Origin of the sequence: Neorhizobium puerariae (genome assembly GCF_042429745.1) — a bacterium.
Classification (GTDB): domain Bacteria; phylum Pseudomonadota; class Alphaproteobacteria; order Rhizobiales; family Rhizobiaceae; genus Neorhizobium; species Neorhizobium puerariae.
In genome coordinates, this window is record NZ_JBHMAA010000020.1 from 1 (window position 1) to 54,800 (window position 54,800).

The 54,800-nt window shown below is 62.8% G+C and carries 58 protein-coding genes, 1 tRNA gene and 1 pseudogene (1 of these 60 running past the window's edge); 26 read left to right on the top strand and 34 right to left on the bottom strand.

Annotated features, from left to right (window positions below; genetic code table 11):
• From ACFFP0_RS18090 to lipB, 5 genes are all read right to left on the bottom strand, one after another.
• The coding region (locus ACFFP0_RS18090; RefSeq protein ID WP_377263444.1) for an alcohol dehydrogenase catalytic domain-containing protein at window positions 1–189 on the bottom strand (189 nt) is incomplete at its 3' end.
• 135 nt (window positions 190–324) lie between these two features.
• A complete protein-coding gene (locus tag ACFFP0_RS18095; protein ID WP_377263446.1) occupies window positions 325–942 on the bottom strand; it encodes a GNAT family N-acetyltransferase in 618 nt (205 codons plus the stop codon).
• 442 nt (window positions 943–1,384) lie between these two features.
• A complete protein-coding gene (locus tag ACFFP0_RS18100; protein WP_377263447.1) occupies window positions 1,385–2,095 on the bottom strand; it encodes a hypothetical protein in 711 nt (236 codons plus the stop codon).
• Window positions 2,096–2,194: 99 nt separating this feature from the next.
• Window positions 2,195–3,115 carry a DMT family transporter gene (locus ACFFP0_RS18105; RefSeq protein WP_377263449.1) on the bottom strand — a complete coding sequence of 307 codons (921 nt, stop codon included), beginning with the start codon at window positions 3,113–3,115 and terminating at the stop codon, window positions 2,195–2,197.
• Between the two features lie 63 nt (window positions 3,116–3,178).
• Window positions 3,179–3,907 carry a lipoyl(octanoyl) transferase LipB gene (gene lipB / locus ACFFP0_RS18110; protein WP_377263450.1) on the bottom strand — a complete coding sequence of 243 codons (729 nt, stop codon included), beginning with the start codon at window positions 3,905–3,907 and terminating at the stop codon, window positions 3,179–3,181.
• Between the two features lie 179 nt (window positions 3,908–4,086).
• Between lipB and ACFFP0_RS18115 the strand changes: the two genes are divergently transcribed.
• Window positions 4,087–4,171 (top strand) — tRNA-Leu (locus ACFFP0_RS18115).
• Window positions 4,172–4,424: 253 nt separating this feature from the next.
• Window positions 4,425–4,847, top strand: a complete 423-nt coding sequence (locus ACFFP0_RS18120; RefSeq protein ID WP_377263452.1) for an OsmC family protein — start codon at window positions 4,425–4,427, stop codon at window positions 4,845–4,847.
• 39 nt (window positions 4,848–4,886) lie between these two features.
• Here ACFFP0_RS18120 and ACFFP0_RS18125 read toward each other — a convergent pair whose 3' ends face one another.
• Window positions 4,887–5,144 carry a BON domain-containing protein gene (locus ACFFP0_RS18125; protein WP_377263453.1) on the bottom strand — a complete coding sequence of 86 codons (258 nt, stop codon included), beginning with the start codon at window positions 5,142–5,144 and terminating at the stop codon, window positions 4,887–4,889.
• A gap of 53 nt (window positions 5,145–5,197) precedes the next feature.
• On the bottom strand, window positions 5,198–5,689 hold the full coding sequence (locus tag ACFFP0_RS18130) for a peptide deformylase (protein WP_377263455.1): 492 nt from the start codon (window positions 5,687–5,689) through the stop codon (window positions 5,198–5,200).
• Window positions 5,690–5,884: 195 nt separating this feature from the next.
• Here ACFFP0_RS18130 and mgtE point away from each other — a divergent pair, with 195 nt between their 5' ends.
• Both mgtE and ACFFP0_RS18140 read left to right on the top strand, forming a co-directional pair.
• Window positions 5,885–7,300 (top strand): magnesium transporter, encoded by a 1,416-nt coding sequence (gene mgtE, locus ACFFP0_RS18135; protein ID WP_377263457.1) that lies wholly within the window; start codon window positions 5,885–5,887, stop codon window positions 7,298–7,300.
• A 60-nt stretch (window positions 7,301–7,360) separates the two neighbouring features.
• Complete coding sequence (locus ACFFP0_RS18140) at window positions 7,361–7,753, top strand: MerR family transcriptional regulator (protein ID WP_377263458.1); 393 nt, start codon at window positions 7,361–7,363, stop codon at window positions 7,751–7,753.
• 3 nt (window positions 7,754–7,756) lie between these two features.
• On the opposite strand, the gene ACFFP0_RS18145 is transcribed toward ACFFP0_RS18140, so the two are convergent.
• Window positions 7,757–8,716, bottom strand: coding sequence for an acetyltransferase domain-containing protein (locus ACFFP0_RS18145; protein WP_377263644.1), 960 nt, complete (start codon window positions 8,714–8,716; stop codon window positions 7,757–7,759).
• A 52-nt stretch (window positions 8,717–8,768) separates the two neighbouring features.
• A complete protein-coding gene (locus ACFFP0_RS18150) occupies window positions 8,769–9,467 on the bottom strand; it encodes a DUF599 domain-containing protein (protein ID WP_377263460.1) in 699 nt (232 codons plus the stop codon).
• A gap of 214 nt (window positions 9,468–9,681) precedes the next feature.
• On the opposite strand from ACFFP0_RS18150, the gene ACFFP0_RS18155 reads away from it, so the two are divergent.
• A complete protein-coding gene (locus tag ACFFP0_RS18155) occupies window positions 9,682–11,082 on the top strand; it encodes an L-serine ammonia-lyase (protein ID WP_377263461.1) in 1,401 nt (466 codons plus the stop codon).
• Window positions 11,083–11,152: 70 nt separating this feature from the next.
• On the top strand, window positions 11,153–11,590 hold the full coding sequence (locus ACFFP0_RS18160; protein WP_377263463.1) for a DUF1489 family protein: 438 nt from the start codon (window positions 11,153–11,155) through the stop codon (window positions 11,588–11,590).
• 3 nt (window positions 11,591–11,593) lie between these two features.
• On the opposite strand, the gene ACFFP0_RS18165 is transcribed toward ACFFP0_RS18160, so the two are convergent.
• From ACFFP0_RS18165 to ACFFP0_RS18175, 3 genes are all read right to left on the bottom strand, one after another.
• Entirely contained in the window at window positions 11,594–11,863 is a 270-nt protein-coding gene (locus tag ACFFP0_RS18165; protein WP_377263464.1) for a hypothetical protein, read from the bottom strand.
• Between the two features lie 84 nt (window positions 11,864–11,947).
• Window positions 11,948–13,486, bottom strand: a complete 1,539-nt coding sequence (locus ACFFP0_RS18170) for an SPOR domain-containing protein (RefSeq protein ID WP_377263465.1) — start codon at window positions 13,484–13,486, stop codon at window positions 11,948–11,950.
• Window positions 13,487–13,631: 145 nt separating this feature from the next.
• Window positions 13,632–14,366 (bottom strand): hypothetical protein, encoded by a 735-nt coding sequence (locus tag ACFFP0_RS18175; RefSeq protein ID WP_377263466.1) that lies wholly within the window; start codon window positions 14,364–14,366, stop codon window positions 13,632–13,634.
• 163 nt (window positions 14,367–14,529) lie between these two features.
• Between ACFFP0_RS18175 and ACFFP0_RS18180 the strand changes: the two genes are divergently transcribed.
• The gene (locus tag ACFFP0_RS18180) at window positions 14,530–14,898 is read left to right on the top strand and encodes a VOC family protein (protein ID WP_377263468.1); all 369 of its coding nucleotides are present in this window, start codon (window positions 14,530–14,532) and stop codon (window positions 14,896–14,898) included.
• 42 nt (window positions 14,899–14,940) lie between these two features.
• Here ACFFP0_RS18180 and ACFFP0_RS18185 read toward each other — a convergent pair whose 3' ends face one another.
• The 3 genes from ACFFP0_RS18185 to ACFFP0_RS18195 form a co-directional block, all read right to left on the bottom strand.
• Window positions 14,941–15,507: a transglutaminase-like cysteine peptidase gene (locus ACFFP0_RS18185; protein ID WP_377263646.1), complete on the bottom strand. Its 567-nt coding sequence runs from the start codon at window positions 15,505–15,507 to the stop codon at window positions 14,941–14,943.
• A 553-nt stretch (window positions 15,508–16,060) separates the two neighbouring features.
• A complete protein-coding gene (locus ACFFP0_RS18190) occupies window positions 16,061–16,672 on the bottom strand; it encodes a PilZ domain-containing protein (RefSeq protein WP_377263469.1) in 612 nt (203 codons plus the stop codon).
• 81 nt (window positions 16,673–16,753) lie between these two features.
• The gene (locus tag ACFFP0_RS18195) at window positions 16,754–17,338 is read right to left on the bottom strand and encodes a PAS domain-containing protein (protein WP_377263470.1); all 585 of its coding nucleotides are present in this window, start codon (window positions 17,336–17,338) and stop codon (window positions 16,754–16,756) included.
• A gap of 232 nt (window positions 17,339–17,570) precedes the next feature.
• Here ACFFP0_RS18195 and ACFFP0_RS18200 point away from each other — a divergent pair, with 232 nt between their 5' ends.
• The gene (locus ACFFP0_RS18200) at window positions 17,571–18,302 is read left to right on the top strand and encodes a rhomboid family intramembrane serine protease (protein WP_377263648.1); all 732 of its coding nucleotides are present in this window, start codon (window positions 17,571–17,573) and stop codon (window positions 18,300–18,302) included.
• 140 nt (window positions 18,303–18,442) lie between these two features.
• Window positions 18,443–18,877, top strand: a complete 435-nt coding sequence (locus ACFFP0_RS18205; protein WP_377263471.1) for a CBS domain-containing protein — start codon at window positions 18,443–18,445, stop codon at window positions 18,875–18,877.
• Window positions 18,878–18,919: 42 nt separating this feature from the next.
• Here ACFFP0_RS18205 and ACFFP0_RS18210 read toward each other — a convergent pair whose 3' ends face one another.
• From ACFFP0_RS18210 to folE, 3 genes are all read right to left on the bottom strand, one after another.
• On the bottom strand, window positions 18,920–19,879 hold the full coding sequence (locus ACFFP0_RS18210; protein ID WP_377263472.1) for a patatin-like phospholipase family protein: 960 nt from the start codon (window positions 19,877–19,879) through the stop codon (window positions 18,920–18,922).
• Window positions 19,880–19,985: 106 nt separating this feature from the next.
• Window positions 19,986–20,447: a phosphoribosyl-AMP cyclohydrolase gene (hisI, locus tag ACFFP0_RS18215; RefSeq protein ID WP_377263473.1), complete on the bottom strand. Its 462-nt coding sequence runs from the start codon at window positions 20,445–20,447 to the stop codon at window positions 19,986–19,988.
• A 16-nt stretch (window positions 20,448–20,463) separates the two neighbouring features.
• Entirely contained in the window at window positions 20,464–21,078 is a 615-nt protein-coding gene (folE, locus tag ACFFP0_RS18220; protein ID WP_377263475.1) for a GTP cyclohydrolase I FolE, read from the bottom strand.
• 285 nt (window positions 21,079–21,363) lie between these two features.
• Between folE and ACFFP0_RS18225 the strand changes: the two genes are divergently transcribed.
• From ACFFP0_RS18225 to ACFFP0_RS18240, 4 genes are all read left to right on the top strand, one after another.
• Window positions 21,364–21,813: an iron-sulfur cluster assembly scaffold protein gene (locus tag ACFFP0_RS18225; protein ID WP_377263650.1), complete on the top strand. Its 450-nt coding sequence runs from the start codon at window positions 21,364–21,366 to the stop codon at window positions 21,811–21,813.
• 4 nt (window positions 21,814–21,817) lie between these two features.
• Entirely contained in the window at window positions 21,818–22,171 is a 354-nt protein-coding gene (gene yidD / locus ACFFP0_RS18230) for a membrane protein insertion efficiency factor YidD (protein ID WP_377263477.1), read from the top strand.
• Window positions 22,172–22,311: 140 nt separating this feature from the next.
• Window positions 22,312–24,339, top strand: a complete 2,028-nt coding sequence (thrS, locus tag ACFFP0_RS18235) for a threonine--tRNA ligase (RefSeq protein ID WP_377263478.1) — start codon at window positions 22,312–22,314, stop codon at window positions 24,337–24,339.
• A gap of 112 nt (window positions 24,340–24,451) precedes the next feature.
• Complete coding sequence (locus tag ACFFP0_RS18240; protein WP_377263480.1) at window positions 24,452–25,291, top strand: lysophospholipid acyltransferase family protein; 840 nt, start codon at window positions 24,452–24,454, stop codon at window positions 25,289–25,291.
• Here the strand turns inward: ACFFP0_RS18240 and ACFFP0_RS18245 are convergent.
• Window positions 25,288–26,277 carry an RgsD C-terminal domain-containing protein gene (locus tag ACFFP0_RS18245; protein ID WP_377263481.1) on the bottom strand — a complete coding sequence of 330 codons (990 nt, stop codon included), beginning with the start codon at window positions 26,275–26,277 and terminating at the stop codon, window positions 25,288–25,290. The genes ACFFP0_RS18240 and ACFFP0_RS18245 overlap by 4 nt on opposite strands.
• A 109-nt stretch (window positions 26,278–26,386) precedes the next feature.
• Here ACFFP0_RS18245 and ACFFP0_RS18250 point away from each other — a divergent pair, with 109 nt between their 5' ends.
• Window positions 26,387–26,974 carry a nitroreductase family protein gene (locus tag ACFFP0_RS18250; protein WP_377263482.1) on the top strand — a complete coding sequence of 196 codons (588 nt, stop codon included), beginning with the start codon at window positions 26,387–26,389 and terminating at the stop codon, window positions 26,972–26,974.
• Window positions 26,974–27,588: a flavin reductase family protein gene (locus ACFFP0_RS18255; protein WP_377263483.1), complete on the top strand. Its 615-nt coding sequence runs from the start codon at window positions 26,974–26,976 to the stop codon at window positions 27,586–27,588. Before ACFFP0_RS18250 ends, ACFFP0_RS18255 begins: the two co-directional genes overlap by 1 nt.
• Here the strand turns inward: ACFFP0_RS18255 and ACFFP0_RS18260 are convergent.
• The gene (locus tag ACFFP0_RS18260; protein WP_377263484.1) at window positions 27,528–28,241 is read right to left on the bottom strand and encodes an aldolase/citrate lyase/malate synthase family protein; all 714 of its coding nucleotides are present in this window, start codon (window positions 28,239–28,241) and stop codon (window positions 27,528–27,530) included. The two genes, ACFFP0_RS18255 and ACFFP0_RS18260, sit on opposite strands and share 61 nt — an antisense overlap.
• Before the next feature lie 108 nt (window positions 28,242–28,349).
• On the opposite strand from ACFFP0_RS18260, the gene ACFFP0_RS18265 reads away from it, so the two are divergent.
• Complete coding sequence (locus tag ACFFP0_RS18265; protein ID WP_377263485.1) at window positions 28,350–29,477, top strand: DUF2336 domain-containing protein; 1,128 nt, start codon at window positions 28,350–28,352, stop codon at window positions 29,475–29,477.
• A gap of 5 nt (window positions 29,478–29,482) precedes the next feature.
• Here ACFFP0_RS18265 and ACFFP0_RS18270 read toward each other — a convergent pair whose 3' ends face one another.
• Window positions 29,483–29,908 (bottom strand): hypothetical protein, encoded by a 426-nt coding sequence (locus tag ACFFP0_RS18270; RefSeq protein WP_377263486.1) that lies wholly within the window; start codon window positions 29,906–29,908, stop codon window positions 29,483–29,485.
• 99 nt (window positions 29,909–30,007) lie between these two features.
• On the opposite strand from ACFFP0_RS18270, the gene ACFFP0_RS18275 reads away from it, so the two are divergent.
• Window positions 30,008–30,466 carry a GNAT family N-acetyltransferase gene (locus ACFFP0_RS18275; RefSeq protein WP_377263488.1) on the top strand — a complete coding sequence of 153 codons (459 nt, stop codon included), beginning with the start codon at window positions 30,008–30,010 and terminating at the stop codon, window positions 30,464–30,466.
• Here ACFFP0_RS18275 and ACFFP0_RS18280 read toward each other — a convergent pair.
• On the bottom strand, window positions 30,444–31,661 hold the full coding sequence (locus ACFFP0_RS18280) for an AI-2E family transporter (protein WP_377263490.1): 1,218 nt from the start codon (window positions 31,659–31,661) through the stop codon (window positions 30,444–30,446). The genes ACFFP0_RS18275 and ACFFP0_RS18280 overlap by 23 nt on opposite strands.
• A gap of 253 nt (window positions 31,662–31,914) precedes the next feature.
• Between ACFFP0_RS18280 and ACFFP0_RS18285 the strand changes: the two genes are divergently transcribed.
• Entirely contained in the window at window positions 31,915–34,464 is a 2,550-nt protein-coding gene (locus ACFFP0_RS18285; protein ID WP_377263492.1) for an HWE histidine kinase domain-containing protein, read from the top strand.
• Here ACFFP0_RS18285 and parE read toward each other — a convergent pair whose 3' ends face one another.
• Window positions 34,465–36,519 (bottom strand): DNA topoisomerase IV subunit B, encoded by a 2,055-nt coding sequence (parE, locus tag ACFFP0_RS18290; RefSeq protein WP_377263494.1) that lies wholly within the window; start codon window positions 36,517–36,519, stop codon window positions 34,465–34,467. It lies immediately after the preceding gene.
• Between the two features lie 194 nt (window positions 36,520–36,713).
• On the opposite strand from parE, the pseudogene ACFFP0_RS18295 reads away from it, so the two are divergent.
• The 5 genes and pseudogenes from ACFFP0_RS18295 (at window position 36,714) to ACFFP0_RS18315 (ending at window position 41,747) form a co-directional block, all read left to right on the top strand.
• Window positions 36,714–37,597: pseudogene (locus ACFFP0_RS18295) on the top strand (alpha/beta fold hydrolase).
• Window positions 37,598–37,739: 142 nt separating this feature from the next.
• On the top strand, window positions 37,740–38,510 hold the full coding sequence (gene tpiA, locus ACFFP0_RS18300; protein ID WP_377263496.1) for a triose-phosphate isomerase: 771 nt from the start codon (window positions 37,740–37,742) through the stop codon (window positions 38,508–38,510).
• A gap of 94 nt (window positions 38,511–38,604) precedes the next feature.
• Complete coding sequence (secG, locus tag ACFFP0_RS18305; RefSeq protein ID WP_377263498.1) at window positions 38,605–39,069, top strand: preprotein translocase subunit SecG; 465 nt, start codon at window positions 38,605–38,607, stop codon at window positions 39,067–39,069.
• Between the two features lie 126 nt (window positions 39,070–39,195).
• The gene (gene pyrG / locus ACFFP0_RS18310; protein ID WP_377263652.1) at window positions 39,196–40,833 is read left to right on the top strand and encodes a CTP synthase; all 1,638 of its coding nucleotides are present in this window, start codon (window positions 39,196–39,198) and stop codon (window positions 40,831–40,833) included.
• 143 nt (window positions 40,834–40,976) lie between these two features.
• Window positions 40,977–41,747 (top strand): SDR family oxidoreductase, encoded by a 771-nt coding sequence (locus ACFFP0_RS18315; protein WP_377263500.1) that lies wholly within the window; start codon window positions 40,977–40,979, stop codon window positions 41,745–41,747.
• Window positions 41,748–41,756: 9 nt separating this feature from the next.
• On the opposite strand, the gene ACFFP0_RS18320 is transcribed toward ACFFP0_RS18315, so the two are convergent.
• Entirely contained in the window at window positions 41,757–42,845 is a 1,089-nt protein-coding gene (locus ACFFP0_RS18320; protein ID WP_377263502.1) for a citrate synthase/methylcitrate synthase, read from the bottom strand.
• Window positions 42,846–42,918: 73 nt separating this feature from the next.
• Here ACFFP0_RS18320 and ACFFP0_RS18325 point away from each other — a divergent pair, with 73 nt between their 5' ends.
• The gene (locus ACFFP0_RS18325; RefSeq protein WP_377263504.1) at window positions 42,919–44,091 is read left to right on the top strand and encodes a citrate/2-methylcitrate synthase; all 1,173 of its coding nucleotides are present in this window, start codon (window positions 42,919–42,921) and stop codon (window positions 44,089–44,091) included.
• Between the two features lie 91 nt (window positions 44,092–44,182).
• Window positions 44,183–44,620, top strand: coding sequence for a VOC family protein (locus ACFFP0_RS18330; RefSeq protein ID WP_377263506.1), 438 nt, complete (start codon window positions 44,183–44,185; stop codon window positions 44,618–44,620).
• Between the two features lie 19 nt (window positions 44,621–44,639).
• Here ACFFP0_RS18330 and ACFFP0_RS18335 read toward each other — a convergent pair whose 3' ends face one another.
• The 9 genes from ACFFP0_RS18335 to ACFFP0_RS18375 all read right to left on the bottom strand — a co-directional run bounded on the left by ACFFP0_RS18335 (window position 44,640) and on the right by ACFFP0_RS18375 (window position 53,994).
• Window positions 44,640–45,212 carry an NADPH-dependent FMN reductase gene (locus ACFFP0_RS18335; protein ID WP_377263508.1) on the bottom strand — a complete coding sequence of 191 codons (573 nt, stop codon included), beginning with the start codon at window positions 45,210–45,212 and terminating at the stop codon, window positions 44,640–44,642.
• A gap of 187 nt (window positions 45,213–45,399) precedes the next feature.
• Window positions 45,400–46,950, bottom strand: a complete 1,551-nt coding sequence (locus ACFFP0_RS18340) for a putative bifunctional diguanylate cyclase/phosphodiesterase (RefSeq protein WP_377263509.1) — start codon at window positions 46,948–46,950, stop codon at window positions 45,400–45,402.
• 258 nt (window positions 46,951–47,208) lie between these two features.
• Window positions 47,209–48,423, bottom strand: a complete 1,215-nt coding sequence (locus ACFFP0_RS18345) for a molybdopterin molybdotransferase MoeA (protein ID WP_377263511.1) — start codon at window positions 48,421–48,423, stop codon at window positions 47,209–47,211.
• 13 nt (window positions 48,424–48,436) lie between these two features.
• The gene (gene moaC / locus ACFFP0_RS18350; RefSeq protein ID WP_377263512.1) at window positions 48,437–48,916 is read right to left on the bottom strand and encodes a cyclic pyranopterin monophosphate synthase MoaC; all 480 of its coding nucleotides are present in this window, start codon (window positions 48,914–48,916) and stop codon (window positions 48,437–48,439) included.
• Window positions 48,917–48,921: 5 nt separating this feature from the next.
• Window positions 48,922–49,737, bottom strand: coding sequence for an indole-3-glycerol phosphate synthase TrpC (gene trpC / locus ACFFP0_RS18355; protein ID WP_377263514.1), 816 nt, complete (start codon window positions 49,735–49,737; stop codon window positions 48,922–48,924).
• 4 nt (window positions 49,738–49,741) lie between these two features.
• Complete coding sequence (gene trpD / locus ACFFP0_RS18360) at window positions 49,742–50,758, bottom strand: anthranilate phosphoribosyltransferase (protein ID WP_377263515.1); 1,017 nt, start codon at window positions 50,756–50,758, stop codon at window positions 49,742–49,744.
• A gap of 19 nt (window positions 50,759–50,777) precedes the next feature.
• Entirely contained in the window at window positions 50,778–52,661 is a 1,884-nt protein-coding gene (locus tag ACFFP0_RS18365) for a peptidylprolyl isomerase (protein WP_377263516.1), read from the bottom strand.
• Between the two features lie 216 nt (window positions 52,662–52,877).
• Window positions 52,878–53,225, bottom strand: a complete 348-nt coding sequence (locus ACFFP0_RS18370; protein WP_377263518.1) for a DMT family protein — start codon at window positions 53,223–53,225, stop codon at window positions 52,878–52,880.
• Between the two features lie 76 nt (window positions 53,226–53,301).
• On the bottom strand, window positions 53,302–53,994 hold the full coding sequence (locus tag ACFFP0_RS18375; protein WP_377263519.1) for an endonuclease III domain-containing protein: 693 nt from the start codon (window positions 53,992–53,994) through the stop codon (window positions 53,302–53,304).
• Between the two features lie 161 nt (window positions 53,995–54,155).
• Here ACFFP0_RS18375 and ACFFP0_RS18380 point away from each other — a divergent pair, with 161 nt between their 5' ends.
• Complete coding sequence (locus tag ACFFP0_RS18380; RefSeq protein WP_377263520.1) at window positions 54,156–54,653, top strand: adenylate/guanylate cyclase domain-containing protein; 498 nt, start codon at window positions 54,156–54,158, stop codon at window positions 54,651–54,653.
• An 11-nt stretch (window positions 54,654–54,664) separates the two neighbouring features.
• Here ACFFP0_RS18380 and ACFFP0_RS18385 read toward each other — a convergent pair whose 3' ends face one another.
• Window positions 54,665–54,800, bottom strand: the 3' portion of a protein-coding gene (locus ACFFP0_RS18385; RefSeq protein WP_377263521.1) for a hypothetical protein. The gene runs 26 nt beyond the window's last position; 136 of the gene's 162 nt are visible here — the last part of the coding sequence; its start codon lies beyond the right edge, outside the window — the gene reads right to left on this strand; the stop codon is at window positions 54,665–54,667.

Here is a 54,800-nt window from a genome sequence, read left to right on the forward strand (position 1 = left end):
CTCATGGCCGAGGATCGCCGGAAACAGGCCTTCCGGATCGGCCCCCGACAGCGTGAAATCGTCCGTATGGCAGATCCCCGTCGCCTTCACCTCGACCAGAACCTCCCCAGCCTTCGGACCTTCGAGTTGCACGGTCATCACTTCGAGCGGTTTTCCTGCCTGAACGGCGACGGCAGCGCGGACATCCATGTCTCTCTCCTGATGCTTCTCACGAATCCGGGCGGACTTTCGCACGGGGGGTATCGCGGCTCAAGCCGCGGGGCACGGTTTTATCGAGGCAAAAGACGGCAGGCGGGCGGCGTGGCGTTACCGTCGTCCATTCGCTCAAGGTTCGATGAGCGGCACATGCGGCGAGGCTTCTCTCGGCATCAACCCCGTGAGGCGAGGATCGTCGCTGACCTCGACCAGGAGGGCATAGGGGCGGAAGCCCGAACGCTGGTAGAATTGCACCGCGAAAGGATGGTCGAACGAGCAGGTGTGAACCCAGAAGCGGCGGATCGGCCGCGACCAGGCGATCGCGACCGCGTTGTCCATCAGGAAGCGGCCGGCGCCCTTGCCGATGGCATCGGCCACGAGGCCGAAAAAGGTCAGCTCGCATTCGCCCTCTTCCCGGAAATCGAGCTCCAGCAGGCCGATGGCACGATCGCCGTCCATGAGCCTGAAGATTTCGATCCTGGGGTCGCCGAGGATTGCCGCGAGTTCTTCATCGGCCATGACAAGCCGCGAGGTCCACATCCAGCGCTCGCCGACCGTACGGAAAAGCGTGCGATAGGCTGGAACATCGACGGATCGCCAACGCTCCAGGGAAAGCGAAGCATCGGCCGCCAGTGACGTTTTCAAGGGCGGGCGGACGAACATCTCGAGCCTCGTCTCGACGTTTGCGATCTTGCCGGGCGGGACGGCGGAATAGCCGGAGGGGAGCGAAGGATTTTCGGTCGTCATGCGGCCTTTGGAACCGCTTGGCGGCCGAATGTCAATGCCTGCCGCGCCGGCCTGCAGGGCAATCGCATATGAGGAACCGAGCAGGTGCGGTTTGCTCCCTCTTCTCCCCAGCGGGGAGAAGTGCCGAGCAAAGCGAGGCGATGAGGGGTGTACACGCGGCAATCTTATCGCCAGCCTGTTTGGCTTCACCCCCCTCATCCGGTCCTGCGGACCACCTTTGCCGGGGCGAGCCACAGGTCTCGCCCGTCCTTCGGACCCCCGCTGGGGAGAAGAGGGAGCGCTTTGCCTGCCCATCACTCCACAAGAAAAAAGGCATATCTTGCTCATATGCGATTGCCCTGCACCGGCCCGGAAACCGGTAACGGTTTCCGCAGAGCATGTTGCAGAGAATCAGCAGGTCGGAGCGTTTCTGCGCCCGTCGGGGCGAGACGCGTCCGTCTCCTCAAGCCGCCATTTCGTCGTTGAGAAGATGACTGTCGTCGATCGAGAGCCAGCGTTTGGTCCGCAATATTTCCCTTGGCCTTTCATACGTCACGACCGCCGCCATCATCTCGCTCCATGCGGGATGGTGGGCCGATCGAGGGGCAAGCCGGTCGATCTCGCGCAGCACCAGGGTTTCGGACGGCGAGAGCATCAGCCGGCCGCGCTCGAAGGCGCCGCGCAATACGCGCCAGATATAGGCGAGGTCGTGGGCGTTTATGCCTTCGGTGGCCGGTCGGCCCGCGCGATAGGCGCCTTGTGCTTCAGGCCCCAGCGCGAGGCGGAGCTGGTCGAGCGCGAAAGCGGAGAGGCTTTCCGGCACCTCGGACGCGATCTCCATCGCATGCAGCAGCAATTCCAGTTCCGGGGCGGAACGGACGACGCCATCGGCCGCTATCGTGCGCATCAGCCAGGCTGCGTTCGCATCGTCAATCATGCCTGCCGGTTCGCTGCGGTGGACGACGAACATCGCCAGGCTTTCGACAAAATAGCCGGCCCATTCGGGACCGGATGCGGGACAGAGGTCGTTCAACGCCAGAAGCGCGCGGGCGTCCTCTGCGGAACGGATGCCGTCCGGGAACGCATAGGTGCGCAGCATCAGGATATCGTCGGCCGTGATGCGACCTTTCCCGGCGATGACGCATGCCGGAAAGGAAAAGCGGAAACCGCTCATCTCTTTTCTCCGTTTCATCATGAAACTGAATGTGGGTTCTACCGAAAAGAAGTTGAGGGGCGGAAAAGGAGCAAGGTTAACCGCCGTTCAAAGGAGCCGCTAAACCGCCTCGGCCTGTTTCGATCTGATGCGCTCGCGCCAGATGATGAAGAGGCCGGAGGCGACGATGATGAGAATTCCGAGCCATTTGGATGCCGTCGGGAAATCGCCGAAAAGCGCATATCCGAGCACCGTGGCCGAGATGATCTCGAAATACTGGAAGGGCGCCAGCAACGAGAGCGGCGCGAGGCGGAAGGCGCGCACCACCAGCAGGTGCATATAGCCGGAAATCGAACCGAGTGCGATCAGCAGGAAAAGCCCGAGCCACGAGCCTGGCAGCGACGGCGCGAAATCCGCGCCGCCGAGATCGGCGCCGAAGCTCAGCGCCGCGCCCATGAAAAGCGTGCCGCCGACGCCCGCCATGGTCTGCATGACGAGGGGCGAATCGGCTTTGCCGATCGCGCGGTTCAGGAAAAGATAGAGCGTGTAGAGGAAGGCGCAGACCACCGGCAGCAGCGCCGTCCAGCCGAAGATCGCGTAGCTTGGCTGTATCACGATCATGGCCCCGCCGAACCCGACAACGATCGCCAGCCAGCGCCGCCAGCCGACCTTCTCCCCGAGGAAAAACGCCGACATCATGGTGAGCATGAAGGGCTCGACGAAGTAGATGGCAAAAACATCCGCCAGCGGCATGTATTTGACCGCAACGAAGAACATCAGGCTTGCCGAGGCATGCAATACGCCGCGAAACAGGTTCATCCAGGGGCGTTTCGCCCTGAAAACGTCCGCCCCGGTCAAGACCACCAGAGGCAGGATGCAGACGAGCTGAAAGAAGAACCTGTAAAAAGTGACCTGCCCGGGCGACATGGATTCGAAGGTCGCCATGTATTTGGCGATCGCATCCATGGCCGGCAGGACGATCATGCAGGTGGCCATGATGGCCATGCCCTTGAGCGGATTTTCAGGTGTGGGAGAGGGCATGCCTGGCGCTTTCGAAGGAAAGGCGATCTTGAACCACAGCAGGCCGCGATCTTCAAGCCGGGATCAGGCGGAACGGAGATCGGAAACCGTCGGCCCGAAAATCTCCTCGAAGGCCTCGCGCAACCTCATGTCCACGTCGGCCATCATCACCGGCAGGCCGAGATCGACAAGGCTCGTGACGCCGTAGGCGCTGATTCCGCACGGCACGATGCCGGAGAAATGCGAAAGGTCCGGATCGACATTGAGCGACAGGCCGTGGAAGCTCACCCAGCGGCGCAGGCGGATGCCGAGTGCCGCTACCTTGTCCTCGGCCATGGTGCCATCCGGCAGGAGCGGCTTTTCCGGACGCCTCACCCACACGCCGACGCGATCCTCGCGCCTCTCGCCCCGCACGTTCATCATGCCGAGGGTGCGGATCACCAGCTCTTCCAGCGCCGCGACATAGGCGCGGACGTCCTGACGCCTGCGCTTCAGGTCGAGCATCACATAGGCGACCCGCTGGCCGGGACCATGATAGGTGTATTCGCCGCCGCGGCCTGTGGAAAACACCGGGAATCGGTCCGGCTCGATGAGATCGGCGGATTGGGCGCTGGTGCCGGCCGTATAGAGCGGCGGGTGTTCCAGGAGCCAGACAAGCTCGTCGGCGTCGCCATCGGCAATCGCCGCGACTTCCCGCTCCATCTCCGCCACCGCCTGCTCATAGGGGACGAGGCCATCGGAAATCCGCCAGCGCACCGGCGGCGAACCGGCTCCGGGCAACATGGAAAGGTCGAGATCGGTACGTGTCAGCATGGAAATTCTTTTGGCAAAAACGAAAACGGTGGGCAAGGGGCCGGGCTTTCCGGCCGTTTCCATATAGGTATGCCGGCCGCCGATTTTTATCCTTCAAAAAACTGTCACGGCATACTTGTGCACCCCAAATCCTTTTGCTACATGCTGCCCCGCCGACGCAAATCGGCACCTACCACGATGCGGTCGTGGCGGAATTGGTAGACGCGCAGCGTTGAGGTCGCTGTGGGGCAACCCGTGGAAGTTCGAGTCTTCTCGACCGCACCAACAAAACCCGCTTCGGCGGGTTTTTTGTTGTGCGGAAGGCTTCCGGCAGAGAATCTGCCGTTGGAAATTTGCCGGCCAAGCTCCCGTTCTTTCTGGATTTTTCCCTTGCGCTCCTGGTCCCGGGCACCCGGGGACAGAACATGGAGGCACTCATCCTGCCGGAGAACGGTGAAAAAGCCCGGATGCGGTCTTGAAATCCAGGGCCGATCTGGTGGATTGGTCGTCGTTCCACTTCAAGCGCCGGGGGAAGTCCATGGTAGAAATCAAGGTCAAGGCCCGCCAGACCGGCGCGACGGCCGTGCTCGGGCGCACCGGTCACCCGTGGGTGACAAGCGAGACGGACGGGCGGATCGATGTGGTGACGGGAGCCTCCGAACCCGGATTCAATCCGCTCGACCTGATGTTTTCCTCGCTTGCCGCCTGCCTGGTGCTCAGCGGGCGGATCGCGGCAAGCAGGCTCGGCATCCTCGACAGGCTTGCCGAGGTGAGGGCTCATGTGAGGGGCGAGAAGGCGCATGACGGTCCTTCGCGGGTCACGCGCTTCATCGTGGACCTGAAGGTCGAGGGCGATCTCACGGCCGATCAGAAGGCGGAGATCGTCCACATGGCGGAGGAAATCTGCACCGTCAGCAACACGCTGAAGGGCTCGCCGGCGTTCTCCATCGAGCTCGGCTAGGACGGGTATCCTCCCGGCCCAGGTCGGTGCTTCGTTGCATCAATGATGCGTGGACGCGCCGTCCCTGGCGCCCGTCAGCGTCAGATGGCTTTCGACGTCATGGACACCTTCGACGGTTTCCGCGCTCAGCACGGCCTTGCGTGCCGAAAACACGGTATCGACCGAACCTTCGAGAATCACCCTGGTTCCCTCCGCATGCGGCTCGATGTGGGAGACGTCGACATCGGGCAGGTCCGCCAGGCGTTCGGAAACCTCCCGTTCGAGCTCGGCTGCGGTCTTGCCTGCAATCGCATTCATGGTCGTAGCTCCTCGTTGCTGCGACCGGATAACGGATGAACGGGTTTTTGGTTCTATTTCCGCTTTTCCCATTTGCGGGTGAGGCGATCGCGCTTCAGCCGGGACAGCCGCTTCAGCCAGAAGATGCCGTCGAGCTGATCGATCTCGTGCTGCATGCAGATCGCCTCGAAGCCCTCGGCTTCCTCCTCATGGAAAACGCCTTCCAGATCCTGGTAGCGGAAACGGATTCGCTTCGGGCGTTCGACCTCGTCGGTCGCACCGGGCATGGAAACGCTGCCTTCCGCATGCCGCATGGTCTCCGCGGAGGAGGAGAGGATTTCCGGATTGGCATAGAAGTGGGGGCCGGCCTCCCGGGAGAGTTCCAGGACCACGAGGCGGGTGAAGACGCCGATATGGGCCGCGGTGATCCCCACGCCGGGCGCGGCCCGCATCGTGTCCAGAAGGTCCCCGGCAAGCGCGGCAAGGCCGGCGTCGAAGGCCGCGACCGGCCGACAGGGCAGGGAAAGACCCGGATCGGGATATTTGAGGATGGTGCGGACAGTCATTTTCGAGCTTTCCCCGGTCTTTGCACATGGATTTTCCAGCGCGTTTCAGGGTGCGCACTGGACCGGCAACGCCAATTGTTCTAGCAGGAAAAGGGGCGACATGAACACCGCCGCCGGATCGGGCTATCCGGTTGTTGGCGATGTGTTTTTGGCCGCTATTCCCGGGTCTGTCAGGCGAAGCAGCGAGGGCGGCAGATGAGCGATATCGGCGAAGACAACCGCCTGCGCACAAAGACCGACGACGCCGGCGACGACATCTATTCCGAGGACGGTTCGATCCGCGCCGATTTTCTGGCGCTGGTGGGGGCTGCGATCGCCGATCGCGACGTCCTTTTCCTGCGGAGCCACGTCGCCCGCCTGCACGAATCGGAACTCGGGGACCTGCTGGAAGCGATCCTGCCCGACCAGCGCTCGGCGCTCGTCAGGCTGCTCGGCAAGGACTTCGACCTGACGGCGCTCACCGAGGTCGACGAGGCCATCCGCCTCGAGATCGTCGACCAGATGCCGAACGAGCAGATCGCAGCGGCGATCGGCGACCTCGATTCGGACGACGCGGTCTACATTCTCGAAGACCTCGACCAGAAGGACCGGGAAGAGATCCTCGCCAAGCTGCCGTTCACGGAACGGGTGCGGCTTCGCCGGGCGCTCGATTATCCCGAGCAGTCGGCCGGACGGCGCATGCAGACGGAATTCGTGGCCGTTCCGCCGTTCTGGACCATCGGCCAGACGATCGACTACATGCGCGACGAGGAGGACCTGCCGGAAAGCTTCACCCAGATTTTCGTCATCGATCCGACCTTCAAGCTGCTCGGCACCGTCGACCTCGACAGAATCCTGCGCACCAAGCGGCAGGTGAAGGTCGAGACGATCATGCGGGAGACGAGCTATCCCATTCCCGCCGACATGGACCAGGAAGAGGCCGCCCAGCTCTTCGAGCAGTATGACCTCCTTTCCGCCGCGGTCGTGGACGAGAACGGAAGGCTGGTCGGCGTGCTCACCATCGACGACGTCGTCGACGTGATCCAGGAAGAGGCGGAAGAGGACATCATGCGCCTTTCCGGCGTCGGCGACGAAGAACTCTCCGATTCGGTCGCGCAGACGTCCCGCTCGCGCGTGCCCTGGTTGCTCGTCAACCTCTTCACCGCCTTCATTTCGGCCTCGGTGATCTCGCTTTTCGAGGCGACGATCGAAGAGGTCGTGGCGCTCGCAATCCTGATGCCGATCGTCGCGGGCATGGGCGGCAATGCCGGCTCGCAGACGATGACGGTGACCGTCAGGGCGCTCGCCACCCGCAATCTCGACATCCACAACGCCTGGCGGGTCGCGCGACGGGAAGCCGGCGTCGGCCTCATCAACGGCGTGCTGATCGGCTGCCTGGTCGGGACCGTGGCCGGTCTCTGGTTCCACGACCCCAATATCGGCGGGCTGATCGCCACGGCCATGCTGATCAACATGTTCGCGGCCGCCATGGCGGGAATCACTATCCCGATGATCCTCGACCGGGCCGGCGCGGACCCGGCCGTCTCCTCGGCGGTGTTCGTCACCGCCATTACCGATACGACCGGTTTCTTCTCGTTTCTCGGCCTTGCGACGCTCTGGCTGCTCCACTGACGCCCGCAAAATTGACTGTTACGTAAAAGTCAATTATTTTCGGAGGACGAGCAGCAGGATGTGGTTGTGAACAAATACTATAGCATAACGGAATTGACGCGCGAATTCGGGGTTTCGACCCGTACACTTCGTTTTTACGAGGATGAAGGGCTCATCCATCCCGAGCGGCGGGGCCGGACGCGGCTTTTCCGGGCGGCGGACAGAAGGCTGATCCAGGAAATCCTGCGAGGCCGCAGAATAGGCTTCACGATCGCCGAGATCCGCGAGATCATCCAGGTCTACAAGGAGCCGCCGGGCGAACTCGGCCAGCTCAAGCTGCTGATGAAACGCGTCGACGAAAAGCGCGAGGAGCTTCGCCAGAAGCGCAAGGACATCGACGATACGCTCGCCGAGCTGAACAATGTCGAAGAAGCCTGCCTGACGCGGCTTGCCGAGATCGGCGTCGGAACCTGATCCTCAATCGGATGATGGCGTTTCCATGGAGCATTGCTCGGCGATTGCCTGGACGCGGTCGTCCTGCGGCGTGATGCCGCCTGTCTGCAGCGGCATCATGAGCGACTGGGCGATGAGCCGGTCCGCCGTGCAGCCGCAGAAGCGCTGGCAGAGGGCCCGATCGCCCGTCTGCCTGTTGCAGCCCGCCTCGCAGCTCAGCATATAGGCGTGGCGCGGGTCCGGCGGCGGCGGCGGATGGACGAGCGAAAAAAGATACAGGAGCGCGATCAGAACGGGCTGGTGCATGAGGTAGACGATCAGGCTGTGCCGGCCGGCTTTGGAAAGAAGGCTGGGCTTCGTCTGAACGGCGGCAAGGCGGGGCAGCCAGTTTCCGGAAATCGCCATGCGTGCGACGGCCACACCGGCAAGCAGCGCGGCGACCCAGGGAAAGAGCGGCACGTAGTCGTTCGAACGCGGCGGGATTTCGGCAAAGCCGAGCCAGCTCAGGGCGCGGGTGTTGAACGCGGCCGAATCCAGGATGCCCGGCATCGGGCCGTAGTCGGTTATCATGGCGGCGACGATCAGCAGGACCGCCGCGGCCGTGACGAGCGCGGGCAGGCGCAGGAAGGCGAGCCCGATCAGGCTCGACAGCGCGATATTGTGCAGAATGCCGAAATAGATCCATTCATTCGGGAAGGCGAACAGCGTCGCGATGCTGATCGCCGCGGCCGCTCCGGCGACGATGGCGAACCGCTTCCAGAATGAGGACCAGCGCATCGCGGGGAAATGCGCAAGGACGAGGCTGAAGCCCGCGAGGAACAGAAACGAGCTGGCGATCGACCGGGCGTAGACGCGGAAAAGGCCCTGGGTCGCGGTGCCGGGCTCGATATAGCCGAAGAATTCCAGGTCCCAGGTGAAATGATAGGTCGCCATGGCGATAAGGGCCACGCCCCTCAGGGTATCGATGAGAGTGATGCGGGGCATGCACGAGGGGGAAGCGGGGTTGTCGGCAACAGTCACTGTGGGTCTTTCCGGGTTACTGGATGTCGCGGTCCATAAGCGCCAGCCGCGCCTCGGAAAAATACTGCCGGCGGGTGAGCACGAAGATGACGAACGAGGTCATCGCCATGAACATATAGGGCCCGGCGAACCAGCCGAGATAACCAATCGACAGGAACAGGGCGCGAAGACCGGCGTTGAAATGTTTGGCGGCGATCGTGTTCATCCGTACGACCTGATCGGCGGCATGCTCGGCCGCGGTACGGTCGACATTTGTATCGTGCATCATCGGCAGGGCGCCGAAGAGAATGGTGCAGTAGTTGAAGAGCCGATAGGACCAGCCGAATTTGAAGAAGGCGTAACCGAACAGGAAGGTGAGGCCCGCCACCTTGATCTCGAAAGCGGTGCGGCCGCCATAGGCGACCATCGGCAGATTGCTGAAGACGGCCTCCACCTTGTCCGTCGCGCCAAGCAGGGCGAAGCAGCCGCCGATCGCGAAAATCGAGGTCGAGGCGAAGAAGGCGGTGCCGTTCTGCAGGCCTGCCAAAATCTGAGTGTCGATCATCTTCAGGTCGCGGCGAAGCGAATTGTAGATCCACCGCTTGCGGCGTTCGGCCATGGCCCGGTTGAGGCTCAGGCGCGGAAAAAAGCGGGCTCCCGCGCCGGCCGTCACCCAGGAATATCCGGCCCAGAGAAAGGCAAAGAGCGCGAGAGCGATGTAGTCGGCGGTTGTCATTGGCCTCACCGGGACTCAGAGGAATGCCATTTGTAATGCGTCAGTTCCGGGATTCCGGCAAGGGTGGCCGGAAGCCGGCATCGCTGGTATTCCTCCGGCACAGTTTCTATCTTAGAAACATGTCGCTCGCATCTAACCGGATGTCGGGTAACAGCTACGGCGCCATGGCATATCTGACATAGCCTGTGGCATCACCGTTTCCAGGTATGATCTCATGTTTCTGTCCGTCTTCGACGTCTTCAAGATCGGCATAGGTCCATCCAGCTCCCATACGATGGGGCCGATGTCGGCCGCCAATCGTTTCCTGGCGCTCATCCTGTCGGACGACTGGCCGCGCCCGCCGGGCGCCCAGGTCGCGGAGTTGAAAGTGAGCCTGCACGGCTCGCTCGCCTTCACCGGCATCGGCCACGGAACGGGCAGGGCGGTGATCCTCGGCCTGGTGGGCGAGGAGCCGGCACGCGTCGATCCGGACCGGATGGACGAGATCATCGCCGACGTCGAAAGGACCGGCCTCGTCACGCCGCCCGGCCATCCGTCCTACCGGTTCCAGCCGCGGACGGACCTGATCTTCGACAAGAAGCAGCCGCTGCCGGGACATGCCAACGGTATGAGCTTTTCCGCCTTGGGCAAGGACGGAAGACTGCTTCTGAAGCGCATCTACTATTCGATCGGCGGCGGCTTCGTGGTGACGGATACGGAACTGGAAGCGATGCGCTCCTCCAAAAAGGCATCCTCCGATGCGCGCGTGCCCTATCCGTTCTCGACGGCGAAGCAGATGCTGGACATGTCGCGAGGTTCGGGGCTGACGATCGCGCAGATGAAGCGCGCCAACGAAGAGACGAAGATGGGCGCCGCCGAACTGGACGCCGGTCTCGACGGCATCTGGGCGGCGATGAGGAGCTGCATCGACCGCGGGCTCAAGGTCGACGGCATTATGCCGGGTGGGCTGAAGGTGAGGCGCCGCGCAAAGTCGATCCACGACAAGCTCAACGAGGAATGGCGCAGCAACCGGCTGAACCCGCTGCTCGCCAACGACTGGCTCTCCGTCTATGCCATGGCGGTCAACGAGGAGAATGCCGGCGGCGGGCGCGTCGTGACGGCGCCGACCAACGGCGCGGCGGGCGTCATCCCCGCGACCATCCGTTATTACCTGCATTTCCATGAGGATGCGACCGAGGAGGACATCCGCAACTTCCTGCTGACGGCGGCGGCTGTCGGCGGCATCATCAAGCACAATGCCTCGATCTCCGGGGCCGAGGTCGGCTGTCAGGGCGAGGTGGGCTCGGCGGCCGCCATGGCCGCGGCGGGGCTCGCGGCCGTCATGGGCGGTTCGCCGGAGCAGATCGAGAACGCCGCCGAGATCGCGCTCGAACACCATCTCGGCATGACCTGCGACCCGGTCGCAGGCCTCGTGCAGGTGCCCTGCATCGAGCGTAACGCGCTCGGCGCGGTCAAGGCCGTGACGGCCGCCTCGCTCGCCATCAAGGGCGACGGCACGCATTTCGTGCCGCTCGACGCCTGTATCGAGACCATGCGCCAGACCGGCAACGACATGAGCGAGAAATACAAGGAGACCTCCACCGGAGGCCTCGCCGTCAACGTCGTCGAATGCTGATGCCTTCCGTCGCTGTGGAGCAAGCGGCGAGGGGCTTGACGCAGGGCCTCATTGGGTCTTGAACCGAGGAATGGCTCTTCATCTGATCAAACTCTGTGTCGGCGCGGATTCGATCCAGGACCTCAGGGACTGGGTGGCGGAGCGTTCGCTCAAGGCGATGGCGGCCGGCCTCGAACCGCACAGCGTGCACACGACGCGGATGGTGCCGAAGCGCACCGAGGAACTTCTGGACGGCGGTTCGCTCTACTGGGTGATCAAGGGGCAGGTCATGGCCCGCCAGAAACTTCTCGAGATCGAGACCTTCACAGAGGGCGACGGCATCCAGCGATGCCACCTGCTCCTTGGTCCCGAGGTCATTGAGACGGCGCCGCAGCCCAAGCGGCCCTTCCAGGGCTGGCGATATCTAAAGGACGAGGAAACGCCACGCGATCTCGGCAAGATGGGCGAGGGCGTCACGGCGCTGCCGGAAGAGCTTCGGCGAGAGCTCGCCGAACTCGGGCTTCTTTAAACTTCAGCGCAGCCTGATACGGACGGGCGCCCGGCCGGATCGCATGCCGACATGCAGGTGGATACCCGCTTCCGGCTGGGACTGACGCCATGCGCGGGCTCCATGGCCGAGCAGCATCGCGACCAGGTCGCGTGTTCTTTCCCTGGAACGACTGATACCCAGTCCTGCAAGCCGCATGGCTGCCTCGTGAAGCGGATTGAGGGCTACACCCTTGGCTCTTGTCTTGTGCGCGGGCCGAAAGGCGAATTCCACGCTGTTTTCATTCATCCCCATCGGAAACTCCGTTTACGCGTTACTTTCGAGCTTCCCCCGCACCGGATATCCGGTGCGAGCATTTCGTCGTTCGTTGCGGGCCGCTCACTGGAGCGAAGCCCAGCAGCTGATGCCCTTTTTCTTCAAGACATTGCAGGCATCCACGGCCGTCTTCTGGTCATCGAAGCCACCGAAGCGGGCGCGATAGAGCTGTGCGCCGTTGTTGGTGAAGGCGACAGTGAAGGGTTTGGCGGAACGCAATACTTTTCCGCCTTTATCCTGCGCATTCTGCAGGAGATCCTGGGCCATTTTCTGTGTGGGCGATGCGCCGATCTGGATCACCCAGCCGTTCGGCGCCGCCGGGCTGGCAGCCGGCGCAGATGCCCTGGTCGAGGCGGTGGTCACGTCGTCGACGGTTCCCTTGCCAAGGCGGTGCGCAGCCACCGTCTCGGTCCGCTCGGGAATATATTCCGGAGCGGGGGTCGGCACGGCCGCCATGGAGCCCATGGCGGTGCTCATCACCTGGTTGATGACCTTCTTCTGTGCGGGCTCGGCGGCATAGGCCGATGCGGCGGCCGGAGCTTCGGCGACTGGCATGCGCTCGTTGTAGCGTGCACCCGGCATGGGTCCGCTGTTCGGCAGGTCGAGCGCAGCCATCTGGCGCGCGTCGGACTGCGTGGCGGCGACCGACGGAGCGGATCGCACGGGTGCTGCCGGCACAGGCGCGGCAGGGGCGGCCTGGGCGATCAGGTTGCTGTTGCCGCCGCGCGACGAGGCCTGCGGCAGGTATTCGGCGACCAGCTTGCGCATCGTGGCATCGCGGGCGGCGCTCGAACGGCCGCCGAGGACGACCGCGACGATCGAGCGGCCATCGGCCTGGGCCGAGGTGGCAAGGTTGCTGCCGGCGGCGCGGGTATATCCGGTCTTGATGCCGTCCACGCCCTTTACGGTGCCGACCAGCCGGTTATGGTTGCCGATCACCTGCTTGCCGAAGTTAAAGCTGCGGATGCCGAAATAGCCGTAATACTGCGGAAAATGCTGGCGCAGCGCGATGCCCAGGCGCGCCTGGTCGCGGGCAGTGGTCATCTGCGTGGTGTTCGGCAGCCCGTTGGCATTGCGATACGTCGTGCGGGTCATGCCGAGCGCGCGCGCCTTGCTGGTCATCATCTGGGCGAAACGGTCTTCCGATCCGCCGAGGAATTCCCCGAGCGCGGTTGCGATATCGTTGGCGGAGCGGGTGACGAGCGCGCGGATGGCCTGGTCGACCGAGACGGAGCCTCCGGCGCGCACGCCAAGCTTCGAGGGCGGCTCGGAAGCGGCGTGAGCGGACACCGGCACCGGACTGTCAAGGCTGATGCGCCCCGCTTCGAGGGCTTCGAACGTGAGGTAGAGCGTCATCATCTTGGTGAGAGAAGCGGGATAGCGCAGGCCATCCGGATCTTCGCCGTAAAGGACCTTGCCGGTCTTGGCGTCGACGACGATACCGGCGTATTTCGGCGCTGCCTCAGCAGGCGTCGAGAAAACCGATACCGCCAGAACCAGGGAAAAGAGACAACCGAGGAAACGTCCCGGAACCGTAGCGCCACCCTTAGGGAAGGAAGCGGAGAACATTGTTTTCGACACTGCCGCACTCATCGCTTGCATCACATTTTCATACGTCCGGACGCTCCTCCGTCACGGCCGTTATCCCTCACTGTAGGAGAACAGCGTTACCAAGAGGTTTATGATGAACGGCAGCTTGCGGTGATCCGCTGCATTTTAGACATTCGTTCCATCCGTCCGCCGGGGCCTATTTCGCCAGCCGGTTTTCGACAAAGGACCGAACTTCGGCATCAATATGTTGCCAGTCCTTCAGAAGCGCGCTGGAGAAGCGGTAGAGCGCCGTCAGGTCCTGGCCGACATGGATGTCGCGCTGGCAGTCGCCGCTGGTGGGTTTCTCTCCGGCTGCCGGCAGCAGGCAGCGCACGACATAGTCCGCGGAGCCCGGGCGAGGCGCGGTGAGGATGACTTCGCCGCCATAGCCGGAATCGGCGCGCAGGTGGTGAAGCGTCAGCCCGAAATCCATCTCCTGTCCGTCGCCGTCGAAGAATTTCGAATAGATCGGGTCGAGCCGGCCGGACATGTCGCGCGACATGGTGCTTTGCGACAATTGCAGGAAAATCAATGACGAGGACTGTGAAACGTCATCGAAACGCCGGCGCGATCCGGCGCTGTATCCCTCAAGTTCGGGCCATGTCGCATAGAGGTCCGCACGTTCCGCCGTCCCGCTTCGCCGCTGTTCCCGAAAGCGGATCATATTGGCCGGGAGCCGGAGGCTGTCCTGCCCGATCCGCACCATAAACTGCTCGGTGCTGTCGGTATGGCCCGCGAGAGCGATGCGTTCGCCGAACCAGCGTCCGCCTATGCCGATCGCCGCCGTCAGCGTTGCAAGCACAGCGATGACCGCCGTCAACCGGTAGAGAAACCGGTTGGAGATCAACGGTTCTTCCTCAAGGGAAGAAGGGGTGGGGGCTGGACCTGCCATGCCGTGCGCTCCATGTTCATCGAGGGACACTCGCCATGCCCCGGAATGGAACGGGAACGAGGAACGGAACGCGGGCGGGCGACTGGGCGGCAGTCTGGAATGCGAGGGTTAATACTTCGTAAACAGGGGGCGGGCCGGAAACCGGCTCTGCGAGGAGGCGAAGGTGCAGCTTTTTCACGGAATCAACGTGGTGTCGATCTCCGTTACGGATCTCGAGCGGGCACGGCTTTTCTACCGCCATACGCTTGGTCTTGGAGAACCGCTCCATGATCTGCCGGATGCGGGATGGATCGAGTTCTCGACCGGGGCGGACGGAAGCAATCTGTCGGTGACCCTTGCGGGGCCGGGCTGGGAACCGTCAACCGGCACCACCGTGGTGCTCAACGTCAAGGATTGCCACGCGGCGGTCGACGAACTGCGATGCCGCGGCGTGGCCTGCGGCGAGCCGGTCGTGTTCGAAGGCCATGCGGTGCATGCATCCTTCCACGACCCCTTCGGCAACCGCCTGCAGATGTGCAGCCCGGCGGCCTGACGGGAACCGCCGCCGGACGCCGTGCCTCTTCTTCCGGAGCCGTTATCGTCCGACGGAGCCGACGGCGATCGTGCGGCCGTCCTGCAACTTGACCCAGCGGGCCGGATCGTCGGTCGCCTGGCGCTTCAGGTAGGTATATTCCGTGTCGGACCAGAGCATGACCTTGTTGCGCATGTTGTCGAGCACGAAATCGCCGCGATCGGTGCGGACGGTCAGCACCGCGTGGCCTTCTCCGTTCGGCTGCAGCACGACGGTGATGAGAAGATCGGACGGATCGAAACCCTTGGTCATCAGCATCTTGCGCTTGAGGAGCACGAAATCCTCGCAATCGCCGACAGTGCGCGGATAGGCCCAGCGCTCCTCCACGCCGTAGATCTCCTGGTCGGTCATCGGCGTGATCGAGGAATTGACGGTGTAGTTGATGTCCAGGAGGGCCTGCCACCTGTCCTCGGTGAGGGCCATCGGACCGGCATCCTTGTAGGTCGCCGCGCACTCGCTCACATAGGTCTTGCAGAATTCATAGTGACCAATCGGCGGATTGGCCTTGCCGATGACGCGCATCGCGCCGGCCGGCATGCCGAAGGAATGTCCGGCGGAAAAGAGGGCCATGACGGCGGCGATGGCGGTGAGGCTCAGTCCCTTGCTGCACTTCATTTTTGTGTCTCCCCGTTGTGGGAAGAACACTGACACAGAGGGTTTGAGTGAGCGCAAAATATCGCAGTAAAATCAATCTCTTATTTGAATTCAATTTATCTAAAAGACGATTCGAATGCGCATCGAATTTTGCTAAAATTCGAATGGTATTCGACTCTTGTTTTCACAAGACGCCGGCTGCCCGACCCGGAGGGCCGGCTGCCGTTTCCTCCAACTCGTTGCGGATAAAAGACTTTTTTCGCGGATCGGGAGATGCGGGAATTTGCCGGCGGAGCGCTTGCGGGAGACGACGCGGAGACCGTCAGCCTGCGGGAGCGCGTCATGGCAGGGCTTCCGAGGGGCACGGGGAGGCGATTTCAGCCCCGGCCGGCGGGCCAAAAAAGTGCCGAAAGGGCACAATTTTTTTCAGAAAAGCTCGTTTTGGCACACGAAGTTGCCTGCCAGGCCGCGTTGTCCAGCGATGAAACAGGTCTTTATGAGAGATGGGAAGGCGCCCGTGGCGGATGCCTCAAAGGAATTCGGTCAGCGTCTCGCGCGACTGGACCGAGTTGAATTCGATGGCGACGCCTTCGATGAAATGGCGCACCACGCGGCCGCGCATGTTGCCGAGGCGGACAGCCGTGCCGATCGGCGGGCGGATATCGACATCGACCGCCGCGCCCGAAAGGGAAAGGTCCATGATCCGGCAGGCATAACGCCGGCCATCGTCGAAAATGATCTCGGCCCGGGTGTTGCGCGGCGTCAGGCGATCGTGGCGGCGATCCTCGGGCAGGCCGAGTTCGTGCTTGTTGGCGATCCAGGTGAGCTGGGCCGCAAGCTTTTCGCGCTTGCGGTCCGTCGCGTTGATCGACATCGCGAACCCGTCTCCCGAAAGAGCGAGCACGGTACCTTCCAGGCGGCCGATATGATCGAGATAGGCGATCACGCGCTCACCGATGGCCGGACGGCCGAGGCAGGAGAAGGCGACGTCGCCCGGGGACATATCCACCACGGAACAAGGAAATTCCTCGTGCGTCGCGAGCATCAACCGGCCCGAAACGTTGACCGACACCCGCTGGAAAGCCCTTTGGGAGGGGGCTGCCTGTGTCGACGAAACGTGGGCCGGCTGAAATGAATACATATGAGAGAGCTTTTCTCTTCGGACGTGTCGCCGAAAGATAGCCTCTCGCGGTTAACAGAAGGTTTTGCGCGGGGTTCCTGATCAGGGTTCCTGATGATGGGCGAAGAGACGGCGCCACAGCGTTTCGCTGGAGCGGCGGGGCGCGCGCCGGGGCGGCGTTTCGACGGGCAAGCCGCTTGCGACGAGGAACGTCCAGTTTGCCAGGGCGAGGCCGATGACCGGACGTTCCGTCGCCGGGAAGGGCGACCCGTGCGGAAGAAGCGCGCCGAGGACCCGGTCGCTCTTCTCCTCTTCCTCGGAGCGGACCGGAAGAAGCAGCATTTCATACGGCAGGCTCACATCGCCATTCGTCGCCAGCACATCGAGGAGAGCCGGTCTTTCGTAACCGATGACGTTGTGAACGATCTCCGCCGGGTGCGCATACTGGTCATGGAGCCATGTTTCGGCAAAGGCCGCGCCGCGCAACTCGCGATCGAACAGGTCACAAACGCGTGTTCCGGCCAGCCGGAAAGTGAGGAGGCCTGCCGCGTCGGCCGTCGCGATGAAGAGATGCGGGAGCCAGTTGCGCAGAGCCACGGGGTCTATCTCCGTGCGCAGCGGCGCCGCGCGGTCGGCCTTGATGTCCGCCCAATAATCGAAGACAGCCCTGGTTGCCTTGTTCCTCATTCATCATCACCTGTCACATTTCGATGCAGATCGCGCCTCATGCGCGACCATTCCCCGAATGCTCAGCGAAATTCATGCCACGAGCGGACCATCAAGGTTAGGAAACCGTTAATTCGAGGCCCCGATCGGCCTCCGTCCAGGGCGCTTTCCTTTGTTCAACCGCTCCTATATGGCTGACGGTCATTCCGGGAAGGAATGACGGAAAGGGACGGGAATGAGCGATGGGCCGAACATGGCTGAGGAACGGGAGGAAACGGGCGGGGAAGACCAGCGTTCGCCCCCGATCTTCAACCTGCCGCAAAGCCTGGTGGTGACGCTCGCCCTGCTGGCGGCGATCTACGTCGTCCAGGAATACCTGCTGGACGACGATACGCGGGCCTATCTGATCGTGAACCTCGCCTTCACGCCGCTGCGTTATGTCTATCCGCTGGAGGAGCAGGGGTTCGCCTGGCTGTGGACGCCGGTCACCTATTCGCTGCTTCACGGCAGCGTCGAGCACATCCTCTTCAATGCATTGTGGCTGATGGCGTTCGGAGCGCCGGTCGTCCGGCGTATCGGCACGCTTCGCTACGTGCTTTTCTGGGTGCTGTCGGCGGTGGCGGCGGCCTTCTTCCATGCCATGCTCAACTGGGGCAATGAAACGCTGCTGATCGGCGCTTCAGGCGTGGTTTCCGCACTGATGGGAGCGGCCTGCCGCTTTGCCTTTCCGCCCCGGCGGGGTTACGATCGGACCCACGGCCATCTCTATCCCCGGCAATCCATCCTCGGTTCCTTCCGCAACCGCACCGTGGTGATCTTCACGGCGATGTGGTTCATCGGCAACCTGCTGATCGCTTTTGGCGTCACGTTGTTCGGCGCGGAGGTGGGACCCATCGCCTGGGATGCGCATATCGGCGGCTTCCTGTTCGGCTTCCTGCTGTTCGCTCTCTTCGATCCGCTGCCGGCATCCAGGTCCAGGACCTAGAATCCCGTTCACGCAACCTTGATCTGCCTTCGACCTCGTCCTAAAATTCTCAAATGAGCGGGAAGCGATCCCCGCCTGCGGTGCGTTTCCCCTTGGGAGCGGGGTAGCACCCAAGCCACGCGGTTTACGAGGAGAAAGCCATGGCAATAATCGTCAAGAACATGCTCGATGCAAAGGGCCGCGACGTGGTGACCGTCGGTCCGGACAAGACGCTGCTGGAAGTCGCCGAAATCCTGCACCAGAAGAAGATCGGCGCCGTGGTGGTCACCGGAATGGAAGGCCGGATTTCCGGCATCTTCACCGAGCGCGATCTGGTGCGGGCGATCGCCAGCAAGGGGCCGGCGGTGCTCGACCAGCCGATCAAGTCGACCATGACCACCAACGTGCATCGCTGCAAGGAAGAAACGACGGTCGATGAACTGATGGGCATCATGACCGGCGGGCGTTTCCGCCACGTTCCGGTTGAAAGGGACGGCAAGCTTGCCGGCATCGTTTCGATCGGCGACGTCGTCAAGTCGCGCATTCGCGAAGTCGAACTCGAAGCGGAGCAGATGAAGGCCTATATCGCCGGCTGACGTTTTCGAAAAGCGTCGCCGGCAAGCGCGTTCGCCCGCACTCTAGCGGGCGAATACTTCCTGAACGCGCTTGAGCGCGGCGATCTGGGCCACGGTTTCCTCATAACCGCGTTCAATCGCCTCGCCGGCGCGATGGAACTCGGAAAGTCCTATGTCGCTGAGGCGAGGGTGAAGGGCGAGGTCCGGCGGATCGCCGGCAAGCCGCGCGCGGGAAATGCGCTCCTGGATGATATTGAAAGCCTGCACCATCGTGCTGGTCACGCCGACGCGGGCGTTGTCGGCTTTTCTGGCGGCTTCATCGGTCGACTGGACGCTGGCGCTGTGCTTGACCACCGCCGAGCGGCCGAAGACGTCGTAGTTCAGGTTGACGGCGACCACGAGGGGCTGCTCGTAGGCGCGGCATACGGATGTCGGAACCGGATTGACGAGCGCGCCATCGACGAGGGTGCGGTTGTTGCACTTGACGGGTTCGAAGATGCCGGGCAGCGCATAGGACGCGCGCAACGCCGTGATCAGCGAACCGCTGGAAATCCATACTTCGTGGCCGGTGTGCAGTTCCGTCGCGACGGACACGAAAGGTCGGTCGAGATTTTCGATCGACAGACCTTCGAGATGCTCCTGCATGCGCTTGGTGAGCCGCATGCCGCCCAAAAGCCCGCCGCCGCCAATCGTCAGGTCAAGTAGGCCGGCAATGCGGCGCATGGTGAGCGAGCGGGCAAAATTCTCGAGCGCGTCGAGCTTTCCGGCAAGGTAGCAGCCGCCGACCAGGGCGCCGATCGAGGTGCCGGCAATCATGCCGACTTCGATGCCTGCTTCGTCGAGCGCCCTGAGCACACCGATATGGGCCCAGCCGCGCGCGGCGCCGCCGCCAAGGGCAAGAGCCAGTTTTGCTTTGCGGGGAGGCTGGATGTCTGGGGGGCGTGAAGGTTCAAGAACTTGCATTCCGCCGGCTTCGGCAGGCGCCGCCTGCGGATCGTGACGATTCCAACTCCAGTTCAGCATCGACAAAAACCTCCAAGCTGAACACTCCCCAGTCTAGGGATTAAACACCCGACCGGTTTCGAAATCGTTTATCCGACGCTTGCATGTCGAAAAACGAGGCAATTACCTATTTGGTTCCCCCGTCCGAATAGACGGTATCAGGATCGAAATGGCGTTCGTCGTCGGTGATTTCAAGGACAGCATTGCTGTCACGTTTTGTGACGATCCGATAAAAACAGGACCGCCGGCCGGTATGGCAGGTCGCGTCGTGACCGGCCACGGAAACCTTGAGCCAGACGGCATCCTGGTCGCAGTCGGTCCGCAGTTCGTGGACGGTCTGGAGGTTGCCGGAGGACTCGCCCTTCTTCCAGATCCTGCCGCGCGAACGGCTGTAGTAATGGGCAATGCCCGTCTCGACGGTCAGAGCCAGGGACTCGGCATTCATATGAGCGACCATGAGGAGCTCGCCGTCGCGGACGTCGGTCACGACGGCGGTGACGAGGCCGCCGGCATCGAAACGGGGGGTGAAGGCGCCCGCGCCTTCAAGCTCCGCCTTGTCGGCGGAAGGCTTTTCAAAGGTGAATGTCATTTTGAAACTCCGCCGCTCAGCGGTTGCGGGCGAGCGTGAAGAAGCGGGCCTGCTCGGCGGCGTTCGCCTTGAATTCGCCGGTGAAGGTGGTCGTCATGGTCTGCGACCCCTGCTTCTGCACGCCGCGCATTTCCATGCACATGTGTTCCGCTTCGATCATCACGGCGACGCCACGGGGCTTCAACGTATCTTCGATAGCGGAGGCGATCTGCGCCGTCAGGTTTTCCTGGGTCTGAAGACGACGGCCGAAGATCTCCACGACGCGCGCGATCTTCGACAGGCCGAGAACGCGGCCGTTCGGCAGATAGGCGACATGCGCCTTGCCGATGATCGGCAGCATGTGGTGTTCGCAATGCGAGAAGAACGGGATGTCGCGCACCAGCACGATATCGTCATATCCGGAGACTTCCTCGAAGGTGCGGCCGAGCACTTCTTCCGGAGACTGGTCGTAACCGCCGAAAAGCTCGCGGTAGGCTGCCGCCACACGCTTCGGCGTATCGAGCAGGCCTTCCCGGGCCGGGTCGTCGCCCGCCCAGCGAAGCAGAACGCGCACGGCTTCCTCGGCCTCCTGCTGGCTCGGACGGGCCTGCTTCTCCTTCGAGGCCGGGAAATTCTTCACAATGGCATCCATCTATCGTCTCCCGATGCGGTTCAAGGCCGCATCCGACTGGCGTTACTCACAAACTGACCAACACGCGGGCAGCCGCGGCTGAATTTTGTGCAATCTTTCGCTATCTGAGCCTCGGCGGATGTTTTTACAAGATATCCTGTTCCTATTTCGAGAGGATTTCGTGAAAACATCCTTTCTTGATGACCTCGTCCGCAGACCACATATAATGTCAGGAACTCTTTTGTGGTAGTCCATAGGACGGGACGCTGTGTCAAGCTTTCGCCGACGGACTGCAAGCGGGCCGCCATGGACGATATCTACAACAGCAAGATTCTCGAATTCGCCGGCAACATCACCCGTACCGGCACATTGCCGGATGCGGACGCGAGTTCGGAAAAGCACTCGAAGCTCTGCGGCTCGAAGGTGAGGGTCTACCTGAAGATGGAGGGCGATACGGTGACCGATTTCGCCCACGAGGTGCGGGCATGCGCGCTCGGCCAGGCTTCGTCCTCGATCATGGCGCTGCATGTCGTCGGCGCTACGGCCGGTGAAATCCGCAAGGCGCGGGAAGACATGCTCGCCATGCTCAAGGAAGGCGGCGAGGGACCGGATGGCCGTTTCGAGGAGATGCGTTACCTGAAACCTGTCAGGGACTACAGGGCCCGCCATCCTTCCACAATGCTGACGTTCGAGGCCGTGGTCGACGCGATCGCCCAGATCGAAGCGCGCGAACGTCCCGAAGCGGCCGCCGTCTGAGCCGATGTGCAATGCTCCGGATTGCGGGCATCCCGAACAGCGGCCGAAAGCCGGCCGTTCGCGCAACTGGTCCGGCCCGTTCCCCAAGACGCCCGGCAGACTTCTCGGCATGGGGTTCATCCGGCTTTATCAGCTCACGCTTTCGGGCTTCATCGGCAATTCCTGCCGCCATATCCCGACCTGTTCGGAATTCGGCTACGAGGCGATCGCCCGGCATGGGCTGTGGCCCGGCGGCTGGATGACGGTTTTCCGCGTCGCCCGTTGCGGTCCGGGCGGAACCGGAGGGCTCGATCCCGTGCCGGAAGAACTCGGCAGGCGGCAGCGCTGGTGGGCTCCCTGGCGCTACTGGAAGCGTTGATCGTCCTCGTCACGACGGAAGACCAGCGCTTTACTAGGCGGGCGAAAGCGACTATCACGCGCCCGTTGCCGGCCGGCCTCTTTGTTCCGGCCAATTTGCCACCACCCGCATTCGTTGGCGGGACTGGACAGGAGAAAGACATGTCCCAATCCATTTCCCTTACATTTCCCGATGGCTCCGTCCGCGTATTCGATGCCGGAACGACCGGCCGCGACGTCGCCGAATCCATCTCCAAGTCGCTCGCCAAGAAGGCGGTCGCGGTCGCGGTCGACGGCACGCTGCAGGATCTTGCCGATCCGGTGACCGCCGGCAGGATCGAGATCGTCAGCCGTACCGACCCCAGGGCGCTGGAGCTGATCCGCCACGATGCGGCGCATGTGATGGCGGAAGCCGTGCAGGAGCTCTGGCCGGGAACGCAGGTCACCATCGGGCCTGTGATCGAGAACGGATTCTACTACGATTTCAAGCGGGTCCATCCCGACTCACGCGAGGACTGGCCCTTCACGCCCGAAGATCTGCCGAAGATCGAGGCAAGGATGAAGGACATCATCGCGCGCAACAAGCCGTTCACCAAGCAGGTGTGGCCGCGCGCGAAAGCGCGCGATGTGTTCGCCACCATGGGCGAGGGCTACAAGGTCGAGCTGGTGGACGCGATCCCGGAGGACCAGGACGTCAAGATCTATTATCAGGGCGACTGGTTCGATCTCTGCCGTGGCCCGCATATGGCCTCCACCGGGCAGATCGGCACGGCCTTCAAGCTGATGAAGGTGGCCGGCGCCTATTGGCGCGGCGATTCCAACAATGCGATGCTGACCCGCATCTACGGCACGGCCTGGGCAACGCAGGAGGAGCTCGACCAGTACCTTCATGTGCTGGCGGAGGCCGAAAAACGCGACCACCGCAAGCTCGGCCGCGAAATGGACCTGTACCATTTCCAGGAGGAAGGCCCCGGCGTCGTCTTCTGGCACGGCAAGGGCTGGCGCATGTTCCAGACGCTGACGGCCTATATGCGCCGCCGGCTTTCAGGCGCCTATGAGGAAGTCAACGCGCCGCAGGTGCTCGACAAGTCGCTCTGGGAAACCTCCGGTCACTGGGGCTGGTACAACGAGAACATGTTCGCCGTGAAATCCGCCCATGCCTTCATCCACCCGGATGACGAGGAAGCGGACCAGCGCGTCTTCGCCCTGAAGCCGATGAACTGCCCGGGGCACGTCCAGATCTTCAAGCATGGCCTGAAGTCTTACCGTGAACTGCCTATCCGCCTTGCAGAATTCGGTCTCGTGCATCGTTATGAGGCATCCGGGGCGCTGCATGGCCTGATGCGGGTGCGCGGCTTCACGCAGGACGATGCGCATATCTTTTGCACCGACGAGCAGATGGCGGCCGAATGCCTCAGGATCAACGACCTGATCCTGTCGGTCTACAAGGATTTCGGCTTCGACGAGGTGGTGGTGAAGCTTTCCACCCGGCCGGAGAAACGTGTTGGTTCCGACGCCCTCTGGGACCGCGCGGAAGCGGTCATGATGGAAGTGCTGAAGACCATCGAAATGCAGTCGGGCGGGCGCATCAAGACCGGCATCCTGCCGGGCGAGGGCGCGTTCTACGGACCGAAGTTCGAATATACGCTGAAGGATGCGATCGGCCGTGAATGGCAGTGCGGAACCACGCAGGTGGATTTCAACCTGCCGGAGCGGTTCGGGGCGTTCTACATCGACCAGAATTCGGAAAAGCGGCAGCCGGTGATGATCCATCGCGCCATCTGCGGCTCGATGGAACGTTTCCTGGGCATCCTGATCGAGAACTTCGCCGGCCATATGCCGCTCTGGTTCGCGCCGACCCAAGTCGTGGTCGCCACCATTACCTCGGATGCAGACGACTACGGCCATGAGGTGGCGGAGGCGCTTCGCGACGCGGGACTGGTCGTCGAGACCGATTTCCGCAACGAGAAGATCAACTACAAGATCCGCGAGCACTCGGTCACGAAAGTGCCCGTCATCATCGTCTGCGGCAAGAAGGAGGCAGAGGAACGCTCGGTCAACATCCGCCGCCTCGGCTCCCAGGCGCAGACCCCGATGAAGCTCGATGAGGCGATCTCCTCGCTTGCCCTCGAGGCAACGCCGCCGGATGTCCTGCGCCGCATCGAAGCGAAGAGGGCGGCTGCAGCCTGACCTGCAATCCCGGCAGCGCCCGTCAACGGCGGGTGCTGCCGGAAAACCGTAACGTCACTGCAACAATGCTGTGACATTGTCATGGGGCGGGACCTGTACCGCGGAGAATGACTTGCGGTTCAACCAGCTTTCCTACGCCAACGACAGGGACCCGCGCCTCAAGCGCTGGTTCATCCGCTCGATCGAGGGCCTTTCCGGCCGCGATCGTTTCGCGCGTCTCTACGATGTCTGGCGCAGGGATATCGTCGGAAAGGGCGATCGCGTCTTCGGCAGGATGCTCGACCTGATCGGTGTCGACCTCGACGTGGCTGGCGACTGGCCGGTGCCGGGCATGGCCGGCAAACCGCTGGTCATCATCGCCAACCATCCCTTCGGCATCGGTGACGGCATTGCCGTTCTGGCGCTTGCGGAACAGCTCGGAAGGCCGTTCCGGGTGCTGATCCATAACGAGCTTCTGAAGGTGCCGGAAATGGCACCCTATTCCCTGCCGGTTTCCTTCGAGGAAACGAAGGAGGCGGTGGCGCTCAACATGCAGACACGTCATGAGGCCCTGCGGCTTCTGAACGAGGGGACGACCATCGTTATCTTTCCCGCCGGCGGGGTCGCAACCGCGAAAAAGGGTTTCGGACGGGCCGAGGACCTTCCCTGGAAGATCTTCCCGGCCAAACTCGTTCAGGCGGCGCATGCGAATGTCATTCCGATCTATTTCGAAGGCCAGAACGGACGGCTCTTCCATATCACAAGCCATATTTCGATGACGTTGCGCCTGTCGCTGCTGATCCGCGAGTTCAGACGGCTCTCCGGCTCGACAATCCGGGCACGCGTGGGTGCGACCATCACCTGGGACGAGATGTCGGCGATCGCCGACCGGAGGGAACTGCTCGCCATGCTCCACGGCGCGGTCTTTTCCATGCGGCCGCCGGCCCGCCGCAGGTTGGCGAAAGCCGGTTAGTTGTTGTCGGTCAAGGCCTCCGCGGAGCCCGCCACCTGCGGCGTCTCCCGCATCAATACTTCGACATCGGCGTTGCGGCCTGCCTTGACGGTGAAATTGCGCTGGTAGATCTTGTTCTTGTTACGGGCGACGGCAAGGTATTCGCCTTCCGACAGGACCATGGTCGAAAAGGCGCTGACGCTTTCGTTGACGATATCGCCGGCGGCCGTCAGGACCGACCAGGCGGTATCGGCGATGGCTTCACCGCCCGGCTGCGAGACGAGCTTCAAGGTGACCTGGGCTGCGCGGTGCTGCAATACCACCTGCGTGAGCTTGCCGCCTTCCACCTGGATGTCTGCCCGCACGACCGCGTTGATATCGCCATATTCCGAAACGACGTGATAGGTGCCCGCATTGAGCCGCACGACCGTGTTCGGCTTCACGTCGGCCATCACCAGCGCCCGGTCGCCGTTCCCCCGGACCTCGGAGGAATAGACGGAAAAGCTGAGCTGGTTCGGCGGTATGCGCTGATCGGAGCCGGCGACGGCATTCAGCACGAAACCGCCGGCATCGAGCACGAGCGTTTGCCTTGGCACGTTGCCGTCTGCAGGAACCGTGAGTTTCTTGGTGACGCCGGCGCGGCCAAAGGCGCAGTTGACGAAATAGTCACCTGGCGCGAGCTGGAAGGCTGCCGGGCCGCCCTCCGAACTGGCCACCAGCGGCAGTTTGCCATCCTCGCCGGTCATGGGGCTGAAAACGCGCCAGACGAGACCTTCCTGCATGACGTCACCGTCCGCCGTCAGCTTGGCGTCGAACAGAACGTCCTTGCCGACAATGTTCAGGGAGCCGCGCGGCACGGCGGAAAAAGCGTTGAGCTTCGGCATCTTCGCCGTGCTGTCGAGCTGCTGGAAACTCTTGAAGGCGTCTTCCGCAGACGTGTTGAAAGCCAAGCCGAAAACGAATGTTCCCGCAAGGAGCCAGCGTGCCGCCAAGGAAGTGCCCGACATCTGTTGTATACCAGTTGACTCTTCTTATTCGAAGGGTCACTTGAAGACCAATGCCAAGGCAATTTCAAGACCTCCCCTCCGCATACAGCTCCGATTGAAAGTTTTGACCATGCAAAATGAGATTAAACTTGTCGATTTCCTGCGCGACAGGCATTCCACCCCCGTCGCGCAGATCAAGGAACCCGGTCCGTCGCAGGAGGAACTGCAGTCGATTCTCGCCTTCGCGACACGCGTTCCGGATCACGGCAAGCTGGCACCGTGGCGCCTGATCGTCTATCGGGGCGATATCCGCAGAAAACTTGGCGAACGGTTCCTGGCGCTTTCGCTGGAGAAGACGCCGGACCTGACGGATGCGGCGAAGGACGCGGAACTCACGCGTTTTACCCGCGCTCCGCTTGTCGTCGCGATCGTCAGCACGGCCGCGCCGCATGTGAAGATCCCCGAGTGGGAGCAGGTGCTTTCCGCCGGCGCGGTCTGCTTCAACATGCTGCTTGCGGCGAACGCGCATGGCTACGTCGCAAACTGGCGCACCGAATGGGTGGCTTATGACGGTGAGGCACTGCAGCTTCTTGGCGTGAAGCCGGACGAAAAGGTCGCAGGCTTCGTCCATATTGGTTCCAGCGATTTCCCGACGCCGGACCGGCCGCGCCCGGAACTCGCGCAGATCGTGACCTATGCAGGCGAAGGCGCCGCCTGATGTTCTACACCACCGACACGAACGAGCACGGGCTGAAGCACGACCCTTTCAAGGCCATCGTCGCTCCACGCCCGATCGGCTGGATCGGCACGAAGGGCAGGGACGGTTCCTTGAATCTCTCGCCCTATTCCTTCTTCAATATCGTGGCGGACAGGCCGAAGCTGGTGATGTTCGCTTCCAGCGGCCGGAAGCACAGCCTGAAGAACGCCGAGGAAACCTGCTTCTTCACCGCAAGCCTGGCAAGCAGGGACCTCGCCGGGCAGGTGAACGCTTCCTCGGCTCCGGTGCCTTACGGCGTCAGCGAATTCGAGATCGCGGGGCTGACGGCGAAGATGGCCGAGCTGATCGACGCGCCTTACGTGGCTGAGGCCCATGCCGTGCTCGAGTGCCGGGTTACCGAAGTGATCCAGCCTAAGGGTCTGGATGGTGAGGGCGCGGACACTTTCATGGTTTTCGGCCAGGTCATCGGCATCCATATCAGCGAGGACATCCTTCGAAACGGCCGGATCGACATGGGGCTCGCCCGGCCGATCGCGCGGATGGGGTATCGCGACTATGCCGACGGGGGGGCGGATGTTTTCGAAATGTCCCGGCCGGCAGGTTCGGCGGGATAGTCCACGAAAATCCGATTGACGATCGGAATTTGACGCAGGTCGCGGCAAAGCTTGCCGGTAAAGCCGTTTTCGCGCGCCGCGAGGCATTCCTTCCGGAAGGCGGCTTCGTCACCGGTTCCCGATAGGGAATCGAGGGCGATGACGCCGGCGGCGGATGCGGCAAGCCCGATCGTCGCCCGCGCAAGGCGGGACGCGTCGGAGCGGACATCGAGATGCGCTTCCCAGCACAGGCCGGAAAGCCGCCTGCTGCAGCGCTCAAAACTCATGGCCGCCAGCACTCCGGCGTCATCGGCCAGGGCGACAATCGCTGTCGCTGCCGGTGGCCTGCCGCTACGCAATTCCTCGACCCGCAGAACGACATCAAGCCGCTGGACTTCGGCGCCGTTCCGCGCGCCCGCGAGAAAGACATGGTTCGCACCGCAGCGGACCGCCAGTTCCGCCGCAGCCTCGGTTCGCCCGGAGGAGAAGGGCGGGAGGAGGAAGGCCGGCGGCCGATGCACCTCGATTTCCGCCCATGCCGTGCAAAAGCCGGCGACCGCTTTCCAGTCATCGACGGAGGCGGCCAGATCGACCACGATCCTGTCTGCGCCGGCATCGCGGATTTTCGCGATGTCCGCCGAAGGCTCGACAAGCAGCCAGGAACGTATTTTCAAGAGCTTCTCCGTGGTTAACAAGTATAGTGAACCAATCTTAAACTTTTTCGCACTAGATTGAATCCCGACCGGCTGGATGCGTTCCGGCATGTGTTATCGGGGCTGGGTGTGATCGTACAGGCATTTCTTCGTTGGGCGGAAACCGCAAGGGCGGGTGACAGGGCCAAGGCGGCCAATGCGCTGGGCCGCGCCTATCTGCATTCGCCGATGGGGGGCGACCAGCGCCGCGCAGCCGCGCTTGCCATGACCTATCTGCTTGACGATCCCTCGCCGCGCGTGAGGCTGTCATTGGCCGAGGCGCTGGCCGATTCGCCCGAGGCGCCGCGGGCCGTCATCGTTTCTCTCGCGGAGGACCAGCCCGAGATCGCCTGCACGGTGATCGCCCGCTCGCCGGTTCTGACCGAAAGCGACCTGGTGGACCTTGCGGGTCGAAGCGACAGCCTGACCCGTGGCCTGATTGCGGCAAGGCCCGGCCTTCTGCGCGGCGCCGCCGCCGCGATCGCCGAGATCGGCGACGAGGGCGAGGTCATCGTCCTGCTCGAAAACGCAACCGCCTCGATCACCCGCATTTCCCTGCGGCGCATTGCGGCGCGATTCGGGCATCGCAGCGACATCCGCAACCTGCTTCTGGAGCGGGAGGATTTGCCCGCGGATGCCCGGCACATGCTCGTCGGCCAGATCGCCGAGGCACTGGCGAGTTCCGGGCTGGTGCGCACGACGATGGCTCCGGCGCGCGTCGATTGCGCCATGCGCGAAGCGGGCGAGGCGGCGGCCGTGGCGATCGCCGGCGCCGTGCCGCTGGGGGAAATACCCGGCCTTGTCGATCATCTGCGGACCGCGGGCTGCCTGACGCCGGCGTTCCTGATCCATGCGCTCTGCAGCGGCAAGGTGGACTTCTTCGCCGGCGCGATGGTTTCTCTTTCTGGACTGGACGACCGGCGCGTCAAGGCCATTCTCGCCACCGGTCGCATGCATGCCGTGCGCGCGCTCTTCGAGGCTTCCGGTCTTGATCGCGATATCGCCTCCGTTTTCGTCGAAGCCGTTTTTCTATGGCGCAACGCGGCGGCAACCGGCACATCGGACGGCATATGCGCCCTTCTGCTGGAAAGACTGGCGCGCTCGCCAACGCATATTCCGCCGGTTTCCGAGCTGATAGACATGATCGAAAAACTGCACCGGCTGGAAATGCGGCTCAGCGCACGCTCTTATGCGACCGGGGTTTTCCTGGCAGCCTGAAGCGCTCAGCGCTGAAACTTCCTGGCAACCCAGGAATAGCCGTCCTCGACGAGGCGGACGGGCTTGGTCATCAGCGTTTTGACGCCTTCGGTCGTCGGCAGGACATTCCTGACGCGCTGGATCGCGCTGGTTGCGAGCGTCTCCTTTTCCTGCGGCGTGACAGCCGTCGCTTGCTGGACGGGCTGGGCGGCCGGCGTATCGGGCCTTGCCTGCGGCACGGGAGCATTGGCAACTTCGGTCGCCTCCGGCTTCTGGCAGACGGCGATGATCATCGGATAGGGCTGGTTCGCATAGCGGACAAGCTGGCCCTCGGAAACCGAATCGCACATTTCGACGGTCGGCCATCGGTTGTCCGCCGTCGCGATATAGTGGCAATCGGTCCCGGCGTCGTTGCAGCCGAGAATGGTCATGACGATAAGAGCGGCGTTCATGTCATCTCCTGGGTGATCTCGACCGAGTTAAACCGGGCAAACTTGACCAGACTAGGGTCGGGAATCATAAACAATGGATTGGAAGAGGCGGGAATTCGGATGACGGTGACGATTGCGCTCGAACCTCCCCGGCAGGCCGGGGTCCTGAGATTGCTTGAGCTTTCCGAGGCCTATGCGGCCTCGCTCTATCCTGCCGAAAGCAACCACATGGTCGACGTCTCGAGCCTCGAAAAGCCGGAGGTGTCGTTCTTCGTCGCGCGGAAGGGCGATGCCGTCCTCGGCTGCGGCGCGCTGGTCGAAGCGGGCGACGGAACGGCGGAGATCAAGCGCATGTTCGTCGACGAGACGGCGCGCGACCTGAAACTGGGCAGGCGGCTGATGGAGACGATTCTGGAAAGGGCCGATGAAATCGGCCTGAGGGCAATCCGCCTGGAAACGGGAATATACCAGCCGCAGGCGATCGGTCTTTACCGTGTTTTCGGTTTCCGGGAGATCGCGGCCTTCGGAAGTTACAGACCAGATCCCCTCAGCATCTTCATGGAGAAGAGGCTTTCCTGACCGCCGGGACCTCCGGATGACGGTCCTGCATGGGCTGCCCCTTGGCGAATTCGGCCGATTCCATCTCGGTGCCTTCAGCCATCTTCACCTCGCGAATCCATTCGCGCCATATCGAAACGAGCAGCGCCATCAGCACCGGGCCGATGAACAGGCCGAGAAAGCCCATGGTGCTCACGCCGCCGACAAGTCCGAAGAAGGTCGGGAGGAAGGGCAGCTTGATCGGGCCGCCCACCAGGCGGGGCCGGAGCGTCTTGTCGACGATGAAAAGCTCCACCGTTCCCCACAGGAACAGGGCGGTGCCGGCGACAAAGGAGCCGTTTGCCACGAGGTAGAAGGAGATGAGCGTGAAAGAAAGCGGCGCGCCGCCGGGGATGAGGGCCATGACGCCCGTGATCACGCCGAGCGTCACGGGCGAGGGGACGCCGGCAATCCAGTAGGCGATGCCGAGCACGATGCCTTCCCCGATGGCGATCAGCGTCTGGCCGGTGACGGTCGAGCTGATCGTTGCGGGAACCACGCGCGAAATCCGCTCCCAGCGCGCCGGAAAGATGCGTTCGCCGAGAAGATCGATCTGCTGGGCAAAGGAAGCGCCGTCGCGATACACGAAGAAAAGCGCAATGAGCATGAAGAGCAGCATCAGCAGCAGATGGAACGCTCCGCCGCCGGCGGCCACGATGGCGCGGTAGATATTGCCGATATTGGCGCCGCTGACGATCTGGATGAGGCCACCGATGGCTCCCGGCGATCCCACGCGCTCCACCCACTGGACGCCAAGCCATTCGCCGGCCCAGGGGAGGCCGGTGATCCAGGCGGGCGGCGGCGCGCCGAAGCGATTGACCTCGGCGGCCCAGACGATCCACTGGCGCACTTCATCGATCGTATAGGAGATCGCGATGCCGATCGGGACGATCAGGAAGGTCAGGATGAATATAATCGCGAGCGAGGCTCCGAGCGTCGTGTTGCCGCCGATGCGGCCGAGCAGCTTGCGGTACAGGGGCCAGCTCGCAAAACCGATCACGAGGGCCGCCAGGACCGGGATGACGAAGCCGTGGAAGAAATATATGCCGGCAGTCGCGACAAGCACGAGAAGCCAGCGGGCGGCGGAAATCGGCGGAATGAGCGCAACCCTGCTCGGCGTCACCGGCCCGAGCCAGCGCGGTTCCTTGGACCCCTTGCGATCGTTGTTTCCGCTCACCGTTTATCCTTTTCTTCTTTTGCCGTCATATGGCGTCTGCGGCTCCCCGGCACAAGATTAACGCTTCAGCTATTAAAAGGAAGCTTACTTACTTGCCCTAGACGGAAGATGCGATAGAAATATGAAATCGCCCTCCGGTCGAGGCCGGACGTAAACGTAAACCCACCTGATGAGGTTCGTTCGACCTCGACGGAACGCAGAAGTCTCCGCCGCTATTGCTTTGTAGGCCGGACAGTCTTCAGGGACTCTCGATATGCCTTCCATGGATACGGTCGACCTTACCAATTGCGACCGCGAACCTATCCATATCCCCGGCAGCATTCAGCCCCACGGATGCCTCGTCGCCTGCGATGCCGCAGGAGCGATCATCCTTCAGCATTCCGCCAATGCGCCGGAGATGCTTGCGGTGGCGGCGGATATCAACGGCCGGCGGCTGGAGGAGGTCATCGGCGGAGAGGCCGCCCATGCGCTGCGCAACGCGCTCGCGACGTCGGACGACCCGGCGCGGCCGGCATTGAGACACGCTCTCCAGCTTTCTTCAGGCAAGCGTTTCGACATCTCGATCCATCGGCTGGAAACGAAGGTGATCCTGGAGTTCGAGCCGGCGGCGGCGGAGTCCGATCAGCCGCTCGAGGTGGCGCGGGTGCTGATCAGCCGCATTCGCAACACGACGAACCTTGACCGGCTGGTCGAAAACGCCGCGCGGCTCGTCTACGCCATGCTCGGATATGACCGGGTGATGGTCTACCGTTTCGAGCAGGACGGTTCGGGGAAGGTCGTCAGCGAGTACAAGCGACGCGACCTCGAAAGCTTCAAGGGGCAATATTTTCCGGCGAGCGACATCCCCAGACAAGCCCGCACGCTCTACGTCAGGAATACGATCCGGGTGGTTTCGGACGCCGGCAACCCCCGCGTCCCCATCGAGCCCGAGCTGGACGAAACGGGCGAGGCACTCGATCTTTCCTTCGCGCATCTGCGCAGCGTCTCGCCTGTGCATTGCGAATACCTGCGCAACATGGGGGTCGCGGCCTCCATGTCGATCTCCATCATATCGGAAGGCGAGCTGTGGGGCCTGATCGCCTGCCACCATTATTCGCCCAAGGTGCTTTCGATGTCGCAGCGCGTCGCGGCCGAAACCTTCGGGGAGTTCTTCTCCCTGCATCTGAGCGCGCTCAGGCAGCGGCAGGTCATGGAGACGGCGAGCAGCGCGCGGCGATCCCTGGACCTCTTTCTCCAGGCCGCATCGCACCATGCGGATATCGGCGTGCTTGTGAGAAATTCGCTCGGCGATTTCGGGCACATGCTGCCCTGCGACGGCGTCGGCCTCTGGCTCGACGGCGTCTGGAGCGCCGAGGGCGCGGCACCGCCTGCGGATCTCATCGGCGAGCTTGCGGACCAGGTAGGGCAAGTCGCAGCCGGGAGAGTGTGGTCGACGTTCGAACTTTCCAGGGATCTGCCGCAATCACGGGTCTCGCCGGAGGATGTCTGCGGTGTCGTGGCCGTTCCGCTCTCCCAGAGGCCACGGGATTACCTCTTCTTCTTCCGCCGGGAGGTGGTGCAAACCCTCAACTGGGCCGGCAATCCGGAGAAATCCTACGAGACCGGGCCGCTCGGCGAAAGGCTGACGCCGCGCAGGAGCTTTGCGATCTGGAAGGAGATGGTCCACCATCAGGCGCAGCCCTGGACGGACGGCGACCGGGAAATCGCCGAGGCGATCCGCGCGGTCCTGGTCGAAGTCGTTCTTCATCACAACGAACTGCTTGCCGACGAGCGGGGCAAGGCGGACGTGCGCCAGCGCATGCTGAACGAGGAGCTCAACCACCGCGTCAAGAATATCCTCTCGATCATCAAGGCGCTGATCGGCCATTCGGTGGATTCCGGCGTCAGCCTGAAGGAGTACATCGACTCGTTGAAGGGGCGCATCCAGGCGCTCGCCTTCGCACACGACCAGGTGGTGCGTGGCGGCGATGGCGGCGTGCTCTCCGACCTTCTGGAGGCGGAACTGAAACCCTATGGCGAAGGGACGCGCAGCATCGCGCTCAAAGGCCCCCGCATCTGGCTCGACAGCCGCGCGTTTTCCGTCATGGCACTGGTGCTGCACGAGATGTCGACCAATGCGGCCAAATACGGTTCCCTGTCGGTCGACGGCGGGCAGCTCGATATCGGATGGTCGCGGCTTCAGAACGGCGATTGCGAACTGATCTGGACCGAAAGCGGCGGACCGCCCGCCAGCCCGCCGACACGGACCGGCTTCGGCAGTGTGCTGATCAGCCGCAGCGTGCCTTACGAGCTGGAGGGCGAGGCGAGGGTGGATTATCCGGGCGAAGGGGTGAAGGCGCGTTTCCTGATCCCGTCGAAACATATCCATCGTGACGAGGAACCGCCGGGCTCCGAGCCGGAGAGCAGCGTCGGCGCCGCTCCGAAGGCGGATATCCCGTCGCGGCTTTCGGAAATCGAGCTTCTGCTGGTCGAGGACCAGATGCTGATCGCGGCGGATGTGGAAGCCATGCTCGCGCATCACGGCATCTCGAAGGTGACGACGACACCATCGGTGGCCGATGCCTTTCGCAGACTGAAGGATTTCACGCCGGACGTGGCGATCCTGGACGTCAATCTCGGCTCCGGCACGTCGCTGCCGATCGCCGAAGAGCTGATCCGCAGGGGCGTTCCCTTCGTTTTTGCCACCGGCTATAGCGACAAATCGATCATCCCGGCCAGCTTTTCCGCTCCGGTGGTCCGCAAGCCTTACGAAGCAACCGCGCTGATCGGCGCGGTCACCAGGGTGCTCGGCGACCGGGCCTGATCAGATGTCGAGGTTCTCGGCGAAGGCGGCGCGCTCCTGGATGAAGCGGAAGCGGGCGTCGGCCTTGGTCCCCATGAGGTTGTCGACCGCCTCGCGGGTGCCTTCGAAATCCACGTCGTCGATCTCGACACGCAGAAGCGTGCGCTTGGCCCGGTCCATGGTGGTTTCCTTGAGCTGCGCCGGCAGCATCTCACCCAGACCTTTGAAGCGGCTGATCTCCACCTTGCCGCGCCCCTTGAACTCCGTTTCCATCAATTCCACGCGGTGCGCATCGTCGCGGGCGTAGATGGTCTTCGCTCCCTGGGTAATCTTGTAGAGCGGCGGGACGGCGAGATAGAGGTGGCTGCCGCGGATCAGCTCCGGCATTTCCTGATAGAAGAAGGTGATCAGCAGCGAGGCGATATGGGCGCCGTCGACGTCCGCATCGGTCATGATGATGACGCGCTCGTAGCGAAGGTCCTCCTCGCGGTACTTCGTCCGGGTGCCGCAGCCGAGCGCCTGGATGAGATCGGCGATCTGCTGGTTCGCAGACAGCTTCTCGCGGCTGGCGCTGCCGACATTGAGGATTTTCCCGCGCAGGGGAAGGATCGCCTGATTGGCGCGGTTGCGCCCTTGCTTGGCCGAACCGCCTGCCGAGTCACCCTCGACGATGAAGAGTTCGGCGCCCTCGGCCGTGTTCTGCGAGCAGTCGGCGAGCTTGCCGGGCAGGCGCAGCTTGCGCACCGCCGTCTTGCGGTTGACTTCCTTTTCCTTGCGGCGGCGCAGGCGCTCCTCGGCGCGCTCGATCACCCAATCGAGAAGCTTTGCCGCTTCGGCCGGATTGCCGGCCAGATAGTGGTCGAAAGGATCGCGCAGCGCGTTCTCGACGATACGCTGGGCCTCGACGGTCGCAAGCTTGTCCTTGGTCTGGCCGACGAATTCCGGTTCGCGGATGAAGACCGACAGCATGCCGACGGCCGAGATCATCACGTCGTCGGTGGTGATCTGCGCGGCGCGCTTGTTCTGCGTCAGCTCGGCGTAGTTCTTCAGGCCTTTGGTCAGCGCGATGCGAAGACCCGCCTCATGCGTACCGCCCTCGGGCGTCGGAATGGTGTTGCAGTAGGAATGGAGCTGCGGATCGCCGCCATACCATGTGATCGCCCATTCGAGCGCGCCATGGCCGCCGGTCTTTTCGGTGCGGCCGGAAAAAATCTCGCGGGTGACCGTGAAATCCTTGCCGAGCGTCGCAGCCAGATAGTCCTTCAGGCCGCCGGGAAAATGGAAAACCGCCTTTTCCGGGATCTCGCCGCCAGCAGGCACGATACCCGGATCGCAGCTCCAGCGGATTTCGACGCCGCCGAAGAGATAGGCCTTGGAGCGGGCCATGCGGAAGATGCGGCCGGCATCGAATCTCGCATGGTCGCCGAATATCTGCGGGTCCGGATGGAAACGCACCTTCGTGCCGCGCCGATTGTGGACATCCCCGAGTTCCTCGAGCCCGCCCTGCGGCACACCCCGCGAAAAGCGCTGGCGATAGAGCTTGCGGTTGCGGGCGACTTCGACTTCGAGGAGGTCCGACAGGGCGTTGACGACCGAGACGCCGACGCCATGCAGACCGCCGGACGTTTCATAGGCCTTGCCGTCGAACTTGCCGCCCGCATGGAGCTTGGTCATGATGACCTCGAGCGTCGACTTGCCCGGGACCTGCGGGTGATTCTCGACCGGGATGCCCCGGCCGTTATCGGTGACGGTCAGGAAGCCTTCGGTATCGAGATGCACCTCGATGAAATTGGCATGACCGGCGACGGCCTCGTCCATCGAGTTGTCGATGACTTCCGCGAAGAGGTGATGCAGCGCCTTTTCGTCCGTGCCGCCGATATACATGCCCGGGCGCATGCGCACCGGTTCGAGCCCTTCGAGCACGCGAATCGAGGAGGCGCCGTAGTCGTCGCCGGACGATTGCACCGGGGCAGGGCGCGGTGCCGACGCTTCGGCCCGGGAGGGTGGCGCGGTTTCGACGGCGGCCGGCCCTTGCTTCAGGGGCAGGTCGGCGAAAAGGTCGTTATTGTCATCCATCGGCTCAGTCGGTACTACCTGTCGGGGTGCGGAGGAAGAAGCCATACCCATCTCGTGCTGTTTCGAATCACTCGCGATTCTGCCAGAAAGCAGGCTTTTTCGCGATGCCGCAAAGAAACGGCCGTTTCCCAGAAATGCTTTGCCGGTACGGCAATAGCAAGTTCGGCCGCGTCAGGAGTCCGATGAAAAAGGCCATGTCCACAATTCATTTCGTCTTCGGCACGGTTTTTGCTGGTTTGACCTTGTTTTCCGGCCTGTCCGCCGCCGCAGAGGACGGCCCCGTCAAACCGTTCAAGGACGATCTCTTTTCCCGCATGACGGTTTTGCAGACGGCCGACGGCGGCGCGTACGAAGTGATCGACTACCAGGAAATGCGCGATATCAACGGTCGCGACCGGGAGCCGGAGCGGCGGGTCAGGGATGCCTATGTCTCGCCCGGCGTGCGGCGCTACCAGGAAAACGAAACGCTCGACCTTTCCGGCCGCAAGCTCGATGTCACCAGGGCGGGACCGGCAAGGGGGGGGCGTTCACGGTGATCTTCATCCACGGCCGCGGAGGTGACCGGCGGCTCGGCGCCAACGACTACACGTTCGGCGGTAATTTCAATCGGCTGAAGAACCTCGCCGTCGGCAATGGCGGCACATATTACGCCCCGAGCGTCACCTCCTTCGGCGACAAGGGCGTCGCCGACATCGCGGCATTGATCCGCTATGCCTTCGATCAGTCGTCGGGGCGGCCAGTGATCCTGGCCTGCGCCTCGATGGGCGGTATCATCTGCCAGAACATCAGCCGCGATGCGGAGGCGGCGCGTCATCTTCAGGGCATGGCGATCCTCGGCGGGCCACCGGATGCCGGCCTGGCTTCCACTCCGCTGGCGAAGCTCAAGCTGCCGATCTATTTCGCTCATGGCAGCGCCGACAGCGTCTACAAGGCCGACGAGCAGGCGGCGATCTATCGCAAGCTCCGGAACAGCGGCTATCCGGCCCGCTTCACGCTTTTCGAAACGGGAAGCCATGGCACGCCGATCCGCATGGTCGACTGGCGCAAGGTGCTGAACTTCCTGTTGACCGCGGACTGACGCGTCACAATTAACCAAGGTCCTGAACCAAGACCCGTCTTTTGCATACCAATTCGCGCAGGATGTGTCTAAAACAGGTCCGCATGTGTGGAGGCCTCGGTTTTAACAGCTAAAACCGAACAAGGAGAGGAAATATCTGACGATGACGCCTGATGTGCGCCCGCTCGTTGCCGGGAACTGGAAGATGAACGGCACCCGCGAGTCCCTGACCGAAATCAAGGCCATGGCCGAAGGCGTCCAGGGCGCTCTTTCCGAAAAGGTCGATACGCTGATCTGCCCGCCTTCGACCCTTCTCTATGTCGCGACCGCGCTTTGCACGGACAGTCCCCTGATGATCGGCGGCCAGGATTGCCACCAGAACGTCTCGGGGGCTCATACGGGCGACATTTCGGCGGAAATGATCGCCGACTGCTTCGGCACCCATGTCATCCTCGGGCATTCGGAGCGCCGCGCCGACCATGCGGAAACCGATCATCTCGTACGCTCCAAGGTGGAGGCCGCCTATGAGGCGGGCCTGACGGCAGTCGTCTGCATCGGAGAAACGGCGGACGAGAGGGATGCCTACCAGACCCTCGATGTCCTGAAGCGCCAGATCTTCAATTCGCTGCCGGAGACGGCGACGGCCTCCAATACCGTGATCGCCTATGAGCCCGTCTGGGCGATCGGCACCGGGGTCACGCCGACGGTGGAGGACGTGGAGATCGCCCATGCCTTCATGCGAGCCGAACTCTTCATGCGTTTCGGCGAAGAGGGCAAGCGCATGCGAATCCTCTACGGCGGCTCGGTCAAGTCCGCAAACGCGCTGGAACTGATGAGCGTCGAGAATGTGGATGGCGCATTGGTGGGCGGAGCAAGCTTGAAAGCCAGCGACTTCCTCGCCATCTATCGGGTCTATGAGGGGCTGACCGCCTAAAGCTTCTCGGAAGGGCTTGGAATGCGCGCGGCTCTCATGTAAAGAGCCGCCAACCTGTTGATTATTGCCTCCCTTGCGGAGGCCGGATTTTGATATGCAGACCGTTCTAATCGTCATTCATCTCATGATCGTGCTTGCGCTCGTTGGCGTCGTGCTGATCCAGCGTTCCGAAGGCGGGGGGCTCGGCATCGGCGGCGGTTCCGGCTTCATGTCGGCGCGCGGCACAGCCAATGCGCTGACCCGCACCACCGCGATCCTTGCTACCCTCTTCTTCATCACTTCGCTGGCGCTCGGCATTCTCTCCCGTTACGAAAGCCGCCCGAGCGACATCCTGAACCGCATTCCCCAGAGCCAGCAGGGCCAGGGCAGCGGCATTCTCGACCAGCTCGGCCCGGCGCCGACTCCGGCGCCCGCCCAGAACGACAACGGTGTTCCGTCCGGTTCCGGCGCAGCCGCCCCGGCGCCTGCCGCACCCGCAGCAAGCGGCGCGCCGGCCACAAATGCGGCTCCGGCCACGCCGGCGCCCGCGGCACCGTCGGGTGTCCCGACCGGTCAATAAGGCCCGGTCAACGCTTCAAGCTCCGGCAGGCCAAAAGCCTGCCGGTTTTATTTTGGGAAGATTCCACAGCCGTTTTGCGCAAGCGGAGAATTTGTGCTGGCGGAATCACGAATGAAAAGGTATCCGGTGACTCCCATGGCGCGATATGTATTCATCACTGGCGGCGTGGTTTCCTCCCTCGGAAAAGGAATTGCGGCCGCAGCACTTGGAGCATTGCTGCAAGCCCGGGGCTACCGGGTGCGGCTCAGAAAACTCGACCCCTATCTCAACGTCGATCCGGGCACGATGAGCCCGACTCAGCACGGCGAAGTGTTCGTGACCGACGACGGGGCGGAAACCGACCTCGACCTCGGCCACTACGAGCGCTTCACAGGGCGTTCGGCGACCAAGACCGACAACATCACCACGGGTCGCATCTACAAGAACATCATCGACAAGGAACGCCGCGGCGACTATCTCGGCGCGACGGTTCAGGTGATTCCGCATGTCACCAACGAGATCAAGGACTTCGTGACCGAGGGCAACGAGGACTACGATTTCGTGATCTGCGAGATCGGCGGCACGGTGGGCGACATCGAGGCGATGCCCTTCCTCGAGGCGATCCGCCAGCTCGGCAACGACCTGCCGCGCGGCACGGCCGTCTACCTGCACCTGACGCTGATGCCCTACATTCCGGCGGCCGGCGAGCTCAAGACCAAGCCGACACAGCATTCCGTGAAGGAACTGCAGGCGCTCGGCATCGCACCGGACATCCTGCTGGTGCGCGCCGACCGGGAAATCCCGGAAGCGGAACGCCGCAAGCTTTCGCTCTTCTGCAACGTGCGGCCTTCCGCCGTCATCCAGGCGCTCGATGTCGCCAATATCTACGACGTACCGATGGCCTATCACAAGGAAGGCCTTGATAACGAGGTGCTGGCCGCCTTCGGCATAGAGCCCGCGCCGAAGCCGCGCCTCGACGACTGGGAAGAGGTCTGCAACCGCATCCGCACGCCGGAAGGCGAGGTGACGATCGCGGTGGTGGGTAAGTATACCGGCCTCAAGGATGCCTACAAGTCGCTGATCGAGGCATTGCACCACGGCGGCATCGCCAATCACGTCAAGGTCAAGATCGAATGGATCGAATCTGAGGTCTTCGAAAAAGAAGATCCGGCCCCTTATCTCGAAAAGGTCAACGGCATCCTGGTGCCGGGCGGTTTCGGTGAGCGTGGCTCGCAGGGCAAGATCAACGCGGCGCGCTTCGCCCGCGAGCGCAAGGTGCCGTATTTCGGCATCTGCTTCGGCATGCAGATGGCCGTGATCGAAGCGGCCCGCAACCTCGCCGGCATCGAGAAGGCGTCGTCCACCGAGTTCGGCCCCTCCAAGGAGCCGGTCGTGGGTCTGATGACCGAATGGGTGAAGGGCAACGAACTGGAGAAGCGCAGCGTGGCCGGCGACCTCGGCGGCACGATGCGCCTCGGCGCCTACAAGGCGGCGCTGAAGAAGGACACCAAGATCGCCGACATCTACGGTTCGACCGATATTTCCGAGCGTCATCGTCACCGCTACGAGGTGAATATCGACTACAAGGACCGGCTGGAAAGCTGCGGCCTGGTCTTCTCGGGCATGTCGCCCGATGGGCTCCTGCCGGAAACGATCGAATATCCGGATCATCCGTGGTTCATCGGCGTGCAATACCATCCGGAGCTGAAGAGCCGGCCGCTCGATCCGCATCCTCTTTTCTCAAGCTTCGTCGAAGCGGCGCTGGAACAGAGCCGCCTCGTCTGATCTTCCCGCACGGGAGCGGGAACCGCGCCCCTGCACGAACCGGCCCGGCAGATCGTTTGCATTTGCCGGGCCTTGTTGTCACATGTATCCTGAAAATATCTGTCGGCGGATTTTGAAGATTTTTATTGGTCGGTGATTGCCAGATGAGCATTTTCGACAGGTTTTCCCTGGCAGGACGTGTGGCGCTTGTCACGGGTGGCGGGCGAGGGCTCGGCTTCGAGATGGCCCGGTCCCTTACGGGGGCTGGAGCCCATGTGATTTTGACGGGGCGAACGGCTGAAACGCTCGATCAGGCCGTTGCCGCCATCGAAAACGAGGGCGGGAAGGCCCGGGCCGAGGCTTTCGACGTGGCGGACATCGAGGCGGGCCGCGCCGTCATCGCCGGGCTTCACAAGGCGCATGGCCGGCTCGATATCCTGATCAACAATGTCGGAGCGCGCGACCGGCGTCCCCTGGCTGCATTCAGCGACGCCGATATCCTTCAACTGATCCAGACCGATCTTCTCTCGGCGGTCTCGCTTTCCCGCGATGCCGCCGAAATCATGAAGGGACAAGGCCATGGCCGCCTGATCGCGGTCACGTCGATCATCGGCAGCATGGCGCTTCCGGGAGACGCCATATACCCCGTCGCCAAGCAAGGCCTGACCGGCCTGGTACGCAGCCTTGCCGTCGAATACGGCGCGTATGGCGTCACGAGCAACGCCATCGCTCCGGGGATGTTCGCGACGGAAACCAATGCAGCCCTGTCGGACAATCCGGATATGATCTCCTTTGCCCGCCAGCGCGTTCCGCTTCAGCGATGGGGCCGACCGGAGGAAATCGCCGGCGCGGCACTCTTCCTTGCGAGCGACGCGGCATCCTTCGTCAACGGACATGTCCTGACCGTTGACGGCGGAATGTCAATCCGGATGTGAGACGCCCTCTCAGGCGGCCTGCGGCTCCGGCCCGACATAGATCGAACGCGGACGGATCAGACGGCCCTCCAGCGCCTGTTCGCGGGCATGCGCAATCCAGCCCGCGGTGCGGCCGATTGCAAAGACGCCAGTGAAAGCCTCACGCGGGAATTTCAGGGCATCGAGCAGCAGGGCCGTATAAAACTCCACATTGACGTCCAGCGGCCTGTCCGGCTTGCGCTCCCTCAGGATGGCAAGCGCCGCCTGCTCGACGGCTTCGGCAAGCCCGATGCGGGCCTGATCGACCTGGCCGGTCGCGATCAATGGCCGCAGAGCTTTTTTCAGCGCATCGGCGCGCGGATCGCGAACACGATAGACACGATGGCCGAATCCCATCAGCCGCTCACCCCGGTCGAGCGCCTGACCGAGCCATGCCCTGGCATGGGCTGCGCCGCCGACGGCATCCAGCATGTCGAGCACCGGTCCCGGTGCGCCGCCGTGCAGCGGTCCCTTGAGAGCGCTGATTGCCGCAAGGACGGAAGACGTGAGGCCCGCCCTGGTGGAGGCGATGACCCGCGAGGCGAACGTGGACGCGTTCAGACCATGATCGCAGATCGTCACCAGATAGGCATCGAGCGCGGAGGCCTGCTCACCGGTCGGCAAGGTCGCATTCAGCATGGCAAGGATATCGGCCGAATGCGAGAGGGCAGGGTTCGGAGCAACAGCCGTTTCGCCTCGCTGAAGCCGGAGCACGGCCGGCAGGAAGACGGCGGGAGCAGCGAGGAGCCGCAGGGCCGTATCGAAATCCTCGCCATCCGGCAGCCGGGCGATCAGGGAGCGCATGGCATCCACCGGCGGCAGTTCCAGAAGCGTTGCATCCAGTGCACGGACATGGGTGAAGACGTCCATGCGCGCGCGGCCGAGACGGGCTTTCAGGTCGCCGGCAGTCACGGAGCGATCCAGCAGGCCGTCGAGCAGCAATGCGGCTACCTCCTCGTAAGCCGCGTGTTCCACGAGGCGATCCAGGGATATGCCGCGAATGATCAGGCGGCCGGCCTCTCCATCCACGTCAGACAGGCTGGTTTCGGCGGCAACGACGTCTTCAAGTCCGTTTTTCATGGGTGTTTCTCCTTTACGGGGAGGATGATCGGTTCTACGTTTATTGACGTCAATCTTGATGCAATCGATCAATATGAACACACTCTGGATCACCGCCGAGGAAGCGCTTGCCCGGCTCGGGACAAAACCGCAGACGCTCTACGCCAATGTCAGCCGTGGACGTATCCGCGCCAAACCGGACCCGGCGGACCCGCGGCGGAGCCTCTATCAGGCGGATGACGTGAGGCGTCTGGCCGAACGTCATGCCGGCCGTCGTCAATCGGCAGCCGTGGCGGCCGAGGCGATTCGCTGGGGTGACCCCGTTCTGCCGACAGCGATCTCGACGATTGCCGATGGAAGGCTGTTCTATCGCGGTCACGACGCAGTGACGCTTTCCGATCATATGACGCTGGAGGAGGTCGCCGCGCTTCTGTGGGAAAGCGGTGTTGTGCATATCGGATCGGCCGGGTGCGGAAAGAGGGGAGAAGCGCGCATAGCGAATGCCTTCACCCTTCTCGCGACGCGCGTCGCGACCGATCTGCCCGCTCTCGGCAGGAAACCATCGGTTCTCCAGCCGGAGGCGGCGGCCGTATTGTCCACCGTCGCCGAGGGGCTCGCGCCCTGGGACGGCGAGCCGATGCCTCTGGACCGGCGTCTCGCATACGGATGGGAGCGCCCGGACGCGGCCGACGCCATCCGCCGGGCGCTGGTACTTGCCGCGGAGCATGAACTCAACGTCTCGGCTTTTGCAGCGCGGGTGACGGCGTCTTCCGGCGCAGCGCTCTCGGCTGCGGCGTTATCGGGCCTGGCGACGCTCACCGGACCCAGGCACGGCGGAGCATGGCTCAGCGTGACGCTGCTTGCGGAACAGGCCGGCTCCCTCGGAGTGCGGGAGGCAATCCGGGGAGCATTGTCTTCCGAAGGGCTCGTACGGGCTTTCGGCCATAGGCTTTATCCACAGGGTGATCCCCGGGCGAAGGCCTTGATGGCGGGTTTCGAAGCGCCCCGGCTCTACTGTTCTCTGGCGGAGGCCGGTGAGGAACTGCTCGGCGAACCGGTCAATATCGACTTCGCGCTTGCCGCGCTTACCGCCGCCTTCAAGCTTCCGGAGGACGCGCCGCTCGTCATCTTCGCCCTTGCCCGCACGGCCGGCTGGCTCGCACATGCCATGGAGCAGATCGAGAACGGTCAGCTCATCCGGCCGCGGGCTCGCTATACGGGTCCGGGGGCTCGCTATACGGGTCCGGCAGGCGTGCCGGAAGGATGAAGCCCGCAAATCGCCGCCATTTGCTGCGCCGGACGTGACACTGTCATCGATTTTCCTCTAATCTGGCAGCGGAATCAGGGCGACGGGAACAATGATTGGCAGCGATTTCAGCTTGAGTTTGAGCCTCTTCGTGAAACAGGGGCTGGAGCGCGAGACAGCGGATTTTTACAGGGCGGCCTTCGGAGCGGAGGAAATCAACTGCTACGAGATGCTGAGGTTGCTGATGATCGAGATGCGGCTCGGACCGATGGGAATCACGGTCTGCGGCTCCGATCCGAAACGGGAAGCCGCGCCGTCCCATGAAGGACCGTTCCATCCCGGGACTGCCGGCGCGGTCAGCGCCATCTTCCAGCTCACCGTGCCGGACGTGAAGGCTGTCGTCAGCGCCGCGGTCGAGGCGGGAGGGATCGTCCGCGACGAGGTCCAGACAGACACGCGAGAACGGCAAGTGGCTTCGGTGTTCGATCCCGCCGGTCATATCTGGGTGCTGATCGAACAGGGGCAGGGCGAAGAGGAGCCCGTCTCCTGAGCGTGGGATCATCCGGGATTTACGACTGGCCCGCCTTCAGCGTGTTGGTCCACCATGCGAGGTCATCGAGCGCCAGGGTCGCCTGCTGTTGCAGCGCCTCGAAATCGGCGAGCGTCTTCTCGCCCTGCATGACGGCTGCGAACTGATCGCGCGAGATATGCACGGCCGCCCGCAACGCGGCCATCTGCAATTCGATGCAGATCAGGCGAAGCTGCTCGACAGCGCGGGCGCCGCCAACGCCGCCATAGGCCACGAAGGTCGCGGGCTTGCGGACGAACTCGGGATAAACGTAATCGAGCGCGTTTTTCAGCGCACCGGAAATGCTGTGATTGTATTCGGCGGTAATAAATACGTAGCCGTCGAGCGAGGCGATCTTCGCGGCCCATTTCTGTGCGACGGGATTGGTGGAGGGCGCACGCGCGGGAGAAACCGGTTCTTCGAAGAGCGGCATCGGATAGTCGCGCAGATCGACGACCTCGAAATCCAGATCGTCACGCCGGTCGGCAAGCGACTTCAGCCATTCGACCGGCTTGTCGGCGAAACGATTGGGGCGGGTGGTGCCGACTATGATGCCGATCTTCGGGTTGGACACGGGAAGCTTTCCTCTCATCCACGGATATGAATTTCCGGCGCGACCGGCCAGCGTGCCGCCATATGGACGATCGAAAGGCCGCAGGCTCCGATTTGTTTTTTAGCGACCGGGCGGCCCTGCTTCTAGCATCGTCACTCGATGGATGGGCATCGAATATCTCGATAAACGAATGGAGCAGGGAAAAGCGTCAGCCGACCCGGGATCTCGGAGAGGTTTCCAGATCGCTCAGGAGCTGCAGCGTTTCGGACGCCGACATCGCCTTTCCGAACAGATAACCTTGGCCGAGCGTGCACCCCATGCCGAGAAGCTGGGCGCGCTGCTCGGCCGTCTCTATCCCCTCGGCGGTCGTCTGGAGATCGAGGCCGAGACCAAGGCCGATGATGGCGCGGACGATCTTGCGCTGTTTGCGCTGCTCATTGAAGGAGGAGACGAAGCTTCGGTCTATCTTGATCTTGTCGAAGGAGAAGTTCGCAAGCTGCGCGAGGCTGGAATAGCCCGTTCCGAAGTCGTCCAGCGCGACCTTGATTCCTGCGTCATGCAGATCATGGATGATCTTCGCAGCCGCCTCCATGTCACGAATAAGCGCAGTTTCCGTAATTTCGATCTCCAGGCGGTTCGGCGCGAGGCCGCTCTCGTGGAGAATCTTGGTTATGCGAAGGCCGAGCAGGCGATCCTGCAATTGCCCCGGAGAAATATTGAACGAGAGCGTGGTGGATTTGGGCCAGCCGGTTGCCGTGCTGCAGGCATCGCGCAACAGCTTCTCGGTCAGTTCCACGATCAGGCCGCTCTCTTCCGCGATGGCGATGAATTCGGATGGAGGCACGAACTGGCCGCTTGCATCCTTCCAGCGCGCCAATGCCTCAAAGCCGATGACTTCGCCGGTCCTCAGCCGGACGATCGGCTGATAATGGGGGACGATCAGGTTGTCCTTGATCGCGGCCCTGAGTTCGCGCTCGATACGGGCGCGGTACAGAACGCGTTCGCGCAGCGTTCTGTCATAGGCAAAAACGTTGTTCCTGCCCTGCGCCTTGGCGGCATAAAGCGCTGCGTCGGCACACCGCAGCACGTATTCCATGCAATCCCCATGTTCCGGATAGAGGGCGTAGCCGGCGCTGGCGCCGATCTCCACCGTGATCCCGTCGACCTCGAACGGCAGTGCGAGCCGGTGCGTGATCCGCTCCCCGAGGGCGTCCATATCGACGCCCTGCCGGAGGGGCGTCAGGACGACGAATTCGTCGCCGCCAAGGCGGAAGATTTCCTCATGGGGGAAGATTTCCTTCAAACGCCGCGTCGCTTCCACAAGCACGGCATCGCCGGCATGGTGACCGATCAGATCGTTGACCTTCTTGAAGTCGTCGAGATCGATGACGAAGACACCGATGTTGTCCTTCGTATTTCCGGCGGCAAACGCCTTGATGCGCTCTTCGAACGCGCGCCGGTTCGGCAACTCGGTAAGCCCATCGTGTTCGGCGATCCAGCCGACCTGCCGTTCAGCCCGGTCACGGCGGGCGATTTCCCGATGCAGGTCCCAGGCGCGCAGAACGGCATAGACAAAGCTGAAAAGTCCCAGGATGGTGACCATCAGATAGATTTCGTCAAATTGCCGGTGCTCGTGCGCATCGAGGAAATCCATGAGGCGCTCGCTGGCATTCTCGCTCGAAAACACGAACAGAAGGGAAAGCCCGAGTACAGCCACGAGGATGGCCTGAATCCCCGCCTTACTACGCAAAAACGACACGTCCGTCTCCATAAGGATGGCCGTCATGGCGTTGGATGCGACAGTCATTATCGCAGGATCAGACCATATTAGAACTTGCTATCTAAATGAAATTTAAAGGACTGCATCGTTTTTTAGGCAATCCCGGAATGGTCGCAACAAAAGCGCGATATCTTGATCCGTATCAAGATAATTTATACTGCTGTACGAGTTCGCGCCGCGCAGAACCGGTGAATGTCCGGGATTGCGACAGGCGAAAGATGTTCCCCGGCTTTATCGTCAGGGCCTGATCAGCAATATGGGGCAGGGGGCGCCGGCCGGCAGTTCGGGCGCATGCGGCGGCCGGATGATGAGGCCGTCGGAGCGGGCGAAGATTTTCATCATGGAAGAATCCTGCTTTTCAAAGGCTTCGGCGACGAGGTTGCCGTCGCGATCCTTCGCAAGCGTTGCCCGCAGATAGTCCTGTCGCTGATCGTTGGCGGCAAGCGTCCTTGCGGTGATGCCCGGCACTTCGCGGCGCCTTTTCGGCAGGCGGGCGAGTTTTCGCAGCAGCGGCTCCAGGAAGAGCATGCCGGTGACAAGGCTTGCCACGGGATTGCCGGGGAGGCCCAGCACCTGCATGCCGCCGAGCGTTCCGACCATCAACGGTTTCCCCGGCCGCATGGCGATCCGCCAGAAGTCGAGCTCCATGCCTGCGGACGTCAATGTCGACTGGACGAGGTCATGATCGCCGACGGATGCGCCGCCGAGCGTCACGAGCACTTCAACCTCCGCATTGCGCGCCTTTTCTATTGCCGCGGCGATATCCGCCTGCCGGTCCCGGACGATGCCGAGATCGAGCACCTCGCCGCCATTGTCTCTCACAAGCGCCGCAATGCCGAACGTATTGGAGGCGATGATCTGCGCCGGGCCGGGTGTGCCGCCGGGCTGGACCAGCTCGTCGCCGGTCGCCAGGATGGCGACACGCGGACGGCGATAGACGCAAAGCTCCGGGTGGTTCATGGCGGCCGCGACGGTCAGGTGCGAGAAGTCGAGCAGGCTATCCGCGGGCAGCACCATTTCACCCTCGGTGAAGTCCTGGCCGCGCGGGCGAACATGCCGGCCTTTTCTCACCTCGAACCGCGTGCGGATATGTTCCGCATCCAGCCTTTCGGCGTCTTCCTGGATGAGGATGGAATCGGCTCCTTCCGGCATCGGAGCACCGGTGAAGATGCGCACGGTCTCGCCCTTGCCAAGCCTGCCCTCGAAGGCGTGGCCGGCCGCAGCGCTGCCGATCACCGTCAGCTCCGCGCCGATCTCTGGCACATCCTCCGCCCGCAGAGCATAACCATCCATCGCCGAGGCATCGAAAGGCGGCTGGGTGAGGCGGGCCGCCACGCCTTCGGCAAGAACGCGGCCATCCGCTTCCCCGAGCGGCACCTTCTCGGTTGCGGTGCTCGGGTTCGCCTTGTCCAACAGACGGCTTTTCGCCTCGGAAACGGGCAGCAACGCCATATCAGCCCTCCAATCAGTTTTCCCGGCGATAGATTCCGGATTTGCCGCCGGTCTTTTCGAGAAGGCGGATACCACCGATCTCCATGCCCTTGTCGGCGGCCTTGGCCATGTCATAGATCGTCAGGCACGCAACGGATACGGCCGTCAGCGCCTCCATCTCCACGCCGGTCCTGCCGGTGAGTTTTGCCGTTGCGGCAACGCGCAGGCCGGGAAGTCCCGCGTCCTCGACAATGTCGACCGAAACCCTGGTCAGCATCAGCGGATGGCAGAGCGGAACGAGATCGGCGGTCTTCTTCGCGGCCATGATGCCGGCAAGCCGCGCCGTGCCGATCACGTCGCCCTTTTTGGCATTCCCCTCGCGGATCAGCGCCAGGGTCTCCGGCTGCATCCGGACATAACCTTCGGCCGTCGCCGACCGGCTTGTTTCAGCCTTGTCGCCGACATCGACCATATGCGCTTCACCGGAAGCGCCGATATGGGTGAGGCCCGCCATCGTCCCTATTCCGCCGCCAGGGTCGCAGCCTTGCCCGTCAGCAGCAGCCGCGTCGTCGCAGCGACGTCATCCTTGCGCATCAGGCTCTCGCCGACGAGGAAGGTGTTGATGCCGACCTTTTTCAAACGCTCGCAATCCTCGTGGGTGAAGATGCCGCTTTCACCGACAAGCAGGCGATCGGCCGGCACCATCGGCGCCAGCTTTTCACTGGTCGCAAGGCTGAGCTCGAAGGTACGCAGGTTGCGGTTGTTGATGCCAATCAGCGGCGAGGGGAGTTTGAGCGCCCGCTCCATCTCCTCCTCGTCATGAACCTCGATCAGCGCATCCATGCCGAGTCCGGCGGCGACGTCGTGGAGTTCACGCGCCTCATCGTCGGAAAGGGAGGCCATGATCAGGAGAATGCAATCCGCGCCCCAGGCGCGCGCTTCGTAGACCTGATAGGTCTCGAACATGAAATCCTTGCGCAGGGCCGGCAGCGAACAGGCATTGCGGGCGGATGTCAGGAATTCCGGTGCGCCCTGGAAGCTCGGCCGGTCGGTAAGAACCGAAAGGCAGGCAGCCCCGCCGGCCTCATAGGCGGCGGCCAGCGCCGGCGGATCGAAATCCGGACGGATCAGGCCCTTGGAGGGGCTTGCCTTCTTGATCTCGGCAATGAGGCCCAACGCGCCGGCATCCTTCTTCGCCTGCAACGCGCGGTAAAAGCCGCGCGAAGCCGGCTGGTCGGCCGCGCGGGCCTTCAATTCGGCGAGCGGGAGGGCCGCCTTGGCAGCGGCGATCTCCTCGCGCTTGTAGGCTTCGATCTTCTTCAGGATATCGGTCACGGCTTCAATCCTTCTCGTTCGAAACGGCAACCAGACGATCGAGCGCCGCCGCCGCCTCGCCGCTTTCGAGCGAACGGGTGGCGAGCTTCATGCCGTCGGCGATCGTCTCGGCCTTGCCGGCGACGACAAGCGAGGCCGCCGCATTGCAGAGCGCGATATCGCGATAGGCATTTTTCGCACCGCCGAGCACGGCGCGCAAGGCCGCCGCGTTGGCAATGCCGTCGCCGCCCTTGAGTTCCGCAAGCGTTGCCGGCTGTACGCCGAAATCCATCGGCGTCAGTTCGAAGGAACGAATCCTGCCATTCTCCAGCGCGGTGACCTGGGTGATGCCCGTCGTGGTGATTTCATCCAGGCCGTCGCCATGCACGACCCAGACGGTTTCGGAACCGAGATCACGCAGCACTTCAGCGATCGGCTCCAGCCATTTCGGCGCGAAGACGCCCAGAAGCTGGCGGCGGGCACCGGCCGGGTTCGAAAGCGGTCCGAGCAGGTTGAAGATGGTGCGCGTGCCGAGTTCGACGCGGCTCGGACCGACATGGCGCATGGCCGCATGGTGCATGGAGGCGAACATGAAGCCGATGCCCGCCTCCCTGATGCAGCGCGCGATGTGTTCCGGTCCGATCTCCAGGTTCACCCCGAGCGCGGAAAGCGCGTCGGCCGTGCCAGACTTGGAGCTCAGAGCGCGATTGCCGTGCTTCGCAACAGGAATACCGGCGCCGGCGGCGATCAGGGAGGCCAGCGTCGAGATATTGTAGGTGCCGGCACCGTCACCACCCGTGCCAACGATATCGACGGCATCGGCAGGCGCGACCACCGGCAGCATCTTGGCACGCATGGTGGCGACTGCGCCGGTGATTTCCGCGACGGTCTCGCCGCGTACGCGCAGCGCCATCAGAAAGCCGCCGATCTGCGACGGGGTCGCTTCGCCGGACATCAGGATGTCGAAGGCGCCTTGCGCTTCCTCGCGCGTCAGGCTCTCGCCATTGGCGACCTTGGCGATAAGTGGTTTCAGCTCAGGCATACTCAACTTACCTCGCGCGTTACTGGAGCATCACCTGATTGACGACGGTCTGGTTGACGGAAACGCCGTAACTGTCCTTCAGGCTGTTGACCATCTGGTCGAGCATGTCGTCGCCGGCGGCCTGCGCCATGCGCTCCAGCTGTTCGTCACCGGACAATGCGTCGGTCGTCGCCTGATCGACGGCAGTCACCTTCATCAGCAGACGGCTTTCGCCGTCGGCACCGAGCGCCGTGGCGGTGGTATCGACCGGTCCGGAGAAGGCCGCGGCAATGGCTTCGCTGCCGAAGATCGCATCTTCGGCGCCCCGGCGCAGACCCTGCTTGTTCTCCACCGCAAGGCCGAATTCCGCGCCGATCGCCGCCAATGCCTCGCCCTTGTCCAGACGGCCCTTGAGTTCGGTCGCCCTGGCGGCCAGCGCCTGGCGCTGCTGATCCGCCGTCCAGTCGGCCACGGCCTTTTCGCGCACCTCGGCAAGCGGCCGCTCGCGCTCGGGCACGATGTTGCGCACCTCGAACCAGATATAGCCATCGTTGCCGAGGTTGACCGGGATCGTATCGGCGCCCGGCTCGGTGCGGAAAATCTCGCCGAGCAACTGATTGGACGCCGGAAGATCGGCGATCTTCTGCTCCTGCTCGTTGCGGCCCGACGCATCGGAGGTGACGACCACGGTCTTGAGATTGAGCGCCTTGGCCGTTTCCTCCAGCGACGTGCCGCCGCTGCGGCTATCCTCGAAGCGGTCATGGACGCTCAGAACTTCCTGCGAGGCGGCGGAAACGGCAAGCTGCTTGCGGATATCCTCCTTCACCTCGTCGAAAGAACGCGTCGTCTCCGGACGAATGCTGATGACACGCAGGATCACCGGACCGAAGGTGCCGTTGATGACAGGGGTCGTTCCGCCGGCAGCGGCGACCTTGAACACCGGCTCGGCAAAGGCCGGATCGGGGACGTTCTCCCTGGTGAAATCGCCAAGCAGCACGTCCGACACTGTCTTGCCCTGATCCTTTACGATCTGGTCGAACGTCGCCGTTCCGTCCTTGAGCTGCACCGCCGCGGCTTCGGCCATTTCCCTGCTCGGGAACGGAAGCTGCTCGATCGTGCGCGTCTCGTGGGTCTTGTAGGTATCCTTGTTCTTTTCGTACTGGGCGCGCGCCTGATCGTCGGTGACCGAAGACGCATCTGCGATATCGGCCGGCTGCAGCTTCACATAGGCGAAAGTGCGGTATTCCGGAGCGCGATATCGGCTCTTCGCTCCTTCGAACCAGGCCGAAAGAACGCTGTCTGCAGGCGCCTTCACCGGATCGATATTGGCGTTGGAGAGCAGGAGGTAATCGACGGAACGGCTCTCGTCACGATAGCTCTTGAGGGCATCGACGAGCACCTGCGGCGGCTTGAAGCCATCGGATACCGCCTCGACGATCTGGCTCCGCACGGCGGCCTTGCTGCGCTCCTTGATATAGTCGTCCTCGCGCAGGCCTGCGTTGCGGAGACGCGACGTGAAGAGGTTGCGGTCGAACTGGCCGTTGACGCCCTTGAAAGCCGGATCTTCGGAGATCAGGTTGGCAAGCCTGTCTTCCGACAGGCCGAGATTCATGTCGTCGGCGAGCTGGTCGAGCGCGGCTCCCGCCGCAAGCTGGGTAAAGACCTCGTTCTCGACGCCGAAAGCGCGCGCCTGCTCGGCGGTGAGCTGCATTCCGAACTGCCGGCCAAGGTTGGCGATCTGGCGCTGGTAGGCAAGCCGGAATTCTTCCGTCGAGATCTGCTGGTCGCCGACGGTCATCACGGTATTGCTGCTTGTCGTCAGCACCGAATGAGAAACACCCCAGATGCCAAAGGAGACGACCAGAAGCAGAAGGAGAGCCTTGGCGACCCAGGAGCGGGCGGCGTTTCTGAGGGAATCAAGCATCGATCAACATACCTTGCAAACAGTCCTTCCGCCTTCGACAAGGCGGATCGAAGGATTGTCTCTAAATCAAACCGAGACGGAAATGAAGGCGTGCCTTTGGAAAAGCGAACAGTACCGGATCAGGCACGCCCGACTGTCTGCTCATCGCATCGCCGGGCGCATGTAAGCAACGCACGCCGGTCATGCGCCGGCCTCGCGCGGGTTCCCGATCCCGGCCTATTTCGTGAAGATGAAGAAGGCGCCCAGCGCGATGAAGGCGAAACCGACGATCTGCTTCCAATGGATCGTCTCGCCCAGATAGAGCACGGAAAAGATCACGAAGACGGAAAGCGTGATGATCTCCTGGATGGTCTTCAGCTGTGCCGCGTTGAAGTAACCGTAACCGATGCGATTGGCCGGCACCTGCATGCAATATTCGAAAAAGGCGATGCCCCAGCTGGCGAGAATGACGAGGTAAAGCGGCTTGTTTTCGAATTTCAGGTGGCCATACCAGGCGAATGTCATGAACACATTCGAGAGGATGAGAAAACCGATCGTAAGGAATGGGATGGCAGTGGTGGGCATGACGAACGAATCCGTGGAGGAAGGAGACCGCCCTACGGCAATCATGTTCGCTCCGCAAACACAAGCGGTATCCCCTTTACCGGGCCGTGCGAAAATCGGGCGGACAGGCGGCCGTCCGGGCCATCGCTGCGGAGCCGGCGAAACGGCAATGCGTCTTGAGCGGGCATTCGGAGCAGCTCGGGTCGTCGAAGCGGCAGGAGAGCTGACCGAGACGTTTGGTGAGAACATGGAATTCCGAAAGCTCGAAAGCCGTCCAATGGGGCACGGCGGCCATCACCGCTTCATTGGCCGCCTCGATGTCGGCCCGGGCGCCCACCACGCCGAAGCGGATCAGCACGCGCAGGACATGCGTGTCCACGACGAAGGCCGGCATGGCGAGCGTGCTGAAATTCAGCGTCGAGGCGGCGACCTTGCGGCCGACGCCGGGAAGCGCCTGCAGCCAGGCGAGAGCCTCGGGAACGGAAAGCTCCCTCAGGAACGAAAGATCGAAATCGGGATGATCCCTGGCGATCAGGCCGAGTGCGTCCCTCACATAGGAGGCCTTGTCATTCGCATAGGTGACGCTGCTGATCGAGCGTTCGATTTCGGCGACGGACGCCTTCGCGAGATCGCTCCATCGCCGATAGCGCTTCGTCAGGTTCTGATAGGCTCTCAGTGAAACCTCGTCCTTGGTCCGGCTGCTGATCATCGACTTGACGAGCTGGCCGACCGGCTCGCGGATATTATGCGGCCGATAACCAGCGAAGGCCGAACGCAAGCCTTCGCGCATCAGCGAAATATCGGTCGGAGCTCCAAAATCGAAAGCGAACTGCATATCCTCAATTAGAACAAAATAAGAACAAATGCAATCCTCATCCCGGATTCTGGTTGATCAGCAGAAGCAGGACATAGGCCAGGACGGTGAACATCAGGCCGCGAAAGGCACTCGACATGCTCGCGTCAATGGAGGCACTGAACGCGAGCCTGGAGGCGGAAGCGGATCGCGCCGGGCGAACCCACTATCCGTTGCGGATCGGTATCGGCGTCAATACCGGCGAATGCGTCGTCGGCAACATGGGGTCGATGAGCCGTTTCGACTATTCCGCCCTCGGCGACGCGGTCAATCTGGCGGCACGGCTGGAAGGGGCGTCGAAAGCCTATGGCGTGTCGCTGCTTCTGGGCGAGGGGACGGCAAACGCCGTTCGGAAGAATTTCGCCGTCTTCGAACTCGACCGAATCGCGGTCAAGGGCAAGACGGAGGAAACGCCGGTCCATACCGCGATACGCTCATGCCCGGAGACTGTCCTAGAGGCGCATCGGGATTTCCTTGAGGCTCGTTATCGGGACGACATCGCCGCCCAGCAGGCGCTTGCATCGCGCCTGATCAACGACCTGCCGATACTGGCCGCCTATTACGGACAGGTGCCCAGCATACCCGGCAATGCCTGAATAACGCAGCCTCAATGCATTGTCTCAGGGCGAATTTCGTCTTCGAGGGTGCGGAAAGCTTCGTAGAGCGCCTCGACCAGGATATCGGTCAGCTTGTCGGCGTCATTGTCCTGCAGGAACAGCGCGATCGACTGTTCGGAAGGCTGG

Bases quoted from the DNA above. Each gene is read 5' to 3' on its own strand.
- ACFFP0_RS18170 (WP_377263465.1), bottom strand. From the start codon at position 13,486: ATGCAAGCGATGAGTGCGGCAGTGTCGAAAACAATGTTCTCCGCTTCC.
- ACFFP0_RS18330 (WP_377263506.1), top strand. From the start codon at position 44,183: ATGATTGGCAGCGATTTCAGCTTGAGTTTGAGCCTCTTCGTGAAACAG.
- ACFFP0_RS18345 (WP_377263511.1), bottom strand. From the start codon at position 48,423: ATGGCGTTGCTGCCCGTTTCCGAGGCGAAAAGCCGTCTGTTGGACAAG.
- yidD (WP_377263477.1), top strand. From the start codon at position 21,818: ATGTGCAATGCTCCGGATTGCGGGCATCCCGAACAGCGGCCGAAAGCC.
- ACFFP0_RS18245 (WP_377263481.1), bottom strand. From the start codon at position 26,277: ATGTCGGGCACTTCCTTGGCGGCACGCTGGCTCCTTGCGGGAACATTC.
- ACFFP0_RS18185 (WP_377263646.1), bottom strand. From the start codon at position 15,507: ATGGCCCTCTTTTCCGCCGGACATTCCTTCGGCATGCCGGCCGGCGCG.
- ACFFP0_RS18325 (WP_377263504.1), top strand. From the start codon at position 42,919: ATGAACACACTCTGGATCACCGCCGAGGAAGCGCTTGCCCGGCTCGGG.
- ACFFP0_RS18315 (WP_377263500.1), top strand. From the start codon at position 40,977: ATGAGCATTTTCGACAGGTTTTCCCTGGCAGGACGTGTGGCGCTTGTC.
- ACFFP0_RS18380 (WP_377263520.1), top strand. From the start codon at position 54,156: ATGCTCGCGTCAATGGAGGCACTGAACGCGAGCCTGGAGGCGGAAGCG.
- ACFFP0_RS18200 (WP_377263648.1), top strand. From the start codon at position 17,571: ATGGCTGAGGAACGGGAGGAAACGGGCGGGGAAGACCAGCGTTCGCCC.
- ACFFP0_RS18130 (WP_377263455.1), bottom strand. From the start codon at position 5,689: ATGACTGTCCGCACCATCCTCAAATATCCCGATCCGGGTCTTTCCCTG.
- ACFFP0_RS18095 (WP_377263446.1), bottom strand. From the start codon at position 942: ATGACGACCGAAAATCCTTCGCTCCCCTCCGGCTATTCCGCCGTCCCG.
- ACFFP0_RS18175 (WP_377263466.1), bottom strand. From the start codon at position 14,366: ATGGCAGGTCCAGCCCCCACCCCTTCTTCCCTTGAGGAAGAACCGTTG.
- parE (WP_377263494.1), bottom strand. From the start codon at position 36,519: ATGGATGACAATAACGACCTTTTCGCCGACCTGCCCCTGAAGCAAGGG.
- hisI (WP_377263473.1), bottom strand. From the start codon at position 20,447: ATGACATTCACCTTTGAAAAGCCTTCCGCCGACAAGGCGGAGCTTGAA.
- ACFFP0_RS18145 (WP_377263644.1), bottom strand. From the start codon at position 8,716: ATGCCCCGCATCACTCTCATCGATACCCTGAGGGGCGTGGCCCTTATC.
- ACFFP0_RS18370 (WP_377263518.1), bottom strand. From the start codon at position 53,225: ATGCCCACCACTGCCATCCCATTCCTTACGATCGGTTTTCTCATCCTC.
- ACFFP0_RS18270 (WP_377263486.1), bottom strand. From the start codon at position 29,908: ATGAACGCCGCTCTTATCGTCATGACCATTCTCGGCTGCAACGACGCC.
- ACFFP0_RS18190 (WP_377263469.1), bottom strand. From the start codon at position 16,672: ATGTATTCATTTCAGCCGGCCCACGTTTCGTCGACACAGGCAGCCCCC.
- ACFFP0_RS18100 (WP_377263447.1), bottom strand. From the start codon at position 2,095: ATGAGCGGTTTCCGCTTTTCCTTTCCGGCATGCGTCATCGCCGGGAAA.
- ACFFP0_RS18255 (WP_377263483.1), top strand. From the start codon at position 26,974: ATGTTCTACACCACCGACACGAACGAGCACGGGCTGAAGCACGACCCT.
- ACFFP0_RS18160 (WP_377263463.1), top strand. From the start codon at position 11,153: ATGGCTCTTCATCTGATCAAACTCTGTGTCGGCGCGGATTCGATCCAG.
- ACFFP0_RS18150 (WP_377263460.1), bottom strand. From the start codon at position 9,467: ATGACAACCGCCGACTACATCGCTCTCGCGCTCTTTGCCTTTCTCTGG.
- tpiA (WP_377263496.1), top strand. From the start codon at position 37,740: ATGACGCCTGATGTGCGCCCGCTCGTTGCCGGGAACTGGAAGATGAAC.
- thrS (WP_377263478.1), top strand. From the start codon at position 22,312: ATGTCCCAATCCATTTCCCTTACATTTCCCGATGGCTCCGTCCGCGTA.
- moaC (WP_377263512.1), bottom strand. From the start codon at position 48,916: ATGGCGGGCCTCACCCATATCGGCGCTTCCGGTGAAGCGCATATGGTC.
- ACFFP0_RS18375 (WP_377263519.1), bottom strand. From the start codon at position 53,994: ATGCGCGAAGGCTTGCGTTCGGCCTTCGCTGGTTATCGGCCGCATAAT.
- folE (WP_377263475.1), bottom strand. From the start codon at position 21,078: ATGGATGCCATTGTGAAGAATTTCCCGGCCTCGAAGGAGAAGCAGGCC.
- mgtE (WP_377263457.1), top strand. From the start codon at position 5,885: ATGAGCGATATCGGCGAAGACAACCGCCTGCGCACAAAGACCGACGAC.
- ACFFP0_RS18320 (WP_377263502.1), bottom strand. From the start codon at position 42,845: ATGAAAAACGGACTTGAAGACGTCGTTGCCGCCGAAACCAGCCTGTCT.
- ACFFP0_RS18275 (WP_377263488.1), top strand. From the start codon at position 30,008: ATGACGGTGACGATTGCGCTCGAACCTCCCCGGCAGGCCGGGGTCCTG.
- ACFFP0_RS18195 (WP_377263470.1), bottom strand. From the start codon at position 17,338: ATGAGGAACAAGGCAACCAGGGCTGTCTTCGATTATTGGGCGGACATC.
- lipB (WP_377263450.1), bottom strand. From the start codon at position 3,907: ATGCTGACACGTACCGATCTCGACCTTTCCATGTTGCCCGGAGCCGGT.
- ACFFP0_RS18205 (WP_377263471.1), top strand. From the start codon at position 18,443: ATGGCAATAATCGTCAAGAACATGCTCGATGCAAAGGGCCGCGACGTG.
- trpD (WP_377263515.1), bottom strand. From the start codon at position 50,758: ATGCCTGAGCTGAAACCACTTATCGCCAAGGTCGCCAATGGCGAGAGC.
- ACFFP0_RS18250 (WP_377263482.1), top strand. From the start codon at position 26,387: ATGCAAAATGAGATTAAACTTGTCGATTTCCTGCGCGACAGGCATTCC.
- ACFFP0_RS18225 (WP_377263650.1), top strand. From the start codon at position 21,364: ATGGACGATATCTACAACAGCAAGATTCTCGAATTCGCCGGCAACATC.
- ACFFP0_RS18285 (WP_377263492.1), top strand. From the start codon at position 31,915: ATGCCTTCCATGGATACGGTCGACCTTACCAATTGCGACCGCGAACCT.
- ACFFP0_RS18120 (WP_377263452.1), top strand. From the start codon at position 4,425: ATGGTAGAAATCAAGGTCAAGGCCCGCCAGACCGGCGCGACGGCCGTG.
- ACFFP0_RS18210 (WP_377263472.1), bottom strand. From the start codon at position 19,879: ATGCTGAACTGGAGTTGGAATCGTCACGATCCGCAGGCGGCGCCTGCC.
- ACFFP0_RS18365 (WP_377263516.1), bottom strand. From the start codon at position 52,661: ATGCTTGATTCCCTCAGAAACGCCGCCCGCTCCTGGGTCGCCAAGGCT.
- ACFFP0_RS18155 (WP_377263461.1), top strand. From the start codon at position 9,682: ATGTTTCTGTCCGTCTTCGACGTCTTCAAGATCGGCATAGGTCCATCC.
- secG (WP_377263498.1), top strand. From the start codon at position 38,605: ATGCAGACCGTTCTAATCGTCATTCATCTCATGATCGTGCTTGCGCTC.
- ACFFP0_RS18105 (WP_377263449.1), bottom strand. From the start codon at position 3,115: ATGCCCTCTCCCACACCTGAAAATCCGCTCAAGGGCATGGCCATCATG.
- ACFFP0_RS18125 (WP_377263453.1), bottom strand. From the start codon at position 5,144: ATGAATGCGATTGCAGGCAAGACCGCAGCCGAGCTCGAACGGGAGGTT.
- ACFFP0_RS18165 (WP_377263464.1), bottom strand. From the start codon at position 11,863: ATGGGGATGAATGAAAACAGCGTGGAATTCGCCTTTCGGCCCGCGCAC.